This is a genomic window from Dyella sp. C9 (assembly GCF_003332825.1).
Taxonomy (GTDB): Bacteria; Pseudomonadota; Gammaproteobacteria; order Xanthomonadales; family Rhodanobacteraceae; genus Dyella.
Map to the genome: position 1 here is coordinate 1 of NZ_QIRF01000003.1, position 57,671 is coordinate 57,671.

47 protein-coding genes (1 of these 47 running past the window's edge) are annotated in these 57,671 nt (G+C 65.8%); 29 read left to right on the forward strand and 18 right to left on the reverse strand.

The genetic code is table 11. The annotated features are described in order from the left end of the window. Positions 1-111 precede the first annotated feature (111 nt). From DVU99_RS04725 to DVU99_RS04745, 5 genes are read left to right on the forward strand one after another with little or no spacing between them, the layout of a single operon-like run. Entirely contained in the window at positions 112-1,740 is a 1,629-nt protein-coding gene (locus DVU99_RS04725) for an FGGY-family carbohydrate kinase (RefSeq protein ID WP_114239067.1), read from the forward strand. After that, entirely contained in the window at positions 1,737-2,402 is a 666-nt protein-coding gene (locus tag DVU99_RS04730; RefSeq protein WP_114239068.1) for a class II aldolase/adducin family protein, read from the forward strand. The genes DVU99_RS04725 and DVU99_RS04730 overlap by 4 nt, the downstream gene beginning before the upstream one ends. Continuing rightward, positions 2,399-3,874 (forward strand): aspartate aminotransferase family protein, encoded by a 1,476-nt coding sequence (locus DVU99_RS04735; protein WP_114239069.1) that lies wholly within the window; start codon positions 2,399-2,401, stop codon positions 3,872-3,874. The genes DVU99_RS04730 and DVU99_RS04735 overlap by 4 nt, the downstream gene beginning before the upstream one ends. Before the next feature lie 5 nt (positions 3,875-3,879). After that, positions 3,880-4,512: a hypothetical protein gene (locus DVU99_RS04740; protein ID WP_232823453.1), complete on the forward strand. Its 633-nt coding sequence runs from the start codon at positions 3,880-3,882 to the stop codon at positions 4,510-4,512. An 8-nt stretch (positions 4,513-4,520) separates the two neighbouring features. Then, positions 4,521-5,708 (forward strand): MFS transporter, encoded by a 1,188-nt coding sequence (locus DVU99_RS04745; protein WP_114239071.1) that lies wholly within the window; start codon positions 4,521-4,523, stop codon positions 5,706-5,708. Between the two features lie 66 nt (positions 5,709-5,774). Here the strand turns inward: DVU99_RS04745 and serA are convergent, their stop codons facing one another. Next, complete coding sequence (gene serA / locus DVU99_RS04750) at positions 5,775-7,007, reverse strand: phosphoglycerate dehydrogenase (RefSeq protein WP_114239072.1); 1,233 nt, start codon at positions 7,005-7,007, stop codon at positions 5,775-5,777. A 121-nt stretch (positions 7,008-7,128) separates the two neighbouring features. On the opposite strand from serA, the gene DVU99_RS04755 reads away from it, so the two are divergent. The 3 genes from DVU99_RS04755 (at position 7,129) to pip (ending at position 10,636) form a co-directional block, all read left to right on the forward strand. Beyond that, positions 7,129-8,511, forward strand: a complete 1,383-nt coding sequence (locus DVU99_RS04755) for an FAD-binding oxidoreductase (protein ID WP_114239073.1) — start codon at positions 7,129-7,131, stop codon at positions 8,509-8,511. A 70-nt stretch (positions 8,512-8,581) separates the two neighbouring features. Beyond that, complete coding sequence (locus tag DVU99_RS04760; RefSeq protein ID WP_114239074.1) at positions 8,582-9,613, forward strand: YncE family protein; 1,032 nt, start codon at positions 8,582-8,584, stop codon at positions 9,611-9,613. A 63-nt stretch (positions 9,614-9,676) separates the two neighbouring features. Continuing rightward, positions 9,677-10,636: a prolyl aminopeptidase gene (gene pip, locus DVU99_RS04765; protein ID WP_114239075.1), complete on the forward strand. Its 960-nt coding sequence runs from the start codon at positions 9,677-9,679 to the stop codon at positions 10,634-10,636. Between the two features lie 39 nt (positions 10,637-10,675). Here pip and DVU99_RS04770 read toward each other — a convergent pair whose 3' ends face one another. From DVU99_RS04770 to DVU99_RS04790, 5 genes are all read right to left on the reverse strand, one after another. Further along, positions 10,676-12,469 carry a phosphodiesterase gene (locus DVU99_RS04770; RefSeq protein WP_114239076.1) on the reverse strand — a complete coding sequence of 598 codons (1,794 nt, stop codon included), beginning with the start codon at positions 12,467-12,469 and terminating at the stop codon, positions 10,676-10,678. 12 nt (positions 12,470-12,481) lie between these two features. After that, positions 12,482-14,128, reverse strand: a complete 1,647-nt coding sequence (locus tag DVU99_RS04775; RefSeq protein WP_114239077.1) for a methyl-accepting chemotaxis protein — start codon at positions 14,126-14,128, stop codon at positions 12,482-12,484. 244 nt (positions 14,129-14,372) lie between these two features. After that, positions 14,373-15,014: a uracil phosphoribosyltransferase gene (gene upp, locus DVU99_RS04780; protein ID WP_114239078.1), complete on the reverse strand. Its 642-nt coding sequence runs from the start codon at positions 15,012-15,014 to the stop codon at positions 14,373-14,375. Between the two features lie 357 nt (positions 15,015-15,371). After that, positions 15,372-15,719 carry a PsiF family protein gene (locus DVU99_RS04785; protein ID WP_114239079.1) on the reverse strand — a complete coding sequence of 116 codons (348 nt, stop codon included), beginning with the start codon at positions 15,717-15,719 and terminating at the stop codon, positions 15,372-15,374. Between the two features lie 185 nt (positions 15,720-15,904). After that, on the reverse strand, positions 15,905-17,401 hold the full coding sequence (locus tag DVU99_RS04790) for an aminotransferase class III-fold pyridoxal phosphate-dependent enzyme (RefSeq protein WP_114239080.1): 1,497 nt from the start codon (positions 17,399-17,401) through the stop codon (positions 15,905-15,907). A gap of 286 nt (positions 17,402-17,687) precedes the next feature. On the opposite strand from DVU99_RS04790, the gene DVU99_RS04795 reads away from it, so the two are divergent. The 12 genes from DVU99_RS04795 (at position 17,688) to DVU99_RS04850 (ending at position 34,801) form a co-directional block, all read left to right on the forward strand. Then, positions 17,688-18,602: an ABC transporter ATP-binding protein gene (locus DVU99_RS04795; RefSeq protein ID WP_114239081.1), complete on the forward strand. Its 915-nt coding sequence runs from the start codon at positions 17,688-17,690 to the stop codon at positions 18,600-18,602. Then, positions 18,602-19,393, forward strand: coding sequence for an ABC transporter permease (locus DVU99_RS04800; RefSeq protein ID WP_232823454.1), 792 nt, complete (start codon positions 18,602-18,604; stop codon positions 19,391-19,393). Before DVU99_RS04795 ends, DVU99_RS04800 begins: the two co-directional genes overlap by 1 nt. A gap of 45 nt (positions 19,394-19,438) precedes the next feature. Beyond that, positions 19,439-20,641, forward strand: a complete 1,203-nt coding sequence (locus DVU99_RS04805) for a sensor histidine kinase (RefSeq protein ID WP_232823455.1) — start codon at positions 19,439-19,441, stop codon at positions 20,639-20,641. A 238-nt stretch (positions 20,642-20,879) separates the two neighbouring features. After that, entirely contained in the window at positions 20,880-21,482 is a 603-nt protein-coding gene (locus DVU99_RS04810) for a response regulator transcription factor (protein WP_114239083.1), read from the forward strand. A gap of 83 nt (positions 21,483-21,565) precedes the next feature. Beyond that, on the forward strand, positions 21,566-22,786 hold the full coding sequence (locus DVU99_RS04815; protein WP_232823456.1) for a DUF3142 domain-containing protein: 1,221 nt from the start codon (positions 21,566-21,568) through the stop codon (positions 22,784-22,786). Positions 22,787-22,875: 89 nt separating this feature from the next. Next, the gene (locus DVU99_RS04820) at positions 22,876-25,248 is read left to right on the forward strand and encodes a hypothetical protein (protein ID WP_157971349.1); all 2,373 of its coding nucleotides are present in this window, start codon (positions 22,876-22,878) and stop codon (positions 25,246-25,248) included. 65 nt (positions 25,249-25,313) lie between these two features. Beyond that, positions 25,314-26,348 carry a tRNA preQ1(34) S-adenosylmethionine ribosyltransferase-isomerase QueA gene (queA, locus tag DVU99_RS04825; protein WP_114239085.1) on the forward strand — a complete coding sequence of 345 codons (1,035 nt, stop codon included), beginning with the start codon at positions 25,314-25,316 and terminating at the stop codon, positions 26,346-26,348. A 214-nt stretch (positions 26,349-26,562) separates the two neighbouring features. Continuing rightward, positions 26,563-27,690, forward strand: a complete 1,128-nt coding sequence (gene tgt / locus DVU99_RS04830; protein WP_114239086.1) for a tRNA guanosine(34) transglycosylase Tgt — start codon at positions 26,563-26,565, stop codon at positions 27,688-27,690. 324 nt (positions 27,691-28,014) lie between these two features. Continuing rightward, a complete protein-coding gene (gene yajC, locus DVU99_RS04835; RefSeq protein WP_114239087.1) occupies positions 28,015-28,350 on the forward strand; it encodes a preprotein translocase subunit YajC in 336 nt (111 codons plus the stop codon). Between the two features lie 90 nt (positions 28,351-28,440). Continuing rightward, complete coding sequence (gene secD / locus DVU99_RS04840; protein ID WP_114239088.1) at positions 28,441-30,312, forward strand: protein translocase subunit SecD; 1,872 nt, start codon at positions 28,441-28,443, stop codon at positions 30,310-30,312. Between the two features lie 17 nt (positions 30,313-30,329). Beyond that, a complete protein-coding gene (gene secF / locus DVU99_RS04845) occupies positions 30,330-31,295 on the forward strand; it encodes a protein translocase subunit SecF (RefSeq protein WP_114239089.1) in 966 nt (321 codons plus the stop codon). A 464-nt stretch (positions 31,296-31,759) separates the two neighbouring features. Then, positions 31,760-34,801: a TonB-dependent receptor gene (locus DVU99_RS04850; RefSeq protein ID WP_114239090.1), complete on the forward strand. Its 3,042-nt coding sequence runs from the start codon at positions 31,760-31,762 to the stop codon at positions 34,799-34,801. A 114-nt stretch (positions 34,802-34,915) separates the two neighbouring features. Here DVU99_RS04850 and DVU99_RS19670 read toward each other — a convergent pair whose 3' ends face one another. Next, on the reverse strand, positions 34,916-35,203 hold the full coding sequence (locus DVU99_RS19670; RefSeq protein ID WP_157971350.1) for a hypothetical protein: 288 nt from the start codon (positions 35,201-35,203) through the stop codon (positions 34,916-34,918). Between the two features lie 127 nt (positions 35,204-35,330). On the opposite strand from DVU99_RS19670, the gene DVU99_RS04855 reads away from it, so the two are divergent. Continuing rightward, positions 35,331-38,324, forward strand: coding sequence for a TonB-dependent receptor (locus DVU99_RS04855; protein ID WP_114239091.1), 2,994 nt, complete (start codon positions 35,331-35,333; stop codon positions 38,322-38,324). Between the two features lie 146 nt (positions 38,325-38,470). Here the strand turns inward: DVU99_RS04855 and DVU99_RS04860 are convergent, their stop codons facing one another. From DVU99_RS04860 to DVU99_RS04880, 5 genes are all read right to left on the reverse strand, one after another. Further along, positions 38,471-39,589, reverse strand: coding sequence for a sterol desaturase family protein (locus DVU99_RS04860; protein WP_114239092.1), 1,119 nt, complete (start codon positions 39,587-39,589; stop codon positions 38,471-38,473). 153 nt (positions 39,590-39,742) lie between these two features. Further along, a complete protein-coding gene (gene murU, locus DVU99_RS04865) occupies positions 39,743-40,453 on the reverse strand; it encodes an N-acetylmuramate alpha-1-phosphate uridylyltransferase MurU (RefSeq protein ID WP_114239093.1) in 711 nt (236 codons plus the stop codon). A gap of 166 nt (positions 40,454-40,619) precedes the next feature. Further along, positions 40,620-41,633, reverse strand: coding sequence for an aminoglycoside phosphotransferase family protein (locus DVU99_RS04870; RefSeq protein ID WP_114239094.1), 1,014 nt, complete (start codon positions 41,631-41,633; stop codon positions 40,620-40,622). A gap of 158 nt (positions 41,634-41,791) precedes the next feature. Further along, complete coding sequence (locus DVU99_RS04875) at positions 41,792-43,135, reverse strand: ammonium transporter (protein ID WP_114239095.1); 1,344 nt, start codon at positions 43,133-43,135, stop codon at positions 41,792-41,794. Further along, on the reverse strand, positions 43,119-43,457 hold the full coding sequence (locus DVU99_RS04880; RefSeq protein WP_114239096.1) for a P-II family nitrogen regulator: 339 nt from the start codon (positions 43,455-43,457) through the stop codon (positions 43,119-43,121). Before DVU99_RS04880 ends, DVU99_RS04875 begins: the two co-directional genes overlap by 17 nt. A gap of 331 nt (positions 43,458-43,788) precedes the next feature. Between DVU99_RS04880 and DVU99_RS04885 the strand changes: the two genes are divergently transcribed. From DVU99_RS04885 to DVU99_RS04905, 5 genes are all read left to right on the forward strand, one after another. After that, entirely contained in the window at positions 43,789-44,223 is a 435-nt protein-coding gene (locus DVU99_RS04885; RefSeq protein ID WP_114239097.1) for an SUF system Fe-S cluster assembly regulator, read from the forward strand. 43 nt (positions 44,224-44,266) lie between these two features. Next, on the forward strand, positions 44,267-45,745 hold the full coding sequence (gene sufB, locus DVU99_RS04890; RefSeq protein WP_114239456.1) for a Fe-S cluster assembly protein SufB: 1,479 nt from the start codon (positions 44,267-44,269) through the stop codon (positions 45,743-45,745). A gap of 135 nt (positions 45,746-45,880) precedes the next feature. After that, a complete protein-coding gene (gene sufC, locus DVU99_RS04895) occupies positions 45,881-46,651 on the forward strand; it encodes a Fe-S cluster assembly ATPase SufC (RefSeq protein ID WP_114239098.1) in 771 nt (256 codons plus the stop codon). Next, positions 46,648-47,967, forward strand: a complete 1,320-nt coding sequence (gene sufD, locus DVU99_RS04900) for a Fe-S cluster assembly protein SufD (protein WP_114239099.1) — start codon at positions 46,648-46,650, stop codon at positions 47,965-47,967. The genes sufC and sufD overlap by 4 nt, the downstream gene beginning before the upstream one ends. 33 nt (positions 47,968-48,000) lie before the next feature. Next, positions 48,001-49,248 (forward strand): cysteine desulfurase, encoded by a 1,248-nt coding sequence (locus DVU99_RS04905; RefSeq protein ID WP_114239100.1) that lies wholly within the window; start codon positions 48,001-48,003, stop codon positions 49,246-49,248. A 33-nt stretch (positions 49,249-49,281) separates the two neighbouring features. Here DVU99_RS04905 and DVU99_RS04910 read toward each other — a convergent pair whose 3' ends face one another. Continuing rightward, entirely contained in the window at positions 49,282-49,551 is a 270-nt protein-coding gene (locus tag DVU99_RS04910; protein ID WP_198670187.1) for a DUF333 domain-containing protein, read from the reverse strand. A gap of 180 nt (positions 49,552-49,731) precedes the next feature. Between DVU99_RS04910 and DVU99_RS04915 the strand changes: the two genes are divergently transcribed. Then, positions 49,732-51,126 (forward strand): pyridoxal-dependent decarboxylase, encoded by a 1,395-nt coding sequence (locus DVU99_RS04915; protein WP_114239102.1) that lies wholly within the window; start codon positions 49,732-49,734, stop codon positions 51,124-51,126. A gap of 150 nt (positions 51,127-51,276) precedes the next feature. On the opposite strand, the gene DVU99_RS04920 is transcribed toward DVU99_RS04915, so the two are convergent. Beyond that, on the reverse strand, positions 51,277-53,313 hold the full coding sequence (locus tag DVU99_RS04920) for a M13 family metallopeptidase (RefSeq protein WP_114239103.1): 2,037 nt from the start codon (positions 53,311-53,313) through the stop codon (positions 51,277-51,279). 155 nt (positions 53,314-53,468) lie between these two features. On the opposite strand from DVU99_RS04920, the gene DVU99_RS04925 reads away from it, so the two are divergent. Together DVU99_RS04925 and DVU99_RS04930 are read left to right on the forward strand one after the other, a co-directional pair. Continuing rightward, positions 53,469-54,017, forward strand: coding sequence for a GNAT family N-acetyltransferase (locus DVU99_RS04925; protein ID WP_114239104.1), 549 nt, complete (start codon positions 53,469-53,471; stop codon positions 54,015-54,017). Next, entirely contained in the window at positions 54,014-54,334 is a 321-nt protein-coding gene (locus tag DVU99_RS04930; protein WP_114239105.1) for a non-heme iron oxygenase ferredoxin subunit, read from the forward strand. Before DVU99_RS04925 ends, DVU99_RS04930 begins: the two co-directional genes overlap by 4 nt. A 31-nt stretch (positions 54,335-54,365) precedes the next feature. On the opposite strand, the gene DVU99_RS04935 is transcribed toward DVU99_RS04930, so the two are convergent. The 4 genes in view from DVU99_RS04935 to DVU99_RS04950 are tightly spaced (at most 52 nt apart) and all read right to left on the reverse strand, a layout consistent with a single transcriptional unit that may run on beyond the window. Beyond that, on the reverse strand, positions 54,366-55,124 hold the full coding sequence (locus DVU99_RS04935) for a MipA/OmpV family protein (RefSeq protein WP_232823457.1): 759 nt from the start codon (positions 55,122-55,124) through the stop codon (positions 54,366-54,368). A gap of 52 nt (positions 55,125-55,176) precedes the next feature. Continuing rightward, positions 55,177-56,112, reverse strand: a complete 936-nt coding sequence (locus tag DVU99_RS04940) for an efflux RND transporter periplasmic adaptor subunit (protein ID WP_114239106.1) — start codon at positions 56,110-56,112, stop codon at positions 55,177-55,179. Beyond that, positions 56,109-56,867, reverse strand: coding sequence for an ABC transporter ATP-binding protein (locus DVU99_RS04945; RefSeq protein WP_114239107.1), 759 nt, complete (start codon positions 56,865-56,867; stop codon positions 56,109-56,111). The genes DVU99_RS04940 and DVU99_RS04945 overlap by 4 nt, the downstream gene beginning before the upstream one ends. Before the next feature lie 3 nt (positions 56,868-56,870). Then, positions 56,871-57,671: the 3' portion of an ABC transporter permease gene (locus tag DVU99_RS04950; protein ID WP_114239108.1), read on the reverse strand. Its footprint extends 333 nt past the window's final position; the window shows 801 of its 1,134 coding nt (coding positions 334-1,134); the start codon falls outside the window, past its right edge; the stop codon is at positions 56,871-56,873.

The window sequence follows — 57,671 nt, forward strand, 5'->3', positions numbered from 1 at the left end:
GTGTAAAATCGACAGGCGGAAGACACCGGCGGGATCCTGGGGGTGGGGATTGTGGAAATTATAGTCGTAACTATACGATAGCTATAACTACCTTCTTTAGGCCCGTTCCACATGCCAGTTGCTGTGCAGGCCGCTTCATCCCGCTTGGTCGATCCCCTGGTGCTGGCCGTCGACCTGGGTACCTCGGGCTGCAAATGCGCGCTGGTGGGGTTGGACGGACAGGTGCATGGCTGGTCGTTTCGCGCGGTGCCGCTGCACCTGATCGGCGACACCGGGGTGGAGCAGGACCCGCAGGACTGGTGGAAGGCCTTCCTCGATGCGGCCCAGGAGCTTTTGGCCCCGGATGCCGGCCTGCGTCGCCGGGTGGTCGCGGTGTGCTGCTCCTCGTTCGGCGAATGCACCATCCCGGTGGACCGCGAAGGCAACGTGCTATCGCGCGCCATCCTGTGGCTGGACATGCGTGGTGCGCAGGCCATCCGTCGCCGTGCGCGCAGCGGCTTGCTGAACATCCAGGGGTACGGGCCGCTCAAGCTGGCGCGCTGGCTGCGCCTCACCGGCGGTGCGCCGTCGCTGTCGGGCAAGGATTCGGCCGGTCATATGGCGTGGCTGCATGATCACCATCCGGCACTGGTCGAGCGCACGCACAAGTTCCTCAACGCGCTGGACTTCATGAACCTGCGCCTGACCGGGCGCTTCTGTTCCACCCACGATTCAGCGCTCACCACCTGGGCCACCGACAATCGCGACCTGCGCCGCGTGCGCTACGACGACGGGCTGCTCCGCGCGCTGGGACTCGATCGCGACAAGCTGCCGGACATGGTGCATTCCACCGAGGTGATCGGCACGCTCGCGCCGGTGGTGGCCGAAGTGCTGGGCCTGGCGCGCGATACGCGCGTGGTGGCCGGTTCGGTGGACAACTCCGCGGCGGCGGTGGGGGCGGGCACCGTGCGCGACGGCGAGATGCACCTGTACCTGGGCACGTCGTCGTGGCTGGGCGCGCATGTGCCGGCCAAGCGCACCGACATTGGCGCCTTCGTGGCCTCGCTGCCCTGCGCGCTGAAGGATCGCTACCTCGCGATGGCCATGCAGTCGGCTGCATGCAGCAACCTGGCGTTCCTGCGCGACCGCATCCTCTTCCATCCCGACGAGCTGCTCAGCGATGACATGCGTCCGGACGTCTACCAGGTGCTCGATCGCATTGCCGATCGCGTGCCCGCCGGTGCGCGTGGCCTGATCTACACGCCGTGGCTGTTCGGCGAGCGCACGCCAGTGGACGACAAGACCCTGCGTGCGGGCTTGTTCAACCTCTCGCCGGAACACACGCGCGAGGATGTCATCCGCGCCTTCCTCGAAGGGGTAGCCCTGAACACGCGCTGGATGCTGGAGCCGATGCTGCGCTTCGTGCGCGGGCATCGTGGCGACACGCTCACCGTGGTGGGGGGCGGCGGTCAGTCGGACGTGTGGTGCCAGATGCTGGCCGATGTCACTGGCATGGCGGTGCGTCAACCGGTGGCGCCGATCCAGGCCAACGCGCTGGGCGCGGCCTTCATCGCGGGGGTGGGCCTGGGCGAGATGGATTATGCCGATGTGCCTGAGCGCTGCAGGCAACGGCAACTGTTCGAGCCGCGCGCGTCCATGTGCGGACTGTACGACGAGCGCTTCGATACCTTCAGGGAACTGCATCGGCGACTGGCGCCGATGTATCGCCGCATCAACCGCCATCGGGAAGTCACGGCATGAGATTCCAGTCCGCACGACAACGCGTGGTGGAGGTCAGTCGTGCGCTGGCCGACCGCGGCTATTTCGCCGCCACCGGCGGCAACCTGGCCTTGCGGGTGGACGACGAGCACATCGTGGTGACGCCCTCGGCGACCGATTACCAGGTGATGGAAGCCGCCGACGTCTGCGTGCTGCGGCTGGCCGATCTCGCGCGGGTGGATGGCGAGCGCAAGCCCTCGGTGGAATCGGGCATGCATGCGCAGGTGTTGCGTGCGCGCGGCGACTGCCACGCCAGCGTGCATACCCACCAGCCGGCGGCCAGCGCCTGCACCCTGCTGGGTCGTGCGCTGCAGGTCGACGATCCGGCCCAGCGCGAGCTGTTGGGGCCCGAAGTGCCGCTGGTGGGTTACGCGCCGTCGGGAACACGCTGGCTGTCGGGCAAGCTCGCGCGTGCGCTGCGCCCCGACGTGCACGCCTATCTGCTGCGCACCCACGGCGCCATCTGTTGCGGGACCACCCTGGAAAACGCGCTGCGGGTGCTGGTCGCGCTGGAATCGCTGGCACTGGAACAACTGCGTGCGCGCATCGGTGCGCGCCTTGCCGGCCAGCGCGCGCCGGACCCGGCGCTGCAGCGCCTGCTTGCCACCCTTGAAACCCATCCTGTGCAGGACGTCATTGCATGAATCTCCCACGCGCCTCCCTCGAACCGTCCGCCGGCAGCGCCATTTCGCACTGGCCGGATACCGACGCGCTGTATCGCCGCTTCGACGCCTTGGTCAAGCAGCCGATGCGCCCGATCCGCCGCGACGCAATGGATCGCGTGATGGGCTACTTCGAGCAGCGCTGCCAGGGTTCCAGGCGCATGGCCGAGGAAGCGCGCCAGGTAATTCCCGGAGGCGTGCAGCACAACCTGGCCTTCAACCTGCCGTTTCCGCTGGCGATTGCCGAGGCCAACGGTGCGCACATGACCGATGTCGACGCCAACCGCTACATCGATTTCCTGCAGGCCGGCGGTCCGACCCTGCTGGGCTCGAACCCGCCGGCGGTGCGCAGCAAGGTGGTCGAGCTGCTGGAACATTGCGGTCCCACCACCGGCCTGCTGCACGAATACGAAGTGAAGCTTGCCGAGCTGGTATGCGAGCTGATGCCGGGCGTGGAGATGCTGCGCATGGCCGGCTCCGGCACCGAAGCGGTGATGGGCGCGATCCGGCTGGCGCGCGCGTATACCGGGCGGCGCCGCGTGATCAAGATCGGCGGCGGCTACCACGGCTGGAGCGACTCGATGGTGTATGGCATGCGCCTGCCCAAGACCGGGCGCATGGAAGCCGTGGGCATTCCGCGCGGAGCCACCGAGAACACCCAGGAAAGCCTGCCGAACGACCTGGAGGCGATCCGTCGCCGCCTGCGCTGGAATCGTTGGCGCGGCGGTACGGCGGCGGTGATCGTGGAACCGTTCGGGCCCGAGAGCGGCACGCGGCCGGTCACGCAGGACTTCAACGCGCAGCTGCGCAAGCTGTGCGACGAGTTCGGCGCGCTGCTGATCTTCGACGAAGTGGTGACCGGCTTCCGCGCAGGCCTGGGCGGTGCGCAGGCCTACTTCGGCGTGACACCGGATCTCACCGTGCTGGGCAAATGCCTCACCGGCGGCTACCCGATGGCCGGTGGCATCGGTGGGCGCCGCGACATCATGATGATGCTGGTCGGTGGCATCGGCACCACCGCCAAGCGCGCCTTCGTGGGGGGCACGCTCACGGCCAATCCGTTGTCATGCGCCGCGGGCTATTACGCGCTCAAGGAGATCCAGCGCACGGATGCCGCGGTGAAAGCCGGCCGTGCCGGCGATCGCTTGCGGCTGGGATTGGAGCAGATCATCGAGCGGCTGGGGTTGCCGTTCGTCGCCTACAACATGGGCTCGATCGTGCACCTGCAGACCTCGGGCGTGATGCTGCTCGATACCAGCAGCCTGCTGAAGCTGGTGCGCCTCAAGGACGAGGCCAAGCAGCGCAAGCACATGATGGAGGAGATGGGCGCGGCCTACACCGCGCACGGCATCATTACGCTGGCCGGCAGCCGCATCTACACCAGCCTGGCCGACACGGACGAGATCGTCGACGAGGCGCTTAACCGCTTCGAAGACGTGCTGAAACTGGTGTGATGCCCATGGACCTGATGCGTCAACTCAGCGACGTACGTGGCCGCCTGCATGCCCATCACCTGCTTGGGGAAGGCGGCAGTGTTTCGCTGCGCGTGCCGGGCAAGGCGCTGATGCTGTGGTGCGCCGCGCACGGCGGTGAACCGCAGGCCATGGAGCTGGGCGAAGCACAAGGCGACGCCGCGTTGCACGCGGCCGTTTATCTGGGGCGCGCCGACGCGGGCGCAGTGGCGCTGGGTGGGGGCGACTTTACCCGCGTGCTGGGTGGCTTCGGTGGCGACCTGCCGCAGGTGTTCGACGAGCAGGCCCGGCACCTGGGGCGCACGGCCACACCGCTGCCGGCGGTCAATGGTGCGTTGGCCGACGAGGCGCGCCGTTGCCTTGCCACTGGCGGTAACCTGTGGATCTGCGCGCAGCGTGTCCTGGTGCTGGGGACCACCGCGCAACGCCTTGTGCTGAACGCGGAGCTGGCGGAGAAGTGTGCCAAGGCCTACGTATTGGCAGCCGGCACGGGCGCGCGGGTGGACACCTTGCCGTGGTGGGTGTGCCATATAGCCAACGGTCGCCTGCGCAAGGACCAGCGTCGCGCGGCGGAGCACTTCGCGCGCGGCGAACTGCCCGATGAATCGAACGGCTACTGAGGGGAGCCATGCACGATTCCACGACACCTGCGTCTGCCGTCTTCAGCCGCGCCGAGATCGCCGCAGCCCTGTTGTTGGGTTGCGTGGCGCTGATGATGCTGGGCCTGCAACCGGTATTGCTGGGCGAGCTGGTCAATCGCCAGCGCATCACGCTGGAGGGCGTGGGCGTGGTGGCGATGGGCGAGATCTTCGCGCTGGGGGTGGGGGTGATCCTCGCCGAGAAACTGTTGCCGTTGGGCCGGCTGCGCGAAACCGCCGCCTGCGCCAGCGTGCTGCTGGCCGGCACCAACGTGCTGACGCTGGTCGCCAAGGGTGACCTGGCCTGCACGCTGGTGCGATTGCTGGCGGGCCTGCTGGCGGCGGCGCTGTTCTGGATCACCACCATGGTGATCGTGCGCTCGGCCAAGCCGGATCGGCTGGCCGGCATCTTCCTCACCCTGCAGACGGCCGTGCAGGCGGTGGTGGCCTTGTGGCTGGCACGCTGGCTGATGCCCGCGCTGGGCTGGCAGGCGGGGTTTGTCGCGGTGGCGGCGTTGTCGCTGCTGCCGCTCACCGTGCTGCACCGGATTCCGTTGCAGCTGGGCCTGCATGCGGAAGCAGTGAAGGCATCGGTGGTGTCGTGGCGCGGTACGTTTGCGCTGCTGGTGCCGTTTGCGCAGATGTGCGCGGTGGGCACGTTGTGGGCGTACCTCGCTCCCCTGGGGCAGGCGGCGGGCTTCAGTCCGAACAGCGCGCAGGTGCTGGTGTCGCTGGTGCTGTTCATGCAGCTGGTCGGCGGCAGCGTGGCTTCGGCTGCGGTGCGCTGGTGGCGTGCCCCGGTCACGCTGGCGATGGGTGTGGTGTTGTTCGCGGCGATCGGCCTCGTGATGCATGGCCTGCCGGTGGGCCGGCTCGGCGCATTCACCGCGTTATGTGGCGTGTTCGGCTTTGGATGGCTATTCCTTATGCCGTTCCATATCCGCCTGGCCTTCGATGTCGACCCACAGGGCAGGGTGGCCTTGCTGGTGCCGGCGGCGCAGTTGCTGGGCAGTGCATTCGGCCCGCTCAGCGCCTCGTTCAGCGTGAACGGCGATCAGGTAGGGCGTGTGCCGCTGGTGGCGACGGGGTTCGCGTTGCTGGTGGGCGTATCCCTGCTGGCGCTGCGCCTGCGTGCACCGGCTTCGGCGCTGCGGCCCAGTGGTGCCAGGCCGGAGTGACGGCGACCTGGGCGCTCGTGCCGGAGCGCGGAGCGTTGCAGTGAACGCTCCGCTTCCAGATCGGCGTCAATACAACACGCGGCTGCGCAGCGTGCCCGGGATGGTAGCGAGCTGGTCCTTGAGCTGCGCCGACTGCTTTTCGTCGGCCGCCACGTCGATCACCACGTAGCCCACTTCGCTGTCGGTCTGCAGGAACTGCGCGTCGATGTTGATGTTGCCGGAGGAGAACAGCTCGTTGATGCGCGAGAGCATGCCCGGAACGTTTCGGTGGATGTGCAGCAGGCGACGGCTGCGCGGGTGCTCGGGCAGCGACACCTCGGGGAAGTTCACCGCCGACAGGGTGGAGCCGTTGTCGCTGTAGCGCACCAGCTTGCTCGCCACCTCGATGCCGATGTTGTCCTGCGCCTCTAGCGTGCTGCCACCGATGTGCGGGGTGAGGATCACGTTGTCCAGGCCGAGCAGCGGCGAGACGAAGGCATCGTCATTGCCCTTGGGCTCCACCGGGAACACATCCACCGCCGCACCGGCGAGATGATTGCCACGCAGCGAGGCGGCGAGTGCGTCGATGTCCACCACGGTGCCACGCGAGGCATTGATCAGCATCGAGCCCTTGCGCATGCGGGCCAGTTCCGGTGTGCCGATCATCAGCTTGGTGGAAGGCGTCTCCGGCACGTGCAGGGTCACCACGTCGGCGCGTTCGAGCAGGTCCTCGAGGCTGTCGGCAGCGCGCGCGTTGCCCAGCGAAAGCTTGGACTCGATGTCGTGGAAGATCACCCGCATGCCTAGGCTCTCGGCCAGCACGCCGACCTGGGTGCCGATATGGCCATAGCCGACGATGCCCAGCACCTTGTCGCGGGCCTCGAAACTGCCTGCCGCCGACTTGGTCCAGCCCCCGCGATGGCACAGCGCATTCTTCTGGGGAATGCCGCGCAGCAGCATGATGGTTTCAGCAATAACCAATTCGGCCACGCTGCGCGTGTTGGAATAGGGCGCGTTGAACACCGGCACGCCGAGCAGGCGGGCCGCGGACAGATCGACCTGGTTGGTGCCGATGCAGAAGCAGCCCACGGCGATCAGCCGCTTGGCCTGCTGCAGCACCTCGTCGGTGAGCTGGGTGCGCGAGCGGATGCCCACGATATGGGCATCGGCGATACGGGCCTTCAGCTCGGCCTCCGGCAGTGCCTTCTCGTGGAATTCGATCTGGCTGTAGCCGGCGCGGTGAAAGGCCTCCACCGCGCTGCGGCTGACGCCTTCCAGCAGGAGCACCTTGATGTCTTGTTTCGGGAACGAGGTCTTCATGGCCGTGGCAGTGGGAAGAACGTTCCCACTATGCCAGACCTTGGGGCGAATTTGCGGCGTCGCAGCACTGGACGTTGCGGCCCGGCGCTGGCAGGCTGGAGGACCAACCCGGGGTGCTTCCATGACTGATGCCCGTCTGGCCGAACTGGCCGACCGCCTTCCCAATCTGCGCCTGCTGACCGATCCGGCCGACCTGGAGCACTACGGTCGCGACTGGACCCGCCGATGGACGCCTAAACCGCTAGCCGTCGTTTTGCCCGGCGATGTGGCCGAGGTGCAGGTCATCGTGCGCTGGGCCAATGCCTATGGCGTGGCGCTGGTGCCGTCGGGTGGCCGCACCGGACTCTCGGGTGGCGCGGTGGCGGCGAATGGCGAGTTGGTGCTGAGCCTGGAGCGCATGAACCGCGTGCTGGGCTTCGATGCGGTGGACCGCACGCTCAGCGTGCAGGCCGGCATGACCCTGCACGCCGTGCACGAGGCGGCGCAATCCCACGGTCTCATCTACCCGGTGGATTTCGCGGCGCGCGGCTCCTGCTCCATCGGCGGCAATATCGCCACCAATGCCGGCGGCATCCGCGTGATCCGCTACGGCAATACCCGCGAATGGATCGCCGGGCTTACCGTGGTGGCCGGCAACGGTGAGCTGCTTCAGCTCAACCGCGGGCTGATCAAGAACTCCAGCGGCTACGACCTGCGCCATCTGCTGATCGGTTCGGAGGGTACGCTGGGCGTGGTGGTGGAGGCGACGCTGCGCCTTACCGATCCGCCGCCGCCTTCGCAGGTGATGCTGCTGGCGCTCCCGAACATGGACGCGCTGATGGAGGTATTCGGGCTGTTCCGCTCACGCCTCAACCTGCAGGCCTTTGAGTTCTTCACCGACGTGGCACTGAAGCACGTGCTGGCGCATGGCGCGCAGCGTGCCATCGAAGGCGAGCATCCGTACTACGTGGTAACCGAATTCGATGCCGACGAGGCGGCGCAGGACGCGGCACTGGCGGCCTTCGAGCAGGGTGTGGACCGGGGCTGGATCAGCGACGGCGTGATCGCGCAGAGCGAGGCGCAGGCGGCGGCGCTGTGGCGGCTGCGCGAGGGCATCACCGAGAGCCTGGCGCCGCATCGGCCGTACAAGAACGACATCTCGTTGCGCATCAGCGCGCTGCCGCTGTTCCTGCACGAGATCCATCAGCTGCTGGGACGCGAGTACCCGCATTTTGAGGTGGTGTGGTTCGGCCACATCGGCGACGGCAACCTGCATATCAACGTGCTGCGTCCCGAAGCCTTGTCCGATGAGGATTTCATCGCGCAATGCGAGCACGTCACCAAGCTGTTGGCGGCCACGCTGGAGCGTCATGGCGGCAGCATTTCGGCCGAGCACGGCATTGGCCTGGTCAAGCGCGCCTACCTGCGAAGCACGCGCAGCGAAGCGGAGATTGCCCTGATGCGCGGCGTGCGCCAGGTGTTCGATCCCAAGGGGCTGCTGAATCCGGGCAAGTTGTTCGGCTGAGTCGCGCTAAGGCGGAACTAAGACCGCGCAGGCAAGCTGGAGAGACCTGTCCACGGATGATTCCCGCGCCATGTCACGCCCACTGCAGCACGCACTTTGCCTTGCCCTGCTCACCCTCGCCGCGCCGCATGCCCTGGCTTCGACGCCCATGGCCGACTACCGCGTACTCTCGCGCCTGTCGCTGGGGGGCGAGGGTGGTTGGGATTACCTCAGCTTCGATGCGCAGCGCCGGCATCTGTTCGTGACACGGGGCAATCGCGTCGAAGTGGTCGCTGTGGACCAGCACAAGCACATCGCGACCATCCCGGGTACGCAGGGCGTGCATGGCATCGCCATCGACCAGGCGGCGCATCGCGGTTATGCCAGTGATGGACTGAGCGCCTCGGTGACCGTGTTCGACCTCGACACACTGGCGGTGGTAACCACCATCGGCGGTACGGGCGAGAAGCCGGATGCGATTCTCTACGATGCCGCTTCGCATCACGTGCTCACCTTCAACGGCAAGGGTCACTCGTTCAGCGTGATCGATCCGGTGCAGAACGTCGTGATCCACACCGTGGCCCTGCCTGGCAAGCCCGAGTTCGCAGCCAGCGATGAACAGGGCCATGTCTACGTGAACCTGGAGGATCGGGCCGAGCTGGTTCAGATCGACAGCCTGCATGACAGCGTGCTGGCCCAGTGGAGCCTGGGCAGCTGCCAGTCGCCGACGGGGTTGGCCATCGACCGCCGGCACCATCGCCTGTTCTCGGTATGCGACAACCAGCAGATGGCGGTGACCGACGCGGAGCATGGCCGCGTGGTGGCCAACGTGCCGATCGGCGAGGGTCCGGATGCGGTGGTGTTCGACGAGGCCGCGGCCATGGTGTACAGCTCCAATGGCGAAAGCGGCGACATCAGCGTGGTGCACCAGGACGACGCGGATCACTATCGCGTCGTCCAGACCATCAGCACGCAGCCCAGCGCGCGCACGCTGGTGCTCGATCCCAGGCTGCACCGGCTGTACCTGTCGGCGGTGCAGTGGGCCACCCCGCCGGGAGGAGACGGGGCCAAGCCGTCGGCGGTTCCCGGCAGCTTTACCGTGCTGACCGTGGGCAGCCCCTGACGCCCCGTCCGGACGGGGCATGCTAGCCTAATCGGCCGTCCCCGTTCGCCCAGGAGCAAGAGCATGTCGCCGCAGCCACTTCGTACGCTGTATCCCGAGATCGAGCCGTATGACAGCGGCATGCTCCAGGTGTCGGAGCTGCACACGCTGTACTACGAGCAGAGCGGCAACCCGAGCGGCAAGCCGGTGGTGTTCCTGCATGGCGGCCCCGGTGGCGGCACCAATCCGAAGTGCCGGCGTTTCTTCGATCCGGCGGTCTATCGCATCGTGCTGTTCGACCAGCGCGGCTGCGGCAAGTCCACGCCGCATGCGGAGCTCAAGGACAACACCACCTGGCACCTGGTCAACGACATCGAGCGCATCCGCACCCACCTGGGCATCGATCGCTGGCAGGTGTTCGGTGGTTCGTGGGGTTCGACGCTGGCGCTGGCCTACGCCGAGACGCATCCTGACCGCGTGACCGAACTCGTCCTGCGCGGCATCTTCATGTTGCGCCGCTGGGAGCTGGAGTGGTTCTACCAGAAGGGTTGCGACGCGCTGTATCCGGATGCGTGGGAGTCGTATCTCGCGGCGATCCCGGAAGCCGAGCGCGGCGACCTGATGAGCGCCTACCATCGTCGCCTCACCAGCAGCGACCCGCAGGTGCGGGTGAACGCCGCGCGTGCCTGGTCGATCTGGGAGGGGGCCACCAGCTACCTGTGGCAGGACACGGCGCACATCGAGTCGAGCGGCGAGGACGAGTTCGCGCTCGCCTTCGCGCGCATCGAGTGCCACTACTTCGTGCACGGCGGTTTCTTCGAGCATGACGACCAGCTGCTGCGCAACGTCGGCCGCATTCGCGATATCCCGGCGGTGATCGTGCAGGGCCGTTACGACGTGGTATGCCCGATGCGCAGCGCGTGGGACCTGCATCGCGCATGGCCGGAGGCGGACCTACGCATCGTGCAGGATGCCGGACACTCCGCGTTCGAGCCGGGCAACATTTCCGAGCTGGTGCAGGCGACCGACCGCTTCCGCGGCTGATCAGGAGGGCGGGGCATCCTGGCCCCGCCGTGCAACCGCTCAGGCCGGTACGGCCTGGGCGCGCGCAAAGACGTGCAGGCCCACGCCTGTACGCTTGGCCTGGCGCTTGGCGCGGGCGGCGAGCATGGCGATGGACTGGGCGCGCTGCGGCAGCGGCGGGCTCAGTTCCACCGCTCCCATCACCACGGTGGTGCAGGGGAAGAACTGCGGCTCGCCACGTCGATCCTTGCCATGCAGGCCGCCATGGGCCACGTCGGCGGCATCGAACAGGTGCGGCGAACGCGTGTTGAAGGCATCGATCACGCGCTGGCAGCGGGCCTCCCAGTCGATGCTCTGGTACAGCACCACGAAATCGTCGCCACCGATGTGCCCGACGAAATCGAGCGCCGGATCGACGTGCTCGCTCAACAGGCTCGACAGCAGCCGGATCATCTCGTCGCCGCGCGAATAGCCGTAGTGGTCGTTGAATGGCTTGAAGTCGGTGAGGTCCACGTGCACCACCGCGAAACGCTCGCCGCCGTCGAGCAGGCGCTCCAGGTGCTCAGTAGTGGGAATGTTGCCGGGCAGGAAGGTGAGCGGATTGGCGTGGCGTGCCGCGTCGATGCGCAACTCGCTCACCCGTCGCACCAGCGCTTCGCCGGTGCCCAGGCCACGGTAGTGTCCGCCGCTGGTGACGATGAAACCGTCGGCGAGGTAGCGCTGGTCCTCGCCGCGCAGCACATCGGCGAGGCTCTCCAGGCTGCGGTGCTCGTCGCACACCAGCGGCGCACCGTTCATCAGCGCGGTGCAGGATTTGCGTGCCAGCAGTTCGCGCGCAAAGGGCTGTGCCATGCGCTCGTTGACCAGGCGCCGGTTGATCAGGCCAATGGGATGCCCGTCGCGCACCACCGCCACGGCGTGCAGCTCGGGATGGTCCACGAACAGCGCCATCACTTCTTCGTTGCTCTGGCGGGGTTCTACCGACGGTGCCTCGATCAGCAGGTGGCTGACCTGGGTAGGGCGTTGCGTCACCGGTCCACGCGGGCGCGGCAGCACCGATACCGCCGGCGCGCGCAGCAGCTGCCGTGATTCGGCGCTGGCCTCGGCACACGGTTGCGCCGCCGGGCGGCCGATCAGAAAGCCCTGCGCATAGGGAATACCCAGGTCGCGCAGCACGCGAAGGTCGGCCGGATCCTCCACACCTTCGCCGACCAAGTCAGTGCCCAGGCTCTCGGCCACCTGGCACAGCGCACGCACGATGGCGAGCCTGCCTGCGCTGCGCGAGATTCCGTTGACGAGGTAACGATCGATCTTCACCACGTCGGGGTGGATCTCGTTCCACATCTCGAAATTGGAATGGCCGTTGCCGAAGTCATCCAGCGCCACGCGTATGCCGTGGGCGCGCAGGTAGCCCAGTGCGTGGGCGAGCCTGGCGGGACTCTCCACCACGTCGCGCTCGGTCACCTCGATGGTGACGCGGGCCGGGTCCAGGCCGCAGGTGGTGAGTGCGGAGAGCACGTCATCCGGGCGCAATGCATCGTGCAGGATGGCGCGCGCGCTGAGGTTCACCAGCAGCCGTCCCTGCCCATTGTGCGCATCGAAGGCGCGGCAGATGGTGCGTGCCGCATGCAGCTCCACCTCGGCCAGCCGCCCTTCCATGCGGGCGAGATCGAGCAGGTCGAGGATGGAGAAGGAGCCTGGCATGAAGGCGCAGCGGCTCAATCCCTCGTGGGCCACCACTTCCAGGGTGTCAACGCGCACCACGGGCTGGAAAACCGGCGTAAGGCTTCCTGCAGCGAGGGCGCGCTCGAGCATGGCGTGTGGGGTGTAGTGGTAGGCGAGGGTGGCTGACATGCCTTCATCGAATCAGGCCGCCTGGACGGCCTGTGGTGGATGCATCAGTGCAGTGGATGGCGGCGCTTCCTGCATCGCCCTGGGAACGGCACCGGCTTCACCCGGCAGGCGGAAGAACGCCACCTGGCGCATGAGCGCCTCGGCGTCGGTGGACAATGCGCGGCCGGTGGCGTTGATGTTTTCCACCAGTCCCGCGTTGGCCTGGGTGAGGCGATCCATCTCACCCACGGTATGGTTGATCTGCGTGATGCCGCCGACCTGGATCTGGCCGGCGGCGGAAATTTGCGCGACCAGGCCCGACACGCGGGTGACACTCGCCACGATGCCATCGAGTGCTTCGCCCGACAGCGCCACCTTGTCGCTGGCCAGGGCCACCGCCTCGGTACTGCGCATGATCAGGCGACGGATGTCCTGGCTGGCTTCGACGCAACGGCGTGCCAGCTGGCGCACTTCGGATGCGACTACCGCGAAGCCACGGCCACGTTCGCCGGCCTGCGCCGCCTCGATGGCCGCGTTGAGCGAAAGCAGGTTGGTCTGGAACGCGATGCTGTCGACCAGGTCGACGATCTCGCTGATGCTCCGGCTGGTCTGCTGGATCGCCTGCATTGAATCCAGTGCTTCGCCCGCTACCTGCCGGCCTTGTTCGACATGGGCGAGCGCTTCACGTGCGGCGAGCGCCGCACCATCGGCGTGACCGGCACCCTGGACTGCATGACTGGCCATCTGCGCCATCGAGGCGGCGGTCTGTTCCAGTCCGGCCGCCTGCGACTGCGTGCGCTGGCTGAGTGCGAGGTTGTCGTGGGCAAGGCTGTGCGCACGCTGGTCGACCGAGCTCGCGCTCTGGCGCACCTGGGCCAGCACGCGGGTGAGTTGCTCGTCCATCGCGGCGAGCGCACGCAACAGGCGGCCCAGTTCGTCATCGACGCCCGACGCCACCGGTTCACCCAGCGTGCCCGCGGCAATGCGCTGGGCCACCTGCATGGCCTGGTTCAGGCGCTGCATCAGGCTGCGCATCAGCAGGCCATCGAGCAGGATGGTGCACAACAGCGCCAGGGCCAGCACCACCAGCAGGATCACCATGCCTTCGCGATCGCCCTGGCGTTGCGTCTGCACCTGCGCGTTGCCCTTGGCCAGCGCGGCCTGGAACAGGTTGGCGAAATCGCTCTGCAGCGGCTCGTAGGCAGGCTGCACTTCGGTGCTGAGTTTGAGGCTGCCGAGATCGAACTGGCCGGCGTCGAGCAGGGCCAGGGTTTCATCGATGGTGCGATCGGCCTCGGCGCGGTGCGTGACGGTGAGCTTGAGCGCCTGTTCCTGTTCCCGCGCCAGTTCGCTGGTCTGCAGGGCCTTCCAGTGGCGTTCGGCGTCCACGCGGTCGGCATGGATGCGTGTATGCGCGTCTTCCACCGCCGAGGGCAGCTGCGAGAGCACCGCATGCACGAGGGCCTGCAGGCTGCTGTTGTAGTCGTTCTGCACGCGGCCGACGTCAGCCACCGGACTGAGCGAGCCTTCCACCAGGCCCTGGATGCGCGTGTCCGCGCGGTGCAACTGCAGCAGGCCGGCGGCACTCATCACAGCCAGCAGCCCGAGGATCGACAACAGGCGCAACAGCAGGCGCTGGCGCAGTGTCAGGGCAGGGATCCACGTCGGTCGTTTCAGCATGGGTGGGTCTTGGTGAGGGGACTGCAGGAGCTGTCGGCTCACCGGCTCACAACTTGAGCAAAAATTCAAAAAAAAACTTCAATAAATCAAAATGTTGCGTTTAATTTCCGGGACGTGCCGGCGCACAGAAAATCGCACGGAAAGATGTCGCGCCTGTGACTTCCGTGCTGCATTTCGCATCCTCGAAAAAAGAAAGCCCCGCTGCGAGGCGGGGCTCCGGAGGCCTTGGCGTTGCGGCCGGCCGTCAGGCTGGCGGCAGTTGCTTGGTGCCGAAGATCTTGTCGCCGGCGTCGCCCAGGCCCGGCAGGATGTAGCCGTGCTCGTTGAGCCGCTCGTCGATGGCAGCGGTATAGATCTCGATATCAGGGTGCGCCGCCTCGATGCGCTTGAGGCCCTCGGGCGCGGCCACCAGGAACAGGCCCTTGATGCGCTTGCAGCCGGCGGCCTTGAGCATGTCCACCGTGGCTACCAGGGTGCCGGCGGTGGCCAGCATCGGGTCGACGATCAGCGCGATGCGCTCGTCCATGCGCCCGGTGAGTTTTTCGTAATAGGCGATCGGCTTGAGCGTTTCCTCGTCGCGCTGCAGGCCGACCACGCTGACCTTGGCGGCGGGAATCAGGTCGAGCACGCCAGGCAGCATGCCCAAGCCCGCGCGCAGGATCGGCACGATGGTGATCTTCTTGCCCTTGATCTGGTGCACGGTGAGCGGCCCGGCCCAACCTTCGATGGCCTGCTCCACGGTTTCCAGATCCTTGGTGGCCTCATAAGTGAGCAGCGCGGCGACCTCGGAGGCCAGCTCGCGGAACTCCTTGGTGCTGATACCCGCGCGGCGCATCAGGCCGAGCTTGTGCTGGATGAGGGGGTGGCGAACTTCGACGATCTTCATGGGGCGACCTGGCTGAGGCAATGGCGCGATTGTCGCCCAGCAGGGTGTTCCTCACAAAACATCGGCCCTTGCAGGAGGGCAAGGCGCGTACGACGGCGCAGCTCCCGTGTAGGAGCGCACCCTGTGCGCGAAAAGCCTGCGAAGCGAAACGCTGAGGAATGAGCGGCGAGGGCGCAAGCCGGGACATCCGTCGCAACCTGCAAGCGGACCCCAGGTGGATGGACTTGGCGCCCTCACTACCCACCGCTCGGCCCCTCTCCCGTCCCGGTCGCGCACAGGAGGCGCTGCTGCACGGATGATGCGCGGAAAAAAAAGGGTGCCGATGGCTATCGGCACCCTGGTTCCCGAGTCGAGGACTCAGTGCGCGGCGGGCGCGGAGTCGCTCTTGAGGCAGTTGCTCATGAACTGCTTGCGGGCGTCGCCCTTGAGCGTCTTGGCCTGCGGATCGGCATTGCAGGCGGTCATTTTCTGCTGCTGGGTCATCTTCGTTGGCGCAGCGGTCTGGCCTTTCAGGCAGCTGCTCATGAACGTCTTGCGGTCGTCGCCGGTCTTGCCAGCGGCCTGCTGGTTGCAGTCGGTCATGCGTTGCTGCTGCGAGTTCTTGGCCGGCGGGCTGCTGGTGGTGGCCTGCGGTGCGGCAAATGCGGTGGATGCGGCAAACGCCAGCGCGATGCTGGCAACCATCAGGCTCAAGCGCGAGGACATGCGAGTACCCTCCTGGATGACCGGCGAGCGCCGGCCGCACCAGTCTATGCCTGTCGCCTTGCCGGGCGGGAGTGTCCGGGCAGGGACTCCCGGACTGGCCGGTCAGCACGGGGTCAGTTGCCGAGCCTGTCTCCCAAAAGGAAACGCCGGGCCGCGACGCGGCCCGGCGTGGTCCCGGCTCAGGTTCAGGCGGCTTCGGCCTTGAGCTTGCGCGGGCCGTGCAGCAGGGCCTGGCGCACGTGGGCGACCACCAGGTCGACCTCGGCGCTGGTCACCAGGAAGTGCGGAGTGAAGCGCAGCGAATTGGTGCCGCCATGGATCACGCCCACGCCGCGCAGGCGCATGTATTCCTCGATCGAGTCGGCGCCGTAGCACTTGAACTCCGGCGACAGCTCGCAGGAGAACAGCAGGCCGGTGCCCTGCACCTTGGTGATCAGGCCACCCAGTTCGTTCTTCAGCGCGCCGAGCTTGTCCACGAACTCCTTGCCGCGCTCGCGGATGTTGTTGCGCACCTCGTCGGTGAGCTCGTCGAGCGTGGCGAGCGCCACCTCGAGCGCGCGCGGGTTGGCCGTCATGGTGTTGCCGTAGATGCCCTTGCGGTACAGCTCGGCGGTGTGCTCGGACACGGCGAGCACCGACAGCGGGTACTGGCCGGCGTTGAGCGCCTTGGAGAAGGTTTCCATGTCCGGCGGCGCCAGCTTCTCGAAGCCGGGGTAGTCCGTGACCGAAAGCACGCCGTGTGCTCGCAGGCCGGCCTGGATCGAGTCCACCAGCAGCAGCGAGCCGTGCGCTTCGGTGAGCGCGCGGGCGCGCTGGTAGAACTCCGGCGTCACTGCACGGCCCGGGTCGCCTTCGCCCATCACCGGCTCGAGGAACATCGCCTCGATGAACCAGCCGTTCTTGTCGGCATCGGCGAACACCGCTTCCAGCTGCGCGATGTCGTAGGGCGCGACGGTGAGCAGCGTGTCTTCGTGACGATAGCTGGCCAGGTGCTGCAGGTAGGTCTTGCGGGTGGAATCGGAATACAGCGCCGGCTTGTCGGTGCGGCCATGGAAGGCGCCCTTTACCGCCACGCGCTTGATGGTGCGTCCGGCATGGCGGCCACCGGCATCGGTCATCAGCTTGGCGTTGACGTCGGCGATGCGGCAGGCCAGGCCCACGGCCTCGGAACCGGAATTCAGTGCGAGATAGCGCGCATACGGGTTGCCACCGCGGCGGCGGCCCAGCTCGCGATCCATTGCCTGGGTGAAGCGCATCTGCGCGATGCTCGGCGTCATCACGTTGGCCATCACCTGCGGACGCGCCAGCGCGGCGTCGATGGCCGGATGGTTGTGGCCAAAGCCCAGCATGCCGTAGCCGCCGTTGTCATGGATCACCGCGCCCTTGAAGCTGACGACCCATGGGCCACGCGCAGCGGCGGGCAGGTACGGATTGATCGCGTCGTCCGGATAGAAGTTGACGAACTCCGACTGGGCGCGCGCCAGTTGCTCGGCTTCGTCCAGCTTGAGGAAATCACCGAGCTCGGTGCGCAGCTCGCGATGACGCTGCACCGCCTCGCCGATCGCCTGCGCCAGCTGTGGAAAGCTCGCGGCGAGGCACTCGATGGTGGCATCGTCCAGACCGGTGGTCAGCGGTGCGCCGCCGAATTCGCGCAGTTCGCGCAGCTGATCAATCACGCCCATGGTTTCCTCCTTCAGTGTCGACGTGCCTGCCGTCCCGATGGCATGCGCGTCGACGTGTCAACGAATCATGGTGGAAACGCGAGACCGTTCAGCGTTTCCTGGCCTGTGGGGTGGCCATGCCGCACTGCGATCCGTCTCGGATGTGGCAGCGCAACGACTATCCGAGCATAGCGCGGCGTTGTCGCCGCCGGTACCCCGGGTGACGCTTGTCACCCCCACCTGCTGACGCTGGCAGGTGCCCCCAAACCCTTGCGGTGCCTAGCATGGCGGCCAAGGAGGAGGAGCCATGACGAATGCTTCGGGAACTGTCGCCAGCCTTGCCGGGGCGGTGAAACGTTACGGTGCTTTAACGGCGTTGGATGGTCTTGATCTCATGTTGCACCGCGGCGAACTGGTGGCCCTGCTGGGGCCCAATGGCGCGGGCAAGAGCACGACGATCGGCCTGTTGCTCGGGCTCATCCGCGCGGACGCCGGACGCGTGGAACTGTTCGGGCAAGAACCGCAGCGCATCGATGCGCGTCGCCGCGTCGGCGTGATGCTGCAGTCGGCGATGTTGCCGGCCACGCTGAGCGTGGGCGAGTTGCTGCGCCAGGCCATGAGCTATTACCCCTCGCCTCGCCCGTTGCAAGAGAGCGCGGAGCTGGCCGGCATCACCGACCTGTTGCAGCGGCGTTACGCCCAGCTGTCGGGCGGTCAGCAACGTCGCGTGCAATTTGCCGTGGCGCTGTGTGGCCGACCCGAACTGCTGTTTCTCGATGAGCCCACCGTGGGCATGGACATCGACGCGCGGCAGAAATTGTGGGCGGCGATCCGTCGCCTGGTCGCCGAAGGTTGCGCGGTGGTGCTCACCACGCACTACCTGGAGGAGGCCGAGGCACTGGCGCAGCGCGTGGTGGTGCTCGCCAAGGGGCGCGTGATCAGCGACGGCAGCGTGGAAGCGCTGCGTTCGTACGTGCCGCTCACGCGCATCCGGTGCCTGACCGATCTAGATCCGCTCGCGATCGCGCGCTGGCCCAACGTGGCAGAGGTGACAAGGGAGCAGGGCTGCCTGCAGATCCGTACCGAAGCACCGGAACAGGTGCTGCGCCGGCTGCTGGACGCGGACCTTGGCCTGTCGGGGCTGGAGGTGTCGCGCGCCGGTCTCGCCGAGGCATTCGCCGAACTCACCCGTGCAGATGCACCACAACAGGAGGTCGCGTGATGGATGCCGCCCGTATCGTTTCCCTGCAGCCTGCGTCGGATGCCATGCCGTGGCGTCGCGTGCTGGGTGCCTATGTCGAAGAAGCGCGCGCCGAGTGCCTGCGCTATCTGCGCGCGCCGGGATTCATGCTGCCGGTGATGCTGTTTCCCACCATGTTCTACCTGCTATTCGGCATCGTGATGAACCACGGCGGCAACACCGATGCGGCGCGCTACCTGCTGGCCAGCTACGGCGTGTTCGGCGTGATGAGTCCGGGCCTGTTCGGCTTTGGCGTGTCGCTGGCGATGGAGCGCGAGAACGGCCTGCTGACGCTCAAGCGCGCCTTGCCCATGCCGCCGGCGGCCTACCTGCTGGGCAAGATGCTGATGGCCATGCTTGCCGCCGGCGGCGTCATCGTACTGCTGCTGACCATGGCCACCTTGTTGGCGCACGTACCAGTGTCGCCTCCGCAGGCCATCGGCCTGCTGTTGACTGGCATGCTGGGCGTGCTGCCGTTCTGCGCGATCGGCATGTTCGTCGGGACGCTGATCAAGGGGCAGGGGGCTCCTGGCGTGCTCAACCTGATCTATCTGCCCATGTCCTTCCTGTCCGGCCTTTGGATACCGCTGCCGATGCTGCCCGTGGCGCTGCAGCGGATCGCTCCCCTGTGGCCCAGCGCGCACCTGCAGCCGCTGGCGCTGGATGCGCTGGGTGCGGCCCATGTCGCCGTCTGGCCCCATGTGCTGGTACTGGCCGGTTATACGGTGGCGTTCACCCTGCTGGCGGCTCGACGCCTGCGTCGCATGGGGTGAAGTACGATGCGGGCCAGACGGGGACATCACGGGGAGGTGAGTGCAGTGCGCGAGTGGCTAAGTGCGTGGTTTACCCCGGCTCCCGACTCGGCGGTGGCCCACAGCATACGCAAGGGCAAGTCCCCCTGGGTCGACTCCGTGCACCTGCTGTGGTCGGCCTGGGTCTTCATCACCCCGATCTTCGACCGCTTCAGCCAGCAATGGGCCGTGCTCACCCTGGTCAGCTACCCGATCTTCCTGGTGCTGTACGCCCGCTGCTGCCTCTCGTCGCGGCGGGTCACCTATCGCTACGCACTGCTGTTGGTGGCGATGGCCTTCGCGCTGTTGCCCTGGTATCCCAGCGGCCTCACTTATTTCATGTATGGCTGCGTGATGCTGTGCAGCCGACGCATGAGCCTGCGCGCCTATATGGCCGCGCTGGCGGGCCTCAACGCACTGTGCCTGCTGGAGACCTGGCTGCTGCATTACCCATGGCAGGCCGTGCTGTGGATGCCGCTGAGCTCCTTCATCATCGGCATCGCCGTGAATGCCGAGCGCATGAGCGAGGAAAAGGAAATCGAGCTGCGCCTCACCCATGACGAGGTGCGCCGGCTCGCGGCCACCGCCGAGCGCGAACGCATCGGCCGCGACCTGCACGACCTGCTGGGACATACGCTTTCGCTGATCACCCTGAAGCTGGAGCTTTCGCGCAAGCTGTTCGATCGCAACAGTGAGGCTGCGCGCCGCGAACTGGAGGAAGCCGAGCGGGTGGCGCGCCATGCATTGGCTGAAGTGCGCGCGGCGGTCACCGGCATCCGCGCTACCGACCTGGCCGCGGAGCTGGCCTCCGCCAAGCTGCTGCTGGAATCCTCAGACGTGTCGCTGGATTACGGCAGCCTGCCGGCCTCGTTGCCAGCGGAGTTGGAGCGAGGGCTTGCCCTGGTGCTGCGCGAAGCGGTGACCAATATCGCGCGCCACGCCCGGGCCAACCGTGCCTGGGTTTCGGTGGAGCTGGCCGGTGATGCCGTGCAATTGCGCGTGTCCGACAACGGTCGCGGTGGCATTGGCAGCCACGGCAATGGCCTGTGTGGCATGGCCGAGCGCGTGCGCTCGCTCGGCGGAACGCTGGCGGTGGAGTCGCCGGTGGGGCAGGGCACGCGGCTGCTGATCCGAGTGCCGTTTCGCCAGCGCTTGAAGCCGGTGGACGTGGCGCCGGCCACGCTGCCCTCTGCAGACGGTTGGGCGGCCGAGGAACGGCACGCCACATGAGGCGCCTGCCACCGGTGCATCCGGCTCGCCGTGCAGCCGGTATGGTTCGCACGTCTTGCTCCATTCATCATCAAGCACATGCCACGGTGGCCCACGTGCCGCTCAACCCGGGTCCGGAGTGTCTGGAAATGCGTATCAACGATAACGGTCGCGGCGTTCCGTCCGCGCACGGCCATGGCATCAGCGGCGTGCGTGGGCGCGTGCCGGCGACGTTCGCCGGGCCGGCATGGAGCGTCGCATGATCCGCGTGCTGCTTGCCGAAGACCAGGCGATGGTGCGCGGCGCACTGTCGGCGCTGCTCAACCTGGAGTCGGACATCGAGGTGCTTGGCTCGGCCGCCGACGGCGAGGCTGCCTGGCGCGAGCTGCAGCGCGTTAAACCGGACGTGCTGGTCACCGACATCGAGATGCCCGGCCTCACCGGGCTGGAGCTGGCCCAGCGCATCCAGCGCCACGAGCTGCCGATCAAGGTGATCATCGTCACCACCTTTGCGCGCCCGGGCTTCCTGCGTCGCGCGCTGGACGCGGGCGTCTCGGGTTACCTGCTCAAGGACGCCCCGGCGGAGAACCTTGCCGAGGCGCTGCGCATGGTCCATCGCGGCGGCCGGTCGATCGACCCCCAGTTGGCGCTGGAAGCATGGTCGGAAGCCGATCCGCTCAACGATCGCGAGCGCCAGGTGCTGCGCCTCGCCGGCGAAGGACTGTCGGCGAACGACATCGCGGGGCAGCTCAGTCTCTCACACGGCACCGTGCGCAATTATCTGTCTGAGGCGATCGGCAAGCTCGGCGCCGCCAATCGCATCGAGGCATACCGGCTGGCACGCCAGAAAGGCTGGCTCTGACCGGCGTGGATACGCCGCAGTAGCCAGCGGGGGACGATTGGGGTGCAATAGCGCGGACCCACGCCACCGAGCGCTCCCCGCCGATGTCGATCTTTCGCCTAGTCCGCGTGTTTGCCTGGTGGATGGCAGGCCTGGCCCTTGCCATGGTGGCCGGCTGCTCGCGGCACCCGGTGGTGCTCGGCAACGAGGCCTATGTGTGGCAGCGCCAGTGGACGCCGGCGCTGACCGAGGCGATCCGGGCCAGCAGCGATGTGGTGCAGGGGTGGCGCGTGCTCGCCGCAGAGGTCGACGTACATGGCCAATGGCGCACGTTTCGACCCGATTGGGCGGCCCTGGCCAACAGCAGCAAGCCGGTGGTGGCGGTGATCCGCATCGAAGGGCAGCTGGCGGACTGGGACGAGGCCCGGCTGCTCGCCGGCATGCAGCCGGTGGTGACCGGTTGGCGCCAGCACGGCCTGAACCTGGTGGGCGTGGAGATCGATTACGACTGCCCCACTTCACGCCTGCGCGATTACGCCCACATGCTGGGGGTGCTGCATCGGCAAATGGGTAGCTCGCTGCGCCTGTCCATCACCGCCTTGCCGACCTGGCTGCAAAGCCCAGACCTCGATGCGGTGATGACGCCGGCGGATGAGATGGTCCTGCAGGTGCACGCCGTGCAGTCGCCACGTGCCGGCCTGTTTGACCCGCGGCAGGCGCATGCGTGGATGGACATGTTCGCCAAGCGCACGCACAAGCCCTGGCGCGTGGCCTTGCCGGCGTACGGGTCGCGGGTCAGCTGGGATGCCCAGGGCCGCGTGGCGTCCGTGGAGAGCGAGCGGGCCAGCCTGGTCGGTGGCGACGCCAACGAGCTGTTTGCCGATCCAGTCGCGATGCAGGGCTTCGTGGCCAGCCTGGGCGCGGATGTCCCGGCCAACCTCATCGGCATCGTATGGTTCCGCCTTCCCACCGATGACGATGCCCGTGCCTGGAGCATGGCCACCTGGCGTGCGGTACTGTCGCACGTGCCATTGCGTGTCTCGTTGCTGGCGCAGGTGCGGACCGCGCGGCATGCACCACTGCGCGACCTGGTATTGATAAACACCGGCAATGCCGATGTGCCCCTGCCGTCGCTGGTGCGGCTGGATGCCGGTTGTAGCCTGGCCGATGGTGCCAACGGCTACATCCTGCAGCGCACGGCGCAGGGCGTGTTCCTGGCACGCGACCAGGGTGGCCTGTTGCGCGCCGGGCGCCAGTTGGGCATCGGCTGGCTGCGCTGCGATGGGGTGGCGGCGTTGCACATCGAGTCCGGTCGCGCACGCTGACCGGGCGTCGCACTGGGGCGCGTAGAACGACGGCCTGCCGCATACTTCGCGAACCGGGCGCGGAGCGCGCGCCATCGACAGGATGTGTCATGAGCAAGCGTCCATGGATAGTCGCTGCAGTGCTCGCCGGCCTGGCTGGCGCCATGGCCTGGGCCTGCGGCCCGATGTTCCCCAACCAGTTGCTCGACCAGCGTGGTGCGACCCTCAAGGCGACGCCGCAGAACAGTTTCGCGTTCGAGGCGATGCATCTGCTGGAGGCTACGGACAAGCTCACGCCGGAGCCGGTGGTGGAGGGCGATCAGGGCGTGAATGCCGAGGATCAGGCCACGGCGCAGGGGCTTACTCCTGCCCAGGCCGAACGTGTCACCCATGTGCGCCAGGCTGCGTCGGGCGATGAAGCATACGAACAGGGCAAGGATCTTCCAGCGGATCTGCGCGCCTACACGGCGGGCGCGGTGGCCTTTGCCCGGGGCGATGTCAGCGGGGCGGCCGGCTATTTCAACCAGGTGCTCGCGCTCCCGGCGGATCAGGGCAGGCTGCGTTCGGTATGGGCGGCCTTCATGCTGGGCCGGATCCATGCCGCCAAGGCGCATGACGCCGCTGGCGAGCCCGCTGCATTCCAGCCCGAGCGCGAGGCCGCAGCCAAGGCCTTCCAGCTGGCGCGGCAGCGTGCGGTGGACGGTGCATCGGACCCCCAGGGGTTGGCCGTCTCCAGCTTCGGCGAAGAGGCGCGCCTGTACCTCTACGGTCATGGCGTGCAGTGCAGCTGGGGCAATCTCTACGACGACGAAAACCATTGCGGCGATGGCATGGCGCCTGCGGATTTCAAGCGTGCCATCACGCTGTATGCCGCGCAGGCGGGGCATGGTTCCAGCAGTGGCGTGCAGTCGCTGGTCGCGATCGCCGGTTACCTGACGCGCAACTCGTCGCCGATGGCCGGCGTGCTGGACAACGCCGTGGCCCAACGCATGCTGGTGGCCTATGCACTGGCCCGGCTGGATGGCCGCAGTTTCGACAGCGTGGCCGGCGAGAATCAGAAACCAGATCCGAGGCTGGCGTCGCTGGTGCAGGCGATCGAACAGTTCGGTCCGGACAAGGTGGCGGGTGCGGATCGGGTTGCCGCGCTTGCCTATCAGGCGGGTCAGTACCAGCTATCCGCCCGTCTGGCCGGGAAGGCGGCTGGCCCGTTGGCGGCGTGGGTGCGCGCCAAGCTGGCGCTGCAGAAGGGCGATCTGGCCGCGGCCGGCAGGGCCTACGCCGAAGCTGCGCAAGCTTTTCCCAAGGCAGGTGACTCCCAGCCGGCCCTGGAGCCGGCCAATGTCGATCTGCTGACCGGCGAGCGGGGTGTACTGGCGTTGGCGCGAGGGGAATACGTCGAGGCACTGGGGTATCTCTACGACGCCGCCAACGCCGTGGGCGGCGATGGCAATGTCTACGACGAGGACCAGGAAACCGCCGGCTATGGCTATGGCAACGACGCGGCCTACATCGCCGAGCGCGTGCTCACCGTCGATGAACTGAAGACTTTCGTCGATGCGCGTGCGCCGGCCACTCCCGTCCCGGCCAACAAGCCCGGAGAGAACGACTACTACCGCACCCTGCGTCCCCTGGGCGACAACCTGCGCTGGTTGCTGGCGCGTCGGTTGATGCGTGCGGGGCGCTACGACGAGGCCTTGCCGTACTTTCCGGTGGATGGCGACCCGCGCTTCGGCACCTTCGACGACGAAGGCAAGCTGCATGTCTCCGAGCTGCGCAGCCAGGCCCGCGCCTACGCCAGGGCGCTGCACGACGGCGAGCATGCGTGGACGAAGATCGGCCGGGCGCAAGGCCTGTATGCCGCCGCGCGGATCGCACGCGAAAACGGCATGGAGATCCTGGGCTACGAGCAGGCCCCCGACTACAACGACAACGGTGGCAGCTACCAGGGCGGCAGCGGCCAGGACGAGAAGTCGCTGGCGCAGACCTTCGTCACCGATGGCGAGCGCCAGCGATTCCACGCTAGTGCGCCGCAGCCGCGCTGGCGTTTCCATTACCGCTACATCGCCGCCGACCATGCGAACGCCGCGGCCGACCTGTTGCCGGCGCGCTCGCAGGCCTTTGCCGCCGTGCTTTGCCAGGCCACGGGCTGGATGCTGCAAGGCCCTCCCGATTACGACGACAACTACCAGGGCTGGGGCGAACCCGCGCCCACCGGCATTCCCGCACGCCTGCAGCGCGCCACGACGCTGTACCAGCGCTACGTGAAGCAGGGACCGTACGTGGCATGGGCGGACGATTTCGGCCGCCATTGCGAGGAGCCCGACTTCGACCGCGCCCGCGAGCTGCAGCGGTCGCAGCAGGTGGCCGCGGTGCGTCACGCCGTGCGGCGCTGGTTCCCGTACGAGCTCTCGGTGTTTGTGGTGTTGCTGGCGGGACTGGCGTTCTGGCTGGTGCGCCGCAGCCGTCGCCGCAAGGGCGCCTGAATCGCTCGCAGCCGACGGAACGGGGTTTTGGGCGATAATGTGCCATTCGACGTTCAAGCCCCGCCGTGAAGAAGACCGATTTCGACTTTGAACTCCCGCCCGAGCTGATTGCCCAGGCACCGTTGGCCGAGCGCGCGGCCAGCCGCCTGCTGGGGCTCGATGTGGACGCGCAGACGCGCCAGGACCGGATGTTCCGTGACCTGCCCGAATTCCTGCGCGAAGGCGACCTGCTGGTGTTCAACGACACCCGCGTGCTGCCGGCGCGGCTGTATGGCCGCAAGGACACTGGCGGGCAGGTGGAGATCCTGGTCGAGCGCGTGACAGGTACGCACGAAGCCATCGTGCAGCTGGGCGTGAGCAAGAAGCCGAAGGAAGGCGGGCGCATCGAGCTGGCGGACGGCAGCCATGCGGTGGTGCTGGGACGCGAGGGGCCGTTTTTCCGCTTGCGCTTCGAGTCGACCGATCCCCTGGAGCGCCTGCTGTTGCGCCTGGGCGAGATGCCGCTGCCGCCGTACATCGAGCGCCATGCCGACGCCAGCGACATGGAGCGCTACCAGACCGTGTTCGCCCGCGAACCGGGCGCGGTGGCCGCGCCAACCGCGGGGCTGCATTTCGATGAGGCCACGCTGGCCCTGCTGCGCGAGTGCGGCATCCAGTTCGGCTACGTGACGCTCCACGTGGGCGCGGGCACCTTCCAGCCGGTGCGCGCGGACGACATCAAGGACCACCAGATGCATCGCGAGTGGCTGAACGTGGGCGCCAGCCTGGTGGAGCAGATCCGCCGCACGCGCGCCGCGGGCGGCCGCGTGATCGCCGTGGGCACCACGGTGGTGCGCGCCCTGGAGAGCGCGGTGCGCGATGGCGAACTGCAGCCGTTTGCCGGTGAAACGCAGATCTTCATCTTCCCCGGCTACCGTTTCAGCAGCATCGACGGCCTGCTGACCAATTTCCACTTGCCGCAGTCGACCTTGTTGATGCTGGTGTCGGCGCTGGCGGGCCGCGAGTTCATGCTGGGGTCGTATCGGTACGCAGTGGAGCAGAAATACCGTTTCTTCTCCTACGGCGACGCGATGCTGATCCTGCCGCGAGGCGGCGCCTAAACTCCCTCTCCCCGGCGGGGAGAGGGTTGGGGTGAGGGGGCAATCTTGCATCGTTGTGCCGAGTCATAGCTTCTGGGGGTAATGGCACGTCGGCACTTTTGAGATGCCGGCGCAAGCACCCGCCCTCACCCCAGCCCTCTCCCCAGAGGGTAGAGGGAGATAGGCGTGGGGCTCGGTGAAGCACGAAATCGCCGAACAGGCGATAATTCCCCTCATGACTTCCCTGACTTTTGAACTCCAGGCCACCGACGGCGCGGCCCGTCGTGGCCGTCTCCGCTTTGACCGCGGCACGGTGGAAACCCCGGCCTTCATGCCGGTGGGCACCTATGGCTCGGTGAAGGCGATGACCCCGCGCGACGTCCGCGAGATCGGCGCCGAGATCATCCTGGGCAACACCTTCCACCTGTTCCTGCGCCCCGGCCTGGAGGTCGTGGAGCAGTTCGGCGGCCTGCATAAGTTCATCGGCTGGGACAAGCCCATCCTTACGGACTCGGGCGGCTTCCAGGTGTTTTCGCTGGCGCACAAGCGCAAGATCACCGAGGCAGGCGTGGCCTTCGCCTCGCCGGTCGACGGCTCCAAGGTGTTCCTGTCGCCCGAAGAATCGATGCGCATCCAGACGGTGCTCGACTCCGACATCGCGATGATCTTCGACGAGTGCACCCCGTATCCGGCGACGGAGAAGGTGGCCTCCACCTCGATGGAGCTGAGCCTGCGCTGGGCCGAGCGCTCACGCCGTGCGTTCGACGACCTGAAGAACCCGAATGCCTTGTTCGGTATCGTGCAGGGCAGCGTGTACGAGAACCTGCGCCGCCGCTCCGCCGAGGGCCTGGTGAACATCGGTTTCGACGGCTACGCCGTGGGTGGCCTGGCAGTGGGCGAACCGGAAGCCGAGCGCAACCACACGCTGGATTTCACCGTGCCGCTGCTGCCGGCCGACAAGCCGCGTTACCTGATGGGCGTGGGCCGTCCGGAGGACATCGTGGAAGCGGTGCGTCGCGGCATCGACATGTTCGACTGCGTCATGCCCACCCGCAACGCCCGCAACGGCTTCCTGTTCACCGCCGAAGGCACCGTGCGCATCCGCAATGCGAAGTTCGCCCTGGATACGCGGGTGATCGAGGAGGGCTGCGACTGCTATGCCTGCAGCAACGGCTTCAGCCGCGCCTACCTGCGCCACCTGGACCGCTGCAACGAGATCCTCGGCAGCCAGCTCGCCACCATGCACAACCTCAGGCACTACCAGCGCCTGATGGCCGGGCTGCGCGAGGCTATTGCGGCCGGGCGGCTGGATGACTTCGTGGCCGAGTTCTATGCGCGGCGGGCAGGTGGGGTGGTGACCTGAGGCAGCTATCCAGGTGACCCCTGTCGCCTCATAAGTGCCGTCATTCCTGCGAAAGCAGGAATCCAGCGACTTTCGGGCCACGAAGGCGGTGCAACGGCACTGGATTCCTGCTTTCGCAGGAATGTCGGGTAGGCGGTATTTCCGGGAACCATTGCAACCTCTTCCCGGTCCAGCCCCTTGGAATCCGCCTCTCCCGCCGCCAGAACCCTGTGCGGGTGGGCCTTGTGACGCATGCAGGGCCCGGGGGCGCGTGGCATAATCCACGATCTTTTATCGGGTTTCGGCAGAAATTCCTGCTGGAACCATAACTTGCGAGACAAGCTGATGACTTTTCCGACCTCCTTCGTGATGGCCCAGGCTGCTCCGGCCGGTGCCCAGGCACCGAACCCGATCATGACGTTCCTGCCGCTGATCCTGCTGTTCGTGGTCTTCTACTTCCTGATGATCCGTCCGCAGATGAAGCGCCAGAAGGAGCACCGCAACATGGTTGCCGCGCTGGCCAAGGGTGACGAAGTGGTCACCAACGGCGGTATCGCCGGCAAGGTGGATGAGGTGGGTGAGAGCTTCATCACGGTCGAGATCGCGCCGAACGTGAAGATCAAGCTGCAGAAGGGCGCCGTGCAGCAGGTGCTGCCCAAGGGCACGCTGAAGTCGTCCTGACGACTTGCCGGGGTGGAGGGGCCCCGGTTAACAACGACGCATTGCTCGCCGTGGCCTGCCTCGGGCCGCGGCTTTTGACGGATTCAAGGCATGAGTGATTTTCCACGCTGGAAATACGCGCTGGTCGCCATCGTACTGGTGTTCGGCATCGTCTATGCGCTGCCCAACGTGTTCCTGCCGGTGCCTGCCGTGCAGATCACGGCTAACCGCAACGGCACGGTCGACCAGGCGCTCGAGCAGAAGGTGAGTGATACGCTGGCCAAGGCCAGCATCACCAGCACCGGCATCGAGATCAATGGCGACCACTTGGTGGCCAGCTTCACCAATGCCGACGTGCAGAAGAGCGCCTCCGACGCGATCAAGGCTGCGCTCGGCGACGACTACACCGTGGCCTTCAACCTCAAGTCCACCGTGCCGCACTGGCTCACGGCCATTGGCGCCAAGTCGATGCCGCTGGGCCTGGACCTGCAGGGCGGCGTGCACTTCCTCATGCAGGTCGATCAGGATGACGTGATCGACAAGCAGGAAACCCGCTACGCCGACGACATTCGCGCCTTGCTGCGCGAGAAGAACATCCGCTATGACTCGGTGACCCGCAATGCCCAGCGCGGGCAGGGCGTGTCGGTGGTGCTGAAGTCCGACGCCGACCGCCAGGCGGCGGCCAATGCGATCGCCACCGAATATCCGGACCTCGCCGTGCAGGACGCCGCCGCCACCGGTGACCGCTTTCCGCTCAATGCCGTGGTGCGGCCGGACAAGCTGCGCGAGCTGTCGCTCAACACCATTCGCCAGAACCTGGGCACGCTGCGCAACCGTATCAATGCGCTGGGCGTGTCCGAGCCGGTCATCCAGCAGCAGGGCGACAGCCGCATCGTGGTCGAGCTGGCTGGCGTGCAGGACACGGCCGAGGCCAAGAAGCTGATCGGTGCCACCGCCACCCTTGAGTACCGTGCCGGCTACGGTACCCCGCAGCAAGCCATCGATGCCCAGCGCAGTGGCATCGTTCCGCCGGATGCACGCTTGTACAAGGGTCGCGAAGGCCAGCCCTACCTGCTCAGCAAGAACATCATCGTCACCGGCGACCAGCTGGTCGATGCGTCCTCCACCTTCGACCAGCAGAGCGGTTCGCCGGCGGTGTCGGTGACGTTGAACTCGGCAGGTGCCAAGAAGATGCTGGATTTCACCACCGGCAATGTCGGCAAGCCGATGGGCGTGGTGTACGTCGAGCGCGTGGTCGACACCAAGACGGTGGACGGCAAGGAAGTGCGCACGCCGAAGATCACCGAGGAGGTGATCAACTACGCCACCATCAACGGCGTGTTCGGCAAGAACTTCCAGACCACCGGCCTGCGCAGCCCGAAGGAAGCCTCCGAGCTGGCGCTGCTGCTCAAGGGCGGCTCGCTGGCGGCGCCCGTCGACATCGTCGAGGAGCGCGTGATCGGTCCCAGCCTTGGCCAGGACAACATCGCCAAGGGCCTGCGTGCGGTGACCCTGGGCCTGGCCCTGGTGCTGCTGGCCGCGGCCGTCTACTACAAGCTGTTCGGCCTGGTGGCCGACGTGGCGCTGTTCTTCAACCTGGTGATCCTGGTGGCGGTGATGTCGGCCATCGGCGTGACCCTGACCATGCCGGGCATCGCGGGTATCGTGCTGACCCTGGGCATGGCGATCGACGCCAACGTGCTGATCTGCGAACGCATACGCGAAGAGTTGCGCAACGGCTCCACGCCGCTGGCGGCGATCCGCGCGGGTTATGACAAGGCGTGGGCGACCATTCTCGACGCCAACGTCACCCACCTGATCGCGGCGCTCGCGCTGACCACGATGGGCTCGGGCCCGATCAAGGGCTTCGGCGTCACGCTGCTGATCGGTATTCTGACCTCGATGTTCACCTCGGTCACCGTGACCCACGCCATCACGGCGTTGATCCACGGTCATCGCAAGCTCAAGACGCTGTCGGTTTGAGCTAGAGAGAATCCCACATGGAAATTTTCAACCACAACGCAAACGTGAACTTCCTCGGCATGAGGAAGTTCAGCGTGGGCCTCGCCATCCTGCTGATGATCGCCTCCATCGCGCTGATCGCGGTGAAAGGCCTCAACTACGGCCTGGACTTCACCGGCGGTGTTTCGCTGGTGGTGGACTACGACAATCCGGTGCAGGTTGGCGAGGTGCGCGACGCCCTCGAAAAGGGCGGCATGGAGCACACCCTGGTGCAGAGCCTGGGCGGCACCAAGGAAGTATCCATCCGCCTGCAGCCGAAGGACGACCCGCAGTCGGGCGTCGCCAACGGCGGCAAGGTGAACCTCGACCAGATCGCCCAGGACGTCATCAAGACGCTGCAGGTGGCACGTCCGGACGCCAGGCTCAAGAGCCGCGACTACGTGGGTTCGGCCGTCGGTGAGGAGCTGCGCAGCGACGGTATCCTGGCCGCCCTGGTGGTGATCGTCGGCATCGGCATCTACCTCGGCATCCGCTTCGAATGGCGCTTCGCGGTGGCGGCCATCGCCACCGAGGCTCACGACGCACTGCTGACCGTGGGCATCTTCGCGCTCACCCAGCGCGAGTTCGACCTGACCGTGCTGGCCTCGGTGCTGGCAGTGATCGGTTACTCCATCAACGACAAGGTGGTGGTGTTCGACCGCGTGCGCGAGCTGTTCCGCCTGGCCCGCAAGGCCGAGCCGGAAGAGATCCTCAACCGCTCGATCAACAACACGCTGTCGCGAACCATCATCACCGCGTTGTTCACCGCCATCACCATGGCCGCGCTGTACTTCTTCGGCGGCCCCGCCGTGCACGGCTTCGCCATCACCATGCTGATCGGCATCCTGGTGGGTACGCTGTCCTCGATCTTCGTGGCGAGCCCGATCCTGCTATGGCTGGGCGTGTCCAAGCAGGACCTGATGCCCAAGACCAAGGAAAACCCGGAGCTGGCGCGTCGGCCCTGAGCCACGCCGTCATCCCCGAGAACCCAACGGCCCGGTCTTCCGGGCCGTTTTTTTTTGCGACATTCACCGATAGCCGTCAGTCCGCCCGGTCATTTCCCGGCGCCTGTTGCGTCGACTACAGCCGGCTGGCTACGTCGGCTCCCTGCTGTCTTTCCTGACTTTTCCGTCGTTGAAACCCCGCAATTGACGGGGGAGTGCGGGCTCCCAAGCGTTTGCTTACGACTGGCTGAGGACGTGAATTTTTTGTTGACATGTCGTAAGAAATAACTCATGGTCGCAGGTACTTCCTGTTTTGTTCGTGAAACATTGCGGAAACGGAAGTGCATGAGCTGCGTGCTCAAGCAGGATGGGGTCTGCTGGGGGAGCCTTCAGATTCAAGCCTGACGTCTTTGGTTGACCCGCCTATGGCGGCGTCGGCCCGGCTTTCTTTTGCCCATTTTGGGTCGTTTGGGGAGAAACATCCGATGAATTTGAGTTTCAATCGTAGTGTGGTGCTGCGCCGGTCCTCGTTGGCCGTTGCGCTCACCTTGGGACTGGCCGGCGTCGCGCTGGCCCAGTCGACCACCGGTACCATCTTTGGCCAGGCGGAAGCCGGCGAGACGGTCACCGTGTCCGGCTCCACCGGCATCACCCGTTCGGTCACCGTGGACAAGGCCGGTCGTTACCGCGTCGCCAACCTGCCGCTGGGTACCTACACGGTGCAGCTGCAGAAGGACGGTGCCACCGTCGACACGCGCGACAACGTCTCGATCACCGTGAATGCCGGTACCGAAGTGTCGTTCGCCGCGGCGAGCAACGCCTCGGCACTCTCGGCGGTGACGGTCACCGCCAATGCGCTGCCGGCCATCGACGTGTCGTCGGTCGACTCGCGTACGGTGATCACCTCGCAGGATCTCGAGCGCCTGCCGTTGGGGCGCAGTGCTGAGGCGATTGCGCTGCTCGCCCCGGGCGTCGTGTCCGGTAGCGGCTACTTCAGTGGCCCGACCGGTGGCTCCACCGTGTCGTTCGGCGGTTCGTCGGTTACCGAGAACGCCTATTACATCAACGGCTACAACACCACCGATCCGCTCAAGAACCTGGGTGGCGTCGGCCTGCCGTATGGCGCGATCGACCAGCAGGAAATCTACACGGGTGGCTACAGCGCCATGTACGGCCGTTCCGACGGCGGTGTGATCAGCCAGGTCGGCAAGCGCGGTACCAACGAATGGCACTTTGGCGGCCAGGTGCTGTGGTCGCCGAAGTTCCTCGCCGAGAGCCCGCGCGATGTCTATTACCCGAACAATGCGCCGCTGCCCAATGGCGAAGGCTATGCCAACAAGAACCTGCCGGGCACGCTGTACCGCTCGCGCAAGGACAACGTGAAGTGGAACAACACGTACAGCGCCTATGTCGGCGGTCCGCTGATCAAGGACAAGCTGTACCTGTTCGTAGCGGCGGAAGCCGAAAAGCAGGAAGGCAAGTCGACCTCGACGTCGGCGGCCTCGGTGCCGGCCAACACCTACTACACCTACAAGCTGCCCAAGTACTACGCCAAGCTCGACTGGAACATCAACGACAGCAACATCCTCGAGCTGACCAGCATTTCGAGCAAGACCGAATACAGCGGTGACCTGTACAAGTACAACTACTCGACGGGCCAAACGGGCGCCCTCGCAGGTCACGATACCTCGACCAAGATGGGTTCGGACATCTACGTCGGCAAGTACACCAGCTACATCACCGACGACCTTACGTTCTCGGCCACCTACGGCCAGAACCACGCGATCGACTATTCGAACACGCCGGGCCTCACCACCACCCAGTCCTACCTGAGTGGCGTGACCAACCAGAATCCGGCCTATACCGGCGGCACGCCGATCCGCAACAGCAACAGCACGCTGTACGTCAAGGATGCGAACGCGCACAACAAGACCCACGGCCTGCGCCTCGACCTGGAATACAAGCTGGGTGACCACCTGTTGTCGGCCGGTATCGACAACATGCACTACAAGGCCATCGACGAAGGCCAGCACGTGAGCGGCCCGGGCTACGCCTGGATCTTCTACAAGGCCGCGGCGGGCAAGGAAAACGTGCCTGTGCAGCCGGTGTTCGGCGTGGGCGCACCGGGTGGCCAGGGCTATTACGCGGCCCGCTACATCCTGACCACGACCACCAGCATGGCGGTGGACCAGAAGGCGCAGTACATCGAGGACACCTGGCAGGTCAACGATCGCTGGATGGTGAAGCTGGGTCTGCGTGACGACCAGTTCACCAACTACAACAGCGCGGCCGAGCCGTACGTGAAGCAGAAGGACCAGTGGGCTCCGCGCCTGGGCTTCAGCTGGGACGTGCTGGGTGACTCCACCTTCAAGGTGTTCGGCAACCTCGGCCGCTACTACCTGGCTCTGCCCAACAGTGTGGCGATCCGTGGCGCTTCGGCCTCGACCTTCACCTATGAGTACTTCACCTACTCCGGCATCGACGCCAACGGCAATCCGACCGGCCTGAAGGCCATGGGCCCGGGCCCGGTGTCGACCAACGGCGAATACGGCCAGGCGCCGGATCCGAAGTCGGTGGCTGCGTCCAACCTGAAGTCGCAGTATCAGGACGAAGCGATCCTCGGCTTCAACAAGATGCTCAACTCCGAGTGGCTGTACGGCGCCAAGGTCACCCTGCGCAAGCTGGAGACCGCCATTGACGACGTTTGCGAACCTGAAGCCGTTGAGGCCAAGGTGGTGTCGATGGGCATCAATCCGAACAGCGTCGAGCTGCCGGGCGGCTGCCTGATCTTCAACCCGGGTGAGACCAACACCTTCATGTTGAAGAACGCCAATGGCAACGGCTACACCAAGGTCAGCATGTCCACCAAGGACTGGGGCTTCACCTCGGGCGCCAAGCGCAAGTACTACGCCCTGGATCTGTTCCTGGAGCACCCGTTCAACGGTACCTGGATGGGTCGTGTCGACTACACGTTCTCGCGTAGTTACGGCAACACCGAGGGCCAGGTGCTCTCCACCATCGGCCAGGACGACGTCTCCAAGACGCAGGACTGGGATACGCCGGCACTGATGGAGAACAGCAACGGCGTGCTGTCCAACGATCGCACGCATCAGCTGAAGGCCTACGGCGCGTACCAGATCTCGCCGGAGTGGCTGGTGTCCGGCACGCTGCGCGTGATGTCGGGTGCGCCGAAGGCCTGCCTTGGCTACTACGGTCCGAACGAAACCGATCCGTCGGGCTACAAGTCCAAGTACCGCTGGTGCGCGGGCGAGCCGACCCCGCTGGGCAGCCTGGGTCGCCTGCCGTGGACCAAGATCCTGGATCTTGGCGTGACCTATCGTCCGGAGTTCGCCGACAAGAAGCTGGCGTTTGCCTTCAACATCTTCAACGTGTTGAACGAGCGCAAGCCGACCGTGCTTGATGGCACCTACGAGGCGGGCCGTTACACGGTGTCCAACACCTATGGTGCTGCGCTCTACCAGACCACGCCGCGTTACGGCCGCTTCTCGGTCACGTACGACTTCTAACCCTAGTGTGGTCATCTCCCGTTCCCTAGGAACGGGGGCCATTACAAAGGGCGGCGATTGGTGTGAGTTCTTCGGTGCCTGCACCATCTGACGCTTCTTTTTCTACCGCCGGCTTCAGCCGGCGGTTTTTTTTTGCGTCAGGGCGGCATTGGATTGCGCGCCAGTCGCGTAGATGTCAATCGCCGAGGGGCGGCTGATTGAAATAAATTCACGAAAATACAATGAATTGACCTGATCTTGCGGGCGAGGGGCGAACGCTGCGGCTGACCCATAGGCAAGTTCTTGTGCGGCGGTATTAACGCCAGGTTGACAGGCTGTAAGAAATAGCCGTATGGTCGCAAGTAATTTCGCTACGACAGCTTGGCTTAAGCTTCGCGGCGAAAAGCGCAACTTATTGCGCACAGGCGGCGTGCAGGTGGGATCTGCTGGGGAGCCTTACAGATTCATGTCCAAACGCTTTTGGCCTACCGGAAATCGGTCGGGCTGGGTTCGTTTTGCCCAATTTTGGGGCTGCATTAGGGGAGATTAGATGAGCTTTCGTACCTTGAATCGCGCGGTGGCGCTGCGTCGATCGGCGCTGGCGGCTGCGCTTACCGTGGGCATGGCCGGCGTGGCGTTTGCCCAGTCAACCACTGGTAGCATTTTTGGCCAGGCCGAACCGGGACAAACCATCATCGTAGCCAACGATACGGGCGTCACTCGCCAGGTGACGGTCGATGCCGGGGGGCGTTACCGCATTACGAACCTTCCGGTGGGCACGTACACGGTGACCTTGCAGAAGGACGGTGCCGCCGTCGATACCCGCAAGAACGTAGGCCTTACCGTAAATGCCGGCACCGAGGTGTCGTTTGCTTCGGTTGCTTCTGCCTCTGCGCTATCGGCGGTCACCGTCACTGCCAACGCGCTGCCGGCCATCGATGTGTCATCGGTGGACTCACGCACGGTTATCACGGCAGACGAGCTGTCCAAGTTGCCGATTGCTCGCACGGCTGAAGCCATCGCGCTGTTGGCGCCTGGCGCCGTGCAGGGTAGTAGCTGGTTTACCGGTCCGAGTGGTCAGCCGCTGGTGTCCTTCGGCGGATCTTCGGTCGTCGAGAACGCGTACTACATCAACGGCATGAACGTCACGGACCCGCTCAATGGCCTTGGTGGCATCACCTTGCCCTATGGCGCGATTGATCAGCAGGAGATGCTCAACGGTGGTTACAGCGCCATGTATGGTCGTTCCGATGGTGGCGTGATCAACCAGGTCGGCAAGCGTGGTACCAACGAATGGCACTTTGGCGGTCAAGTGTTGTGGACGCCTGAGTCGCTTCGAGGTGACCCACACAATATCCGAAACTCCGCTGGATCGCTGTATCAGTACCGCAACGCGAACAAGGGCTGGAATACCACGGAGAATGCGTACATTGGCGGTCCGCTGATCAAGGACAAGCTCTTTTTCTTTGCTGCGGCAGAGGCCAGCAAGTCCGAGGACACCTATGTGGACGTGAAGTCGTCCGGAACAGAGCGCAAACGTACGTATCACGATCCGAGCTGGTACTCCAAGATCGATTGGAATATCACCGACAGCAACATCCTTGAACTGACTGGTGCATCGTCCAAGCACAGCTACAACGGGCAGGTGTACGAGTACGACAACGATACGCATACCACGGGTGACTACATCACCGGTGACACGCATACCAAGACTGCGGCAACGATGTGGATTGCCAAATACACCAGCTACATCACCGACAATTTGACGCTGTCCGCCCAATACGGCAAGCAGAAGACCGACATGTACACCGAGTTGTCGTCGGGCTTCGATCCCAACCTGATCTACATTTACAGCCCCAGCAATCAGAACCCGGCGCTTTCTGGCAGCAGCACCGGCATCGGTAATACGCAGTCCGTCAGCACCACGACCGATCCGGCTCACCAGACCAAGGGCGCCAACTATCGCCTCGATTTGAGTTATGTCCTGGGCGATCACACCATTTCGGTGGGTATCGACAATCAGCGCACGCAGGACCTCAACGACGGCGACTACGTGCCAACCGACGCCGGCTACATGTGGGAGTACGGTCGCATGACCAATCCCAACTCACCGATCATCGACGGCCAGGTGGATGCCCCTGCGGCCTATCCGGGCGGTGCGAACGGCTACTATGTGGACCAGTATTTCTATAAGACCGCGGCGTCGGTGCGTGTGGAGCAGCGCGCCCAGTACATCGAGGACAGCTGGCAGGTCAACGACCGCTGGCTGGTCAAGTTGGGTCTACGCAACGACCAGTTCACCAATTACAACAGCGATGGCGCGCCATATATTCGTCAGACCAAGCCGCAGTGGGCACCGCGCCTGGGCTTCAGCTGGGACGTGAACGGCGACTCCAGCTTCAAGGTCTTTGGTAACGCGGGTCGCTATTATCTTGCGTTGCCCACCAGCGTGGCGCTGCGCGGTGCTTCGGGCTCGTTGTACACCCGCATCTACTACACCTACACGGGCATCGATCCGACCACGGGTTACCCGACGGGCCTCACGCCGATCGATACCGTCAAGGGGCCGGGCGCGCAGATCTCAGCCAACAACGAGTATGGGCAGGCTCCTGACCCGAATACCGTAACTGCTCGCTCGCTCAAGGCGCAGTATCAGGACGAATACATCCTGGGCTTCGACAAGCAGTTCAACGACAACTGGACCTACGGCGCCAAGCTGACCTACCGCAGCCTGAAAAACGCCATTGACGATACCTGCAACTACCAGCTGTTCTTCGACAAGGCCGATTCGCTGGGCCTGGACACCGATCAGCTGCGCGGCTGTTACTTCTTTAACCCTGGGCGTGCCGCCACGTTCCAGTTGCCTGACGGTAACGGTGGCTATGGCGAATTCACGCTTAGTGCGAAGGAGCTGGGATTCCCCAAGGTGAAGCGCAACTACTATGCCTTGGACCTCTTCCTCGAACATCCGTTCGATGGCAAGTGGCAGGGCCGGTTGATGTACACCTTCTCGCGTAGCTACGGCAACACCGAGGGGCAGGTGAAATCCGATATCGGTCAGGACGACATCGCCGCAACGCAGGATTGGGACTACCCGGTGCTGATGGAATACGCAGGTGTCCGTCAGCACAACGACCACACGCATCAGATCAAGGCATACGGCACGTACCAGTTCACCAAGGAATGGAACGTTTCGGGCATGTTGCAGCTGATTTCCGGTGCACCGACCAATTGCTCCGGTTATTACGGTCCGGACGAGACGGCTCCCGCATACAATGGCCCGTACTACCACTGGTGTAACGGACAGCCTGCTCCGGCTGGTACCGCAGGCGATCTGCCATGGCAGAAGAACGTGGCGGTCAATGTCGAGTACCGACCGAATTTTGCCGACAACAAGCTGGCGTTCGGCCTCTACGTGAACAATCTGTTCAATTGGCAGGAGCCGACCTACGTGTATGAGTACTACCTGGAGCCGAACTATCGGCGTCCTCGCGGTTACTCGAGTCCGCGCTCGGTTCGCTTCGGCGTGACATACGACTTCTAAGCTCCGCGCCTGCCGCGAGGCCGGCGCAACCGCACGGCGACTCCTCCTGTTACGTGCGGCCTCTTCGTGGGGAAGAGGACTTTTTTGGCCGCCGGTCTCCCCGGCGGCTTTTTTTATGCGCAGCGTTGCAAGTGGAGTTGAGGCGGTCAGGCCATGCCAGCGCTCTCGGCGCGTTCTGGTGTGGCGGTTTCCGTCGTCGCGGCATGGCCATGCGCCGGCTGCATCACGTGATGCGCCAATCCATGCAGGTCGAGCTGGTCCACCGGGATCGGCCGATAGTCGGGGCCGAAGGCCACCTCGCCGAACTTCCAGCCGGCCGGACGGCGCACCGCGCCCCAGAAGCGCTTGGCGGCGTTCCAGTGCAGGCCAACCAGGCCGTGGTTGTTGTCGTCGTCGACCATCGGGTCGCCCACGCCGGTGGGGCGCAGCGGTTCGTTGTACAGCGCGGTGCCGAAGATCACGTCCCAGATCGAGAACACCTGGCCGAAGTTGCAGTTGTGCAGGTTGGGACGCGTGGGGTCCACCAGCATGTGATGCAGGCGATGGAACTTCGGTGACACCAGCAGGCGGTTGAACACCGGGCCGAAGGCAATGCGCACGTTGGCGTGCGAGAAGTTCTGCACCAGCTCGCCCACCAGTACCAGCCAGGCGAACTGCTCCGGCTCCACGCCCATCACGATGCCCACGCAAGCCAGGATCATCGACTGGATGAAGCCGTCGATGAGGCTGCCACGGTCGTTGGTCCAGCAGCTCATCTGCCGGGTGCTGTGATGCATGCTGTGCAGCGCCCACCACCAGGGCAGGGCGTGCTGCAGGCGATGCATCCAGTAGTACACGAAATCGTAGACGATGTAGTAGCAGCCGAACAGCAACCACGGATGTTCCTTCAGCCAGGGCACCCAGTGCGTGATCGCCAGTGGCGAGGCGCTGGCATCGCTGGGGCCGGTGTCCGGGCCGCCGAAGTAGTTGGCCACCGGGGTGAGCACCAGGTAGCTGAAGATCGGGAAGATGCCGACCAGCATCATCACGGTGTACTGGAAGTCGACCTTGGTGAGCTTGCGGTCTTCCCAGCGCTCGGCCGGCACGATGCTCTCGAGCGGGCGGAAGATCAATCCGATCACGCACAGCTGGAAGGCGGCGATCAGCAGCGATGCGGAGATGTCCCGCGGGTCGCCGGCCAGGCCTTCCAGGTGCAGGAACTGCAGCACGGGAAGCACGCCATGGCTGGCGAACCAGTTGACCAAGTGGGACCACAGTTCGGACATCGTCGACACCTTGCAAGGAAACAGGACGGTCCTGCAGGCGAATGACTCAGGCGCGAGGCGCAGCGAACTACAGAACCGGACGGTTTAGGATACTGCCGGGGTCCGGCAGCATCCATCCGGCAGGATTTTGCGTCAGGTTTCCTTTCACCCAGCCTACTGGCCGGCGCGAAGGCGGGCGTTGAGCTCGGCGAGGCGCTCGGGCGTGCCCACGTCGGTCCAGGCGCCGCGATAGTGGCTGCCGCGCAGCTGGTTCAACGCGATCGCGTGTTCGAACAGCGGGCGCAACTTGAAGCGTGGCGGTTGCTCCTGTGCGCCGGCATCGTGCACCACCTGGTTCCAGCCATGCAGCAATTCAGGGCGAAACACGCCTATCCCGCTGTAGGCCAGGCGTGCCTGGCTGGCGTCGTCACGCAGCAGGCCTTGCGCATCCAGCGCGAAATCGCCGGTGGGGTGGTGCGCCGGATTGTCCACCATCAGCAGATGGCCAAGACCGGCGGGTTCGGCGGGCAGAGCACCGAAATCGGCATCAGTCCACACGTCGCCGCTGATGGTGAGAAAAGGCTCAGGGCCCAGCAGGCCCAGTGCGTTGAGCATGCCGCCGCCGGTTTCCAGCGGCGTGGGCCCTTCATAGGCATAGCGGATGCGCAGGCCCCAGCGCGAACCGTCGCCGAGCGTCTCCGGGAATTGCTCGGCCAGGTGTGAGGTGTTGATCACCACATAGCGCACGTCGATGGCGGCAAGCTTTTCCAGGTGCCACACGATCAAAGGCTTGCCGCCGGCTTCGAGCAGCGGCTTGGGCGTGTGGTTGGTGAGCGGGCGCATGCGCTCGCCGAGACCCGCCGCGAAGATCAGCGCGTGGCGCATGGTGTGCCTCGATGCCTGGTGCTCAGGCTCGTCATCACGGCGGAAGCTGGAGTCCAGAGGCTTCGCCCTTCGAAACATTCAAGGCACCGGATCCCGGCTTTCGCTGGGATGACGGTGGGGTGGCGTGGGTGCGCTACGGCACTTCGCAAGGCGATGGCAGTCGTGCTCATGCGGCGGATACCTGCGTCAGGTCACGGCCTTGCGTGTGTCGTTCCAGCAGTGCGACGAAGTCCGCGAGGTCAGGATAGCGGCGCGCCACCGACACCACGTACTGATACACCGTCGGCACGTCGGCGAGGTAACCCGCTTTTCCATCGCGATACCACAGCCGGTAGAACTGGCCGAGCACGCGCACGTGCCGGTGCAGGCCGGTCAGGTCGAACCAGCGCAGGAAGCGCGAGGCGCTTACCGTGGCGTCGATCATGCCGGCGCCCAGCAGGCGCTGGCGGTACGACTCCACCCAGCCTTCCACGCGCTCGCGGGGCCACACGATGTAGGCATCACGCAGCAGCGAGGCGAGGTCGTAGGTGATGGGGCCGGCGAGCGCGCCCTGGAAATCGATGATGCCGGGATTGTTGCTGTCCACGACCAGCAGGTTGCGGCTGTGGTAGTCGCGGTGCACGAAGCAGCGTGGCTGCTCCAGTGCATTGTGGATGATCACGTCGAACGCCGCTTCCAGCACATCCCATTCGCCGCAGCTGGGTGTGTGTTGCAGATGACGGCGAAGGAACCATTCGGGCATCACCTCCAGGCCACTGACCAGCAAGGCGCGATTGAACGGCGGCAGGTCGTCGAAGGTCATGCGCGTCTGCATGCGCAGCAGCGCATCCATCGCGTCGCCGTAGAGGCGATCGGCCGTATCCTCGTTCAGCGCGGGCAGATAGAGATGGTTGCCGAGGTCTTCGATCAGCAGGAAACCCTGCTGCAGGTCCTTGGCGCGCACCGCGGGAACATGCAAGCCGGCGGCAGCGAGGCGCTCGCCGATGGCCAGCCAGGGGCGTGGATCCTCCTTGGCCGGCGGCGAATCCATCACGATCCAGCTCTGGCCCTGGTGATGCGTGCGCCAGTAGCTGCGGAAGCTCGCATCGGACGAAGCGGGCTCAAGCGTGAGCGTGGCGTCGCCTAGGGCGTTGCGGGTCCATGCCAGGCGGGCGGCGGCGCGATCGGAGGCGGTGTCCATGGTGTACGGCAAGTGGTGATGCCGCGCAGCTTAGCGGGCGAACTGTAGGAGCGCACCTTGTGCGCGACCGGCGCGTGGCGATGTTTCGCGGTCGCGCACAGGGTGCGCTCCTACAGGTGCCGCCGTATCGCTCTCCCTGGAGGAGGGCGACGCGGCATTCACGAGAGGTTGTAGGCCTTCTCTTCGTGCAGCGCGAGATCCAGGCCGATCAGCTCCTGCTCGTCGTCCACGCGCAGGCCCAGCGTCCAGTCGATCAGCTTGAGGATCACCAGGCTCAACACGGCGCTCCACACCACGGTGAAGCCCACGCCCTTGGCCTGGATCCACAGCTGGCCCCACAGTGATTCCACGGTGCCAAAACCGCCCAGCCTGGGCGAGGCCAGCGGACCGGTGAGCAGGGCGCCGACGATGCCCGCCACCGCGTGCACGCCAAACACGTCGAGCGAGTCGTCATAGCCCAGCTTGTGCTTGAGACGCGTCGCGCTGAAGAAGCAGATCACGCCCGCGATCAGGCCCAGCACCAGCGCGCCGCCCGGGCCGGCAGTGCCGGCGGCCGGAGTCACCGCGACCAGGCCGGCCACCGCGCCGGAGACGATGCCCAGCACGCTGGGCCGACCATGCACGAGCCATTCGGCGGCCAGCCAGCCCAGCGCGGCGGCGGCGGTGGCCACCTGGGTCGCCAGCATGGCCATGCCGGCGCTGCCGTTGGCCGCCACCGCCGAACCGGCATTGAAGCCGAACCACCCCAGCCACAGCAGGCTGGCGCCCACCACGGTATAGCCCAGGTTGTGCGGCGGCATCGGCACGTTGGGATAGCCGCGACGCTTGCCGATCACCAGGCAGGCCACCAGGCCGGCGATACCGGCATTGATATGCACCACGGTGCCGCCGGCGAAGTCGAGCACGCCCAGGTCACCCAGGAACGAGCCCGGGCCGCTCCACACCATGTGCGCCACCGGCAGGTAGACAATGGTGAGCCACAGGCCGCTGAACCACAGCAGGGCGCTGAATTTCATGCGCTCGGCGAAGGCGCCGATGATCAGGGCCGGGGTGATGATGGCGAAGGTGAGCTGGAACATCACGAATACGCTTTCCGGCACGGTCTGGTAGCGCGAGTCGGGCTTGAGGCCCGCGAGCAACACGCGATCCAGGCCGCCGATGAAGGAGTGCAGGCTGGTGACGCCGGCCTGCATGCCTTCGGTGCTGAAAGCCAGCGAGTAGCCGTAGAGCATCCACAGCACCGTCACCAGCGCGGTGATGGCAAAGCACTGCATCAGGATCGACAGCAGGTTCTTGGCGCGCACCATGCCGCCGTAGAACAGGGCCAGCCCCGGGATGGTCATCAACAGCACCAGCGCCGTGGCGGTGAGCATCCAGGCGGTGTCGCCACTATCTATATGTGTAGGCGCGGCAGCGGCCTGCGCCCAGGCGGGCGTGGTGGCCAGCAGGGTGCACAGCGCGAACAGGGTCTTGGCGATCCTTCCGTCAAAGCGCATCGACATCGACCTCCTGCGTGCGAATGCGGATGGCCTGTTCCAGCTCGCTCACGAAGATTTTGCCGTCGCCGATCTTGCCGGTGCGCGCCGCGCCGATGATGGCCTCGATGGCACGCTCAAGTTGATCGTCGGCCACCGCCACCTCCAGCTTCAGCTTGGGCAGGAAATCCCCCACGTACTCGGCGCCCCGGTACAGCTCGGTATGTCCGTGCTGGCGGCCAAAGCCCTTCACCTCCGTGACGGTCATGCCCGTCACCCCCACCTCGGTCAGCGCCTGCCGGACATCGTCCAGCGTGAACGGCTTGATGATCGCCGTGATCCACTTCATGCCCAAAGCTCCCCGTGCCCCAGATATGTCGCGGTGCAGCAGGATGCGTGCCATGACGACTAACGGCCTGCAGATGGGCCCTCACCGCCATTCCTGCGAAAGCAGGAATCCAGTGACTTCAACGGGTTGCGAAAGGCGCTGGATCCCCGCGTGCGCGGGGATGACGGTGAGGATAGGGCTGCAACGCCCGGTTCCGATATCAAGTTGCCCAATCCGAGTGCGTGCCGCCGCTGATGAATCCCGCTTTTGGTGCACCGCGGTGGTTTGACCGCCGGGGCATTAATCAGTACCATTTTGGTCCCGATTCCCGCAGTCTCCGGCCGCTTCCCCAATGCTTCGCGTCAGCCGCCTCACCGACTACGCCACGGTGGTGATGACCTGCATCGCCGCCCATCCTGACGACGTGCTCAGCACGGCGCAGATTGCCGACGAGACGCGCCTGGAACTGCCCACCGTGAGCAAGCTGCTCAAGTCGCTGGGCCATGCCGGGCTGGTGGAATCCTTCCGCGGCGTCAACGGTGGATACCGCCTGGCGCGACCGGCGGGTGACATCTCCCTGGCGCAGATCATCGAAGCGCTGGAAGGCCCCATCGGCATGACCGAATGCAGCCTGGCCGAAGGCCAGTGCGATCGCCAGTCGCAATGCGGCGTGCGATCGAACTGGCAGCACGTCAACAGCGTGGTCGACACCGCGCTGCGTGCGGTCAGCCTGTCGGACATGCTCAAACCACCCAGTCGTCGCATCGATGCGACCCTGATCGGCTGACCCCGATCGCATGGCGACTGACCACGACGACACGAAGACCGATATGACTACCGAAACCTCCGAACGCAACGACATCTCCGCCACGCTTCGCGACAACGCCGAAGTTGCCGCTGCGCTGGGCCGTCGTTACGAGGCCGGCTTCGTCACCGACATCGAAACCGACAGCCTGCCGCCCGGCCTGTCCGAGGACATCATTCGCCAGCTGTCCGCGCTCAAGCATGAGCCGGAGTGGATGACCGAGTGGCGCCTGAAGGCCTATCGCCACTGGCTCACCATGCCCGAGCCGCACTGGGCCAAGCTCAACATCGGGCCGATCGATTTCCAGGCGATCAGCTACTACGCCTCGCCGAAGAACAAGCCCAAGTCGCTGGACGAGGTCGATCCGAAGCTGCTGGAAACCTATGACAAGCTGGGCGTGCCGCTGCACGAGCGCGCCAAGCTGGCGGGCGTGGCGGTGGACGCGGTGTTCGACTCCGTTTCGGTGGGCACCACCTTCCGCAAGGAGCTGGCCGACGTCGGCGTGATCTTCTGCTCGATGAGCGAGGCGATCCGCGAATATCCCGAGCTGGTGCAGAAGTATCTCGGCAGCGTGGTGCCGGTGGGCGACAACTACTTCGCCGCGCTCAACTCGGCGGTGTTCTCCGACGGCTCGTTCGTGTTCATTCCCAAGGGCGTACGTTGCCCGATGGAGCTGTCTACCTATTTCCGCATCAACGCGGGCCATACCGGCCAGTTCGAGCGCACCCTGATCGTGTGCGAGGACGGCGCCTACGTGTCCTACCTCGAGGGCTGCACCGCGCCGATGCGCGACGAGAACCAGCTGCACGCGGCGGTGGTGGAACTGGTTGCACTGGAGAAGGCGCAGATCAAGTACTCGACCGTGCAGAACTGGTACCCGGGCGACGAGAACGGCGTCGGCGGCATCTACAACTTCGTGACCAAGCGCGGCGACTGCCGCGGCGACGACTCCAAGATCTCCTGGACCCAGGTGGAAACCGGTTCGGCGATCACCTGGAAGTACCCCAGCTGCGTGTTGCGCGGCGACCGCTCGGTGGGCGAGTTCTACTCGGTGGCGCTCACGCACCATCGCCAGCAGGCCGACACCGGCACCAAGATGATCCACATCGGCAAGGGCACCAAGTCCAAGATCGTGTCCAAGGGCATCAGTGCCGGCCGCAGCAGCAACAGCTATCGCGGACTGGTGAAGGTGGAGAAGGGCGCCGAAGGCGCGCGCAACTACACCCAGTGCGACAGCCTGCTGATCGGCAAGAAGTGCGGCGCCCACACCTTCCCGTACATGGAGGTGAAGAATCCCAGCGCCATTGTCGAGCACGAGGCCACCACCTCGAAGATCTCCGACGACCAGCTGTTCTACTGCCGCAGCCGCGGCATCGGCGAGGAAGACGCCGTGTCGATGATCGTCGACGGCTTCTGCAAGCAGGTCTTCCGCGAGCTGCCGATGGAGTTCGCGGTAGAAGCGAAGAAGCTGCTGGAAGTGTCGCTGGAAGGTGCTGTTGGTTAGTAAGGGAATAGGGAGTTGGGAATAGGAAAAGCGGTCCGCTGTTTCCCATGCGCCCCTGACTCGACTTTCTCATGACCTTTCAAGGCCGACGGCTTTCTCTTTTCCCTATTCCCTATTCACGATTCTCTATTCCCTATGTTGATCATCGAAAACCTGCACGCCCGCGTCGAGGGCAAGGACATCCTCAAGGGCCTCACGCTCACCGTGAAGCCGGGCGAGGTGCACGCGATCATGGGGCCCAACGGCGCCGGCAAGTCCACCCTGGGCAACGTGCTCTCGGGGCGTGACGGCTACGAGGTGACCGAGGGTTCGGTGACCTTCAACGGCGTCGACCTGCTGGCGCTGGAGCCGGAAGAGCGCGCCGCCGCCGGCGTGTTCCTGGCGTTCCAGTACCCGGTGGAGATCCCGGGCGTGAACAACACCTACTTCCTGCGCGCGGCGCTCAACGCGCAGCGCAAGCAGCGCGGCGAGCCGGAGCTCGACTCGATGCAGTTCCTCAAGCTGGTGCGCGAAAAGCTGAAGATTATGCAGATCTCCGACGAGCTGCTGCATCGCGCCGTGAACGAGGGCTTCTCGGGCGGCGAGAAGAAGCGCAACGAGATCTTCCAGATGGCCGTGCTGGAGCCCAAGCTGGCGATCCTCGACGAGACCGACTCGGGCCTGGACATCGACGCGCTCAAGCAGGTGGCCCAGGGCGTGAATGCGCTGCGTTCGGCCGAGCGCGGCTTCCTGGTGATCACCCACTACCAGCGCCTGCTCGACTACATCGAGCCGGACTTCGTGCACGTGCTGGCCGACGGCCGCATCGTGGAAAGCGGCGACAAGACGCTGGCGCTCAAGCTGGAAGAGCAGGGTTACGCGTGGGTGGCCGACAAGGATCCCGCGTTGAATGGAGCCTCGGCATGAGCGAGGCGCAGCGCACGCCCTTCGTCGATTCGCTGCTGGAGGCCGCCGCGCAGGCGCAGCTTCCGGGCAGCGGTCTGGGCTGGCTGGATGCGGCCCGCCGCGAAAATCTCGACGCTTTTGCTGCCGCGGGCCTGCCCGATACGCGCATGGAAGCCTGGAAATACACCGCGCTGCGCGCGCTCGGACAGCGCCGTTTCGCTCCCGGCGACGCGCAGGCAGGCATGCGCGCCGTCGACATCGACGCTTTTTCCTTGCCGGGCATCGACGGGCCGACGCTGGTCTTCGTCAACGGCGTGTTCCGCGCCGACCTTTCGCGCATCGACGCGTTGCCGGCTGGACTGGGCCTGCTGCCGCTGTCGCAGGCACTGAGGGGGGACGCCGAGCCGCTGCGTTTCGCGCTGTCGCGTCATTACCGCGAAGGCGGTGACGTGTTCGCCCGCCTCAATGCGGCACTGGCCGGTGACGGCGTGGTGCTGCGCGTGGAGGCGGGCGTCAAGGTCGCGCAGCCGGTGCACCTGTTGTTCATCGGGGTGCCGGCCGAAGGTGACCTGGCCTGGCACGTGCGCCATGTCATCGAGCTGGGCGAGGGCGCCGAGCTTGCGCTGGTGGAACATCACGCCAGCAGCGGCGAGCAGCAGCATCTTGGCACCCAGGTGGCCGACATCGTGCTGCGCAAGGGCGCCCGGCTGCGCCATGTGACGCTGCAGAATGCGGCCGGAGGCAGCACCCTGGTGCGCCACGACAGCGTGCAGCTGGACGAGGATGCACAGGCCGCGCTGTACGTGCTGGAACTGGGTGGTTCGCTGGTGCGCCACGACCTGCATGCGACCCTGGCCGGCGACCGTGCGCGCCTGGATACGCGTGGCGTGTTCGTGCTCAACGGCCGTCAGCATGTCGACACGCAGATGGCGATCCGTCACCAGGCGCTCAACACGGCTTCCGAATCGGTATGGCGTGGCGTGGCCGACCAGCGTTCGCGCGGCGTGTTCCGTGGCGCCATCGTGGTGGCGCCGGGTGCCGACGGCAGCGATGCCAGCCTCAGCAGCAAGAACCTCCTGCTGTCGGGCCAGGCCGAGATCGACACCAAGCCGGAGCTGGAGATCTACGCCGACGAAGTGAAGGCTGCCCACGGCGCCACGGTCGGCCAGCTGGACGAGCGCTCGCTGTTCTACCTGCGCTCGCGCGGCATTCCGCTGGCCGAGGCGCGCTCCATGCTCACGGCGGCGTTCTGTCGGGCCGTGTTCGAGTCGCTGCCCGAGCAGGGGCTGCGCGAACACCTCGACCAGCAGCTGATGGCACACCTGCCCTCGGCCTGAGCACTCAACCGCGACACAGGCGAAATCATCACGATGAACGCACAAACCAAGCCGCAAGCGACCGTTTTCGACGTGCAGCGCATCCGCGAGGATTTCCCGCTGCTGTCGCGCACCGTGCATGACAAGCCGCTGATCTATTTCGACAACGCCAACACCAGCCAGAAGCCGGTGAGCGTGATCGAGGCGGTGGACCAGCATTACCGCCTGCACAACGCCAACGTGTCGCGCGCCGTGCACCTGCTGGGCGAGGAAGCTACGGCGGCCTACGAGGGTTCCCGTGACAAGCTCGCGCGTTTCATCAATGCCACCTCGCGCAATGACCTGATCCTGACCTCGGGCACCACCCAGTCGATGAACCTGGTGGCGTACAGCTATGCCTTGCCGCGATTGAAGGAGGGCGACGCCATCCTCACCACGGTGATGGAGCACCATGCCAACATCGTGCCCTGGCAGTTGGTGGCCGCGCGCAGCGGCGCCACGGTGAAGGCGGCGCCGATCGACGAGCGCGGCGAGCTGATCGTCGAGAAGTACCTCGAGATGCTTACGCCGGAAGTGAAGCTGGCGTGCCTTACCCACGTCTCGAACGTGCTGGGTACGGTCAATCCGGTGCGCGAGATCGCGCGCGAGTGCCGCAAGCGCGGCATTCCGCTGCTGGTGGATGGGTCGCAGGCCGTGCCACATCGACCGGTCGACGTGCAGGCGCTGGGTTGCGATTTCTATGCGTTCACCGGCCACAAGATGCTGTCGCCGACCGGTACCGGCGCACTGTGGGCGCGCAAGGAACATCTCGAGTCCATGCCGCCGTTCTTCGGTGGTGGCGAAATGATCCGCGAGGTCAGCTTCAGCGGGACCACGTTTGCCGAGCCGCCGCACAAGTTCGAGGCCGGTACGCCCAACATCGCGGGTTTCGCGGGCGTGAGCGCCGCCATCGACTACTACCAGTCGATCGGTTTCGAGGCGATCCACGCATGGGAGCAGCAGCTGCTGGCATACGCCACCGAGCGTCTGCGCGAGATCCCGGGCCTGCGCCTGTTTGGCGAAGCCAAGGAGAAGGAGCCGGTCATCTCGTTCCTGATCGAGGGTGCCCAGGCCACCGATCTGGCCACGCTGCTCGACCTGCAGGGAGTGGCCGTGCGCTCTGGCCACCATTGCGCGCACCCGCTGATGCAGTTCTACGGCGTGCCCGCCACGCTGCGCGCCTCGCTGGCGTTCTACAACACCCGCGAGGAAGTCGACGCATTCATCACCGCCCTGCTGAAGGTGCGCAAGCTGCTGATGTGATCGCTGCATGCGGCGCCGATGGCGCCGCATGACTCACGGGCTCGAGCCGTGTGCGGGCAGGGTGTCACCGGGCTTCACGCATTGTTTGTCGCGAAACAGCGACCATTCCTCGCATCGGCGTCCATCCGGGAAGACGCAGATTCCGCTGACATTGCCCTTGGCGTCCTTGCGCAGGTCCAGTCGTCCGCCTTGCCTGGCGCAGTTGACGGAAGCAGGGTTGGCGAGGCCGACGGTGGAACCTGATGCGGGCTGCGTGACCGGCGGCGTTGTCGCCGCAGTGGCACATGCGATCAGGCCCAGCATGCTTCCGCTCATCGTCAATTTCCGCATCGCCGTCTCCGCTACTCAGTATGGGCCCCAGCTTCACTATAGCCGCCGCGGCTGGCGCGGGGTGGCGCACGAAAGACTGCTGACGCCTGCAGCGGCTATATCCGACGACATGGCGCGGCGCAGCCGCAGTGCCCATGGGTTCAAGGAGGCTCCGTGCATCCCCATCTGAAGGAAGATCTTTCCGCATTCGACGCGATTCTCGACCGTGCCCGCAGCATGGCCGTCGATTACCTGTCCTCGCTGGATAGCCGCCCGGCGGCCGCGAGCCAGCCTGTGGACTTGCCTGCGCACATCGCGCTGCCGGAAGGCGGCGAGGGTGCGCAGGCCGTGTTGCAACGGTTCGAGCGCGATTACTCGCCGCTGTTGTCGGGCAGTCCGGGGTCTCGCTACTTCGGCTTCGTGACGGGCGGCGGAACGCCGGCCTCACTTGCAGCCGACTGGCTGGTCAGCGCATACGACCAGAATACCCAGCGTAACGGCGATACCTGCGCCGCGACGATCGAGTTGCAGGCGGTGGACATGCTCAGACAGCTGCTGGGTTGGCCAGCCGAGTGGACCGGGGTATGCGTCACCGGCGCGACCATGGCCAATTACGTCGGCATGGCGCTCGCACGCCAATGGATCGGGCATGAGCATGGGCGCGACGTCGCGGCAGATGGGCTGCACGGCATGCCGGCTACGGCGGTGTTCTCCGGCAGCGCGCACTCGAGCACGCTCAAGGCGCTCAGCATGGCCGGCCTGGGTCGCAATGCGATCCGTCAGGTGCCGCAGCTGCGCGGTCGCGAAGCGCTGGACGTGGATGCGCTGGAGGATGCCTTGCGCGAGCATGGCGATCGCCCCAGCATTGTGGTCGCCAGCGCGGGCACGGTGAACACCGTCGATTTCGATGATCTCGCTGCGATCGCACGGCTCAAGCAGCGCTATCGCTTCTGGCTGCACGTCGACGCGGCGTTCGGTGGCGTGGCCGCGGCTTCACCTCGGCGGCGCGCCTTGATGGCGGGCATCGAGGCCGCCGATTCGGTGACGGTGGATGCGCACAAGTGGCTCAACGTGCCCTACGACTGCGCGGTCGTGTTCACCGCACACCTGCCCCTGCAGGTGGAGGTGTTCCAGAATCATTCGGCTTACCTGCCACCGCCGGAGCCGCTGCCTGATCATTACCTGCACCTGACGCCCGAGAACTCGCGGCGGTTCCGCGCGTTGCCATTGTGGATGGGGTTGCTGGCCTATGGGCGCGAGGGCTATGCCGAGGTGGTTGAGCGCAATTGCGCGGCCGCTCGTCACCTGGGCGAGCTGATCGCCGCCGATGCCCGATTCCGCCTGGCTGCACCGGTGCGGCTCAATGTGGTTTGCTTCGCCCCGGTGGGGGCGGATGCGAACGCGATCGCGAATCTGCAGCGGGCGCTGCATCGCGACGGTACGGCCTACATGTCGCCGTCGGTGTTGAATGGCGAACCGATTCTACGAGCGGCGATCTGCAACTGGCGCACAACCGACGCCGACATCGACCGCACGTTTGCCGCCCTGCAAAGGCTGCTGTCGAATTGAAGGTTCATCCCTAGGCGCGAATGCTGGTCGCGACAGACTGGCGGAGCGGTGAGGGCGAGACGTCGCTTCCTCGCACGGGGTAGGCGCCGGCAAGAAACGAAAACGCCGCGGCAGGCCGCGGCGTTTCGTTTTACGGTGTTGCGATGCTGGTTACCAGATCTTCACCTGCTGCTCGCCATCGCGAACCATCTTGTCGCCGGACTTGCACTGGAACGCCTTGGCGAAGGCGGCCATGTTCGACGGCGCGCCGATGGCGCGGAACTGCGCCGGTGCGTGCGGGTCGGTGTTGAGCAGGGTGAGCTGTGCCTCGGGGCGGATGTTGCCGCGCCACACGCGCGCCCAGTTGAGGAAGAAGCGCTGGTCCTGGGTGTAGCCGTCGATCTTGCTGGCGGCTTCCTTCGGGTTCTTCGCAAGCGCCATCTGCAGCGCATCGTAAGCGGCGTTAAGGCCGCCCAGGTCGCCAATGTTCTCGCCCATGGTGAGCTTGCCGTTGACGAACTTGCCGGGCAGCGCCTCGTAGTGGTTGAACTGGTCGGCCAGCTTGTCGGTACGTGCCTCGAAGGCCTTGCGGTCCTCGTCGGTCCACCAGTTGGCGTTGTTGCCCTGGGCGTCGAACTTGCTGCCCTGGTCGTCGTAGCCGTGGCCCATCTCGTGGCCGATCACCGCGCCGATGCCGCCGTAGTTGAGCGCATCGTCGGCCTTGGCGTCGAAGAACGGCGGCTGCAGGATGGCGGCGGGGAACACGATCTCGTTCTTCTGCGGGCTGTAGTAGGCGTTCACCGTCTGCGGGGTCATGCCCCATTCGGTGCGGTCCACCGGCTTGCCGATCTTGCCGACCATGTAGTCGTAGTTGAACTTGTCGGCGGCCTGCACGTTGGCGAAGTAGTTGCCGGGCTGGATGCTCAGGCCGTCCCATTCACGCCACTTGTCCGGATAGCCGATCTTGGGCGTGAAGCTGGCCCACTTCTCCAGTGCCTTCTGCTTGGTCGCCTCGCTCATCCACGGAAGGTTCTCGATGCGCACCTTGTAGGCTGCGCGCAGGTTGTTCACCAGCTCCTGCGCACGCGCCTTGGACTCGGGCGAGAAGGTCTGCGCCACGTACAGCTGGCCCAGCGCCATGCCCATGCCGTCCTCGACGGCATCGAGTGTGCGCTTCCAACGCGACTTCATTTCCTTCTGGCCGTTGAGCGTCTGCGCGTTGAAGGCAAAGTCTTCCTGCTGGAACGGCGTGGACAGGTAGGCCGACGCGGCGCTGATCGCATGGAAGCGCAGGTAGGCCTGCCAGTCGGATACCGGTACGTCGCCCAGCATCTTGTCGAATTCGGCGAAGAACTTCGGCTGCGACAGCGAGAAGCCGTCCTTGACGTCGGCTCCCTGGGCCTTAAAGAAGGCGGACCACTCGAGGTGCGGGGTGACCTTGTCGGCATCGGCGATGCTGACGTAGTGGTAGCGGTTTTCCGGCTGGCGCAGTTCGGTCGGCACCAGCGAGGCCGCGGCCAGGCGGGTTTCCACGGCCATCACCGCCTTGGCCTGCGCCTGGGCGTCGGCCTGGCTTACGCCCACCAGCTGCAGCGTGCGTGCGATATGCGCCAGGTAGGCAGTGCGGATCTTCTCGAAATCGGGCTTGCTGTAGTAATCGGCGGTGGGCAGGCCCAGGCCGCCCTGGCCGGCATAGGCGATCTGGCGGCTGGAATCCTTGAAGTCGGGGCTGCCGTAGAAGCGGAACGCCACCGCATGGCCGTGCGCATAGCTGTCGGTGATGTAGGCAACGATGTCGCCGCTGTTCTTGAGCCCGTCGATACGGGAAAGCTCCGGCTTGATCGGATCGAAGCCCGCCTTCTCGATGGCGGCTTCGTCCATGCCGGACGCGTAGAAGTAACCGATCTTCTGCTCGATCGAGCCTGCCTTGGCCCGGGCGGCGCTTTTGGCGGCCTTCTCCACGATGCCGTGCTGCACGTTGAGGCTGTCCTCGCGCAGGGCGTCGAACGAGCCCCAGCGGGTACGGTCGGCCGGAATCGGGTTGGCGGCGACCCACTTCGCATTGACGAAGCCGTTGAAGTCGTTGCACGCGTCCTTGGTGGTGTCCAGTTCCTTCACGTCGAAGGCGCCCGACGGAGCGGCCAGCGCGCCGGTGCAGACAGCCAGGCCAATGGCCAGCGCGAGCGGTTTCACAATGCGATTCTTCATGGATTCTCCCGTGGGCGACCGCGTCGTACGCATCCGGATGGTGCAGCAAGTCCAACGCGGCCCAGCGGGCAGGCTAGGTAAGGCCCATGGCCTGGGCACAGTGTCGAAGGTCATTGTGCAGTGCGATCCGCGGTCGTCCGCCTTATCATGGCCACATGCCTACTTTTCCCATCCCTGCTTATCGCGCGGCCGTGATCGCCGACGTGCCCGCGATCGTTGTGCTGGTCGAATCTGCCTATCGCGGTGAATCCGGCCTGCGCGGCTGGACCACCGAAACCCATCTGCTCGATGGCCAGCGTACCGATGCGCAAAGCGTGGCCGAGCTGATCGACCGCGACGGCAGCATCGTGCTGCTGGCCGAGCACGATGGCACGCTGCTGGCGTGCTGCCATATCGAACGCCAGGGACCGGCCGGCTACTTCGGCATGTTCGCGGTAAGCCCCGAACTGCAATGCGGCGGCCTGGGTCGCAGCGTGCTGGCCGAGGCCGAACGTCTGGCGCAGGTGCAGTGGCAGGCCAGCGCCATGCGCATGTCGGTGATCGAACAGCGTGCCGAACTGATCGCGTGGTACGAGCGCCGTGGTTACCAGCTGACCGGCGAGACGCGTCCGTTCCCCTATGGCCAGCCGCGCTTTGGCGTGCCGTTGCGCGACGACCTGCGCTTTGTCTGGATGAGCAAACCGCTGGCCGGGGTGGCGGCATGAATCTCGCCGACTGGATTTTCGTGGGCACGCGCAGCGAATTGCTGCCCGGCGAGTTCAAGGTGGTGTGGGACGGCGATACGGCGATCGCGGTGTACAACATCGACGGTGACCTGTACGCCATCGAGGACGTATGCAGCCATGATGGCGGTGAGCTGGCCGGCGGCGATGTGCACGGCTTCGAGGTGGAATGCCCGCGGCACGGGGCACGTTTCGACGTGCGCACCGGCGCCGTCACTTGTCCACCCGCCTATGAGCCGATTGCCAGTTTTCCGGTGCACGAGGTGGATGGGCAGATCTGGACGCGCGACGACCGTTGATCCATGGCGTTGCGCAAAAGCGCCGGCGTGATCAGAACCGGTAGACGAACGCCAGCGTGGTGGTCAGCTGGTTTGCCGAGCCGAAGTGCTGCACCAGCGGGCTGTCGGATGCATCGCCAAGCAGTCGGGTGTAGTTGACCGCGAAAGCGAACCCCGTGTGCAGGCTGGTAGGCATGTAAGCGTCGTATTCGAAGCTGATCTGCTGGCTCCCGGCCTCGGGTATCCAGGGCTGCACTCCCAGTTGCTCGGCCTGGGGCGGCGTGACCTGGAAGAAGCGCCGCATCGCCGCCCCGTTCATCACCTGCCACTGCACTTCCAGGCTGTGGTTGAGGTAACCGATGACCGGCAGGTCGTAGTCCGCATACAGGTTGAGGTAGGCGCCTGCGCCCTGGGTGTCGTGGCTGAGGTTGCCGCCCACGCTGAGCTGCACGGTGGGGTGGTATTCGAGGTAGCCGCCAGCCTGCAGGCGCGGTGACAGCGAATCGACGATGCCGCCGAGCCTGGGCCCCAATTCGTCGCGATCCCGCCCCCATAGGTAGTTGCCGTACAGGCCGCCGTGCCACTGGTCGCCGTGGATCAGGTCGACGGTCAGGCCATCCAGGGTGGACAGCGTGATATGCCAGGGCAGCTCCGCCTCGATGTAGGGAATGGGCTGGTTGCGATGCTCGCTTGAGCCCATCCAGGCCGGCATGCGTTGCATGCCGGCACCGAGCATGATGTTTGGTCCCTCGATCGCATCGTCCGCACGGGCCAGGCCGGTCAAGCCCAGGCCAACGCTGAGTACGGCCACATGCAGCCTCTGGGCGAGGCGGGCTGCGGCAGAGCGGCGACGCACCACGCGGTTAGTGGCTGCTCTTGGCAGCAGCGCCTGCGTCGGCGGTGAACTGCACGATCACGCGCTGGCCAATGCGCAGCGAGGGCGGAGGAGGCTGGTCGAAAGCCAGCACGCATTCCACCGTACGGGTGTTGGCGCGAATCAGCGGATCTTCTTCCAGCGCGCTGGGGCCGAACACGGTGCCGATGCGCTGCACGTGGGCCAGCAGCACGGGAGCGCCGCTGCCGCTGTCGTCGACCACCTGGGCATGCATGCCTTCATGCACGGCGCCGACGAACGATTCGTTCAGCTCGGCCCGCACGATGCGTGCGCCTTCGGGCAGCAGCACGAAGGCGGGGCCTCCCTGCGAGGAAACGGTGGCGCCCGGCTGGATGTCGCGTTCGACGATCTGCGCATCCACCGGCGCCACCAGGCTGCGCTGGGCCAGTTCGTAGCGTGCGGCTTCGAGCTTCTGTGCAGCCATGGCGGCACTGGCGTGCGCATTGTCCAGTTCGCCCTGCAGTTGCTGGGCGGAGTCGCGTGCGTCATCCGCACTCTGGCCGTCGCCGGCGCCGGCCGCCGCGGCGGCGGCCAGGCGTTCGGCGCGCTGCTGGGCGGCCTTGAGGCGGACTTCGAGCAGCGTGCCCTGGGCTTCGGCCTGCTTCTGCTCGGCCTCGGCAGCGCTCACGGCCAGTTGCGCAGGCTTGGTGTCCAGCACCGCCAGTACCTGGCCCTTGTGCACGTGGTCGCCCTCGTGCACCTTGATCTCGGCCACCACGCCATCGCGTGGCATGCTCAGCTTGAGCAGCCCGCCCTCGACGTCGACGCGCCCGCGCGCAACCGCTGCATAGGTGGGGGCCTGCGCCTGCGCACTGGCCTTGCTGGCGTCATCGTGCGAGCACGCGGCCAGCAACGGCACGGCGAGGGCAAGGGCGAGCAAGGGATGAAGGCGGCGCAGGGTCATGCAGAAGGTTCCTCGATGCCGGAGGCCGGCGTCGACGTGGGTGATGGCACACGGTCGCTAAGGATACGGCCATCTTCCATGGCCAGCACGCGATCGGCGTGGCCGACCAGGCGCGGGTCATGGCTCACGCACAGTACCGTGGTGCCATGCGTGCGCGCGATGCGATGCAGGATGTCGATGACGATCTGGCCGTTGGCGGCATCCAGCGCGCTGGTGGGCTCATCGGCAAACAGCAGGTCCGGCTGCTTGGCCAGCGCGCGGGCAATCGCCACGCGCTGCTTTTCGCCGCCGGAGAGTTCCGAAGGGCGCAGGCCCATGCGTGGGCCCAGGCCCACCTCTTCCAGCGAGGCCATGGCACGGCGACGCGCCTCGGCGGGCGCAAGGCCCAGGTAGCTGAGCGGCAACTCCACCTGTTCCAGCGCGTTGAGCGCGGGGAACAGGTTGAAGCCCTGGAACACGAAGCCGGTGTGCAGCAGGCGGAAGCGTTCGATCTGGCGTGGGCCGAGCAGGTTGAGATCCTGGCCCAGGGCGATGACCTGGCCGCCGTCGGTGGGTTGCAGGCCACTGAGGATGGCCAGCAAGGTGCTCTTGCCACAGCCGGACGGGCCGGAGATCAGGGTCAGTTCGCCGGCGCGGATGTCCAGCGTGATGTCGTGCAGCACGGTGCTGCGGATCTGGCCGGAGGTGAACGACTTGCTGACGTGTCGTGCCTGCAGCGAGACCGAAGGGGAGGTGAGGTGCGCGGCCTGGTTCATCGATTACCTCAGCAGCGTCGCCGGATCGGCGCGGCGCAGGCTGCGCATGGCGGCCAGGCCGGACACGATGGCCAGGCCCATGCCCAGGCTGAGGCAGGCGAGCGCGGTCCATGGGTCCAGCGCCACCGGCACGCTGCGGCTGCGCGCGAAGGCAAGCGCCAGGCCGCCCAGGATGCTGGCGCCGGCGAGGCCGAGTGCGCCGACCCAGAAGGCCTGCTCCATCACCACCTTGCGCAGTGCGCCGACGCCCACGCCCAGCGCGTTGAGCGTGGCGTACTCGCGCACCGAGCCGATCACGGCGGCGACCAGGGTCTGGCTGGTGATCACGGCGCCGACCAGGAAGACGATGCCTGCCAGGAACAGCACGCCGGCGCCAGCGCCGGTGTCGAACATCCAATAGAGCTGCGAGCGGCGCGCGAAGTCCTCCGCCGTCCACACGTCGTAGCTGCCGAACGCGGAGTTGCCGCGCAGGCGCGCGGCCACCTCGCTGGCCTGCGCGGGGTCGCGCAGCTTGGCCACGAAGTAGGTCATGCGATTGGTGTTGCTGGGGTCGGTGTCCAGTTCCGCCGCGGTGGCCAGCGACGCCACCACGTTGACGCCGCCCAGCGCACGCAGGCCGCTGCTGACGCCGACCACGCGTACGCGATGGCCGTTGATCACCGCGCTGTCGCCGATGCCCACGCCCAAGCTGTCGAGGTCGGCACGGTCGACCACCACCGCATCGGGCTCGTTGAGGCGGGCGCGCAGGGCAGGAGAGAGGGCGTGGGCGAACAGCATGCCGTCCGGGCGGGTATTGATGCCGGA

What these genes read in the sequence shown, in the direction of transcription:
- DVU99_RS04725 (WP_114239067.1), top strand. Translation starts at nt 112, where the DNA reads ATGCCAGTTGCTGTGCAGGCCGCTTCATCCCGCTTGGTCGATCCCCTG.
- DVU99_RS04730 (WP_114239068.1), top strand. Translation starts at nt 1,737, where the DNA reads ATGAGATTCCAGTCCGCACGACAACGCGTGGTGGAGGTCAGTCGTGCG.
- DVU99_RS04735 (WP_114239069.1), top strand. Translation starts at nt 2,399, where the DNA reads ATGAATCTCCCACGCGCCTCCCTCGAACCGTCCGCCGGCAGCGCCATT.
- DVU99_RS04740 (WP_232823453.1), top strand. Translation starts at nt 3,880, where the DNA reads ATGGACCTGATGCGTCAACTCAGCGACGTACGTGGCCGCCTGCATGCC.
- DVU99_RS04745 (WP_114239071.1), top strand. Translation starts at nt 4,521, where the DNA reads ATGCACGATTCCACGACACCTGCGTCTGCCGTCTTCAGCCGCGCCGAG.
- serA (WP_114239072.1), bottom strand. Translation starts at nt 7,007, where the DNA reads ATGAAGACCTCGTTCCCGAAACAAGACATCAAGGTGCTCCTGCTGGAA.
- DVU99_RS04755 (WP_114239073.1), top strand. Translation starts at nt 7,129, where the DNA reads ATGACTGATGCCCGTCTGGCCGAACTGGCCGACCGCCTTCCCAATCTG.
- DVU99_RS04760 (WP_114239074.1), top strand. Translation starts at nt 8,582, where the DNA reads ATGTCACGCCCACTGCAGCACGCACTTTGCCTTGCCCTGCTCACCCTC.
- pip (WP_114239075.1), top strand. Translation starts at nt 9,677, where the DNA reads ATGTCGCCGCAGCCACTTCGTACGCTGTATCCCGAGATCGAGCCGTAT.
- DVU99_RS04770 (WP_114239076.1), bottom strand. Translation starts at nt 12,469, where the DNA reads ATGTCAGCCACCCTCGCCTACCACTACACCCCACACGCCATGCTCGAG.
- DVU99_RS04775 (WP_114239077.1), bottom strand. Translation starts at nt 14,128, where the DNA reads ATGCTGAAACGACCGACGTGGATCCCTGCCCTGACACTGCGCCAGCGC.
- upp (WP_114239078.1), bottom strand. Translation starts at nt 15,014, where the DNA reads ATGAAGATCGTCGAAGTTCGCCACCCCCTCATCCAGCACAAGCTCGGC.
- DVU99_RS04785 (WP_114239079.1), bottom strand. Translation starts at nt 15,719, where the DNA reads ATGTCCTCGCGCTTGAGCCTGATGGTTGCCAGCATCGCGCTGGCGTTT.
- DVU99_RS04790 (WP_114239080.1), bottom strand. Translation starts at nt 17,401, where the DNA reads ATGGGCGTGATTGATCAGCTGCGCGAACTGCGCGAATTCGGCGGCGCA.
- DVU99_RS04795 (WP_114239081.1), top strand. Translation starts at nt 17,688, where the DNA reads ATGACGAATGCTTCGGGAACTGTCGCCAGCCTTGCCGGGGCGGTGAAA.
- DVU99_RS04800 (WP_232823454.1), top strand. Translation starts at nt 18,602, where the DNA reads ATGGATGCCGCCCGTATCGTTTCCCTGCAGCCTGCGTCGGATGCCATG.
- DVU99_RS04810 (WP_114239083.1), top strand. Translation starts at nt 20,880, where the DNA reads ATGATCCGCGTGCTGCTTGCCGAAGACCAGGCGATGGTGCGCGGCGCA.
- DVU99_RS04815 (WP_232823456.1), top strand. Translation starts at nt 21,566, where the DNA reads ATGTCGATCTTTCGCCTAGTCCGCGTGTTTGCCTGGTGGATGGCAGGC.
- DVU99_RS04820 (WP_157971349.1), top strand. Translation starts at nt 22,876, where the DNA reads ATGAGCAAGCGTCCATGGATAGTCGCTGCAGTGCTCGCCGGCCTGGCT.
- tgt (WP_114239086.1), top strand. Translation starts at nt 26,563, where the DNA reads ATGACTTCCCTGACTTTTGAACTCCAGGCCACCGACGGCGCGGCCCGT.
- yajC (WP_114239087.1), top strand. Translation starts at nt 28,015, where the DNA reads ATGACTTTTCCGACCTCCTTCGTGATGGCCCAGGCTGCTCCGGCCGGT.
- secD (WP_114239088.1), top strand. Translation starts at nt 28,441, where the DNA reads ATGAGTGATTTTCCACGCTGGAAATACGCGCTGGTCGCCATCGTACTG.
- secF (WP_114239089.1), top strand. Translation starts at nt 30,330, where the DNA reads ATGGAAATTTTCAACCACAACGCAAACGTGAACTTCCTCGGCATGAGG.
- DVU99_RS04850 (WP_114239090.1), top strand. Translation starts at nt 31,760, where the DNA reads ATGAATTTGAGTTTCAATCGTAGTGTGGTGCTGCGCCGGTCCTCGTTG.
- DVU99_RS04855 (WP_114239091.1), top strand. Translation starts at nt 35,331, where the DNA reads ATGAGCTTTCGTACCTTGAATCGCGCGGTGGCGCTGCGTCGATCGGCG.
- DVU99_RS04860 (WP_114239092.1), bottom strand. Translation starts at nt 39,589, where the DNA reads ATGTCCGAACTGTGGTCCCACTTGGTCAACTGGTTCGCCAGCCATGGC.
- murU (WP_114239093.1), bottom strand. Translation starts at nt 40,453, where the DNA reads ATGCGCCACGCGCTGATCTTCGCGGCGGGTCTCGGCGAGCGCATGCGC.
- DVU99_RS04870 (WP_114239094.1), bottom strand. Translation starts at nt 41,633, where the DNA reads ATGGACACCGCCTCCGATCGCGCCGCCGCCCGCCTGGCATGGACCCGC.
- DVU99_RS04875 (WP_114239095.1), bottom strand. Translation starts at nt 43,135, where the DNA reads ATGTCGATGCGCTTTGACGGAAGGATCGCCAAGACCCTGTTCGCGCTG.
- DVU99_RS04880 (WP_114239096.1), bottom strand. Translation starts at nt 43,457, where the DNA reads ATGAAGTGGATCACGGCGATCATCAAGCCGTTCACGCTGGACGATGTC.
- DVU99_RS04885 (WP_114239097.1), top strand. Translation starts at nt 43,789, where the DNA reads ATGCTTCGCGTCAGCCGCCTCACCGACTACGCCACGGTGGTGATGACC.
- sufB (WP_114239456.1), top strand. Translation starts at nt 44,267, where the DNA reads ATGACTACCGAAACCTCCGAACGCAACGACATCTCCGCCACGCTTCGC.
- sufC (WP_114239098.1), top strand. Translation starts at nt 45,881, where the DNA reads ATGTTGATCATCGAAAACCTGCACGCCCGCGTCGAGGGCAAGGACATC.
- sufD (WP_114239099.1), top strand. Translation starts at nt 46,648, where the DNA reads ATGAGCGAGGCGCAGCGCACGCCCTTCGTCGATTCGCTGCTGGAGGCC.
- DVU99_RS04905 (WP_114239100.1), top strand. Translation starts at nt 48,001, where the DNA reads ATGAACGCACAAACCAAGCCGCAAGCGACCGTTTTCGACGTGCAGCGC.
- DVU99_RS04910 (WP_198670187.1), bottom strand. Translation starts at nt 49,551, where the DNA reads ATGCTGGGCCTGATCGCATGTGCCACTGCGGCGACAACGCCGCCGGTC.
- DVU99_RS04920 (WP_114239103.1), bottom strand. Translation starts at nt 53,313, where the DNA reads ATGAAGAATCGCATTGTGAAACCGCTCGCGCTGGCCATTGGCCTGGCT.
- DVU99_RS04925 (WP_114239104.1), top strand. Translation starts at nt 53,469, where the DNA reads ATGCCTACTTTTCCCATCCCTGCTTATCGCGCGGCCGTGATCGCCGAC.
- DVU99_RS04930 (WP_114239105.1), top strand. Translation starts at nt 54,014, where the DNA reads ATGAATCTCGCCGACTGGATTTTCGTGGGCACGCGCAGCGAATTGCTG.
- DVU99_RS04940 (WP_114239106.1), bottom strand. Translation starts at nt 56,112, where the DNA reads ATGACCCTGCGCCGCCTTCATCCCTTGCTCGCCCTTGCCCTCGCCGTG.
- DVU99_RS04945 (WP_114239107.1), bottom strand. Translation starts at nt 56,867, where the DNA reads ATGAACCAGGCCGCGCACCTCACCTCCCCTTCGGTCTCGCTGCAGGCA.